This window comes from Bacillus sp. NP247, from assembly GCF_018966865.1.
Lineage (GTDB): Bacteria > Bacillota > Bacilli > Bacillales > Bacillaceae_G > Bacillus_A.
In genome coordinates this window covers 2967501-3025171 of sequence record NZ_CP076653.1, presented here as the reverse complement: position 1 = coordinate 3025171, position 57671 = coordinate 2967501, and the positions used below count along the sequence as shown (strand labels likewise).

The window sequence follows — 57671 nt, the reverse complement described above, 5'->3', positions numbered from 1 at the left end:
TACCTCTAATGTTGCCGATGGATAAAAGATTCCATCCTTTTGTAATTCTTCTACATGCTTACCTACTAACTCTGCAGCAGCTAGTTGATAGTGTCTTTCACATGTACTATTTACACGTACAACGATTCCCTTTTCGTCAGTAACAAAAATTTCGTCAAACGCATATTCAAATGCATCTTTTAAATCCATTAACACTCGTTCCTTTTCTGCAACCATCCTAGCCACCCCTAACTTCAAATCCATCGATTCACTTCACTACCTTTATTATAAAGTGAATTTTCTGCATTTAATATAGAGTCAGCTAGAATGTTTGCGATTTATAATTTAGTTTTTAAACACGTGCGATGTTTGCCTGCTCATAACAAGCTTGCAGCGATTCCTCAATTATTGCTAATCCTTCTTCAAGTTGCTCATCTGTAATCACTAATGGCATTAACACACGAATAACATTTCCATATGTTCCTGCGGATAATAAAAGTAGTCCACGCTTATTTGCTTCTGCACATAAATTAGCCGCTAATGTTTTATCAGGCGCTTTCGTCTTACGATCTTGAACGAGCTCGAATGCACACATTGCCCCTAAGCCGCGCACATCACCGATGCAATTATATTTATTTTTCATCTCTTGGAATCTGTTCATTACAACTTGCCCTACTTCTATCGCTCTATCATTTAATTTCTCTTTTTCTATTACATCAAGCACAGCTAATGCAGCCGCACATCCTAGTGGGCTTCCTGCATACGTTCCGCCCAGTTCTCCCGGTGCAGACTCATTCATAATTTCTTTACGCCCAATCACGCCGCTTATCGGTACACCAGCACCTAATGATTTAGATACCGTAATTAAATCTGGAACGACATCATAATGATCAATTGCAAAGTATTTTCCGGTACGACTAAAGCCTGTTTGAATTTCATCAGCTACAAATAAAATACCGTACTCTGAACAAATGCTGCGTACTTCTTGAACAAATTTCTTACTTGGAACGATAAATCCGCCTTCCCCTTGAACAGGCTCCATTACAACAGCTGCAATTGTTTCTGGTGCTACTTCTGATATGAAGAAGTTCTTAAACTCTTCAATGATAAAGTCATCATACTGCTCTTCTGTTAACCCTTCTGGGCGACGGTATTCATATGGGAATGGCGCTTTATATACTTCTGGAGCAAATGGACCAAATCCAAATTTATATGGTTTTACTTTACTTGTCATCGTCATTGTCATTAATGTACGCCCATGAAATCCTTTAGAAAATGCAATAATTCCAGGTCTCTTCGTATATTTACGAGCAATCTTCACTGCATTTTCAACCGCTTCTGCCCCACTGTTTAAAAACAGCACTTGTTTATCGAAATTACCTGGTGCTAATGCTGCCAGCTTTTCTGCCAACTCAATATATGGCTCATACATCATCACATTAAAACCAGTATGAATATATTGATCTACTTGTTTATGAAGCGCTTCTTTAACAGTAGGATGACAATGTCCTACATTAATTGTCCCGATTGCTCCTGCGAAATCAATATACTGGTTTCCATCCACATCTGTTACGAGTGCACCATTTGCAGAATGTACAAATGTTGGAATACCATTACTTACTCCTTTTGGTACTATATTTTGGCGGCGTTCTAATAAAGACGCTGCTTTCGGTCCTGGAATTTGTTCATTTACTTTAGCAAATTTTTTTGTGTTCATTGTGTACCCCATCCTTTTCTATACAATGTTTTCTCTTTATATTGCAAGATGTATGCCAACTTCCCCTTTCTAGTATTCATCCCATTCTCTTACTATCTCGGCATAAAAAATAAGTCTATAAAGACTCATATAGAGTCCTTATAGACTTATTCATTTATACATTAGACTTTCCTTGTTTCCAAATAAACTCACCTGAATGAGAAATTAAATCTTCAACAGATTGTAATACTAAATCTGCAAGTGGTTCTAACGTTTGACGATCACCCGTACCAGATAGTACGCCAATCGCATAACAGTCGCCACCATTTTTCGCTAAATATAAATCCGTCGGTGTATCCCCGACGACCGCTATTTCGCATGTCTCTAAATTAAATCTCTCACAAAACGATTCTACAATTTTTTTATCTGGCTTCTGTGCTGGAAATGTATCTGAAGCTATAACACAATCAAAAAAAGCTTCCAATTGATATTGCTTTAAAAATAATTCTGTCGGCGCGAAATCATCAGCTGTAACGACACCTAGAATAAATCCTCTATCCTTTAACGCTTGTAAAACTTTCGGTAAATCTGCCGTCATTCTCATATGTGAACGATGCTCGTACATAAGAGCAAACAATTTTTCACTCACCCATTGATGCATCTCTTCTTCTCTAGATGATGCAATATACTTACAAAGCCCCTTGGCCACATCAAGACTCGTTCCAGCAGCGAGCGCACTACGAGGATGAACAAATGCTCCATCTACGCCAATCTCTTTTAATAACGTCTGCTGCATTAATTCTGGTAATTGATATAAATTTATACATTCTGCAACAAGTTCTTCAGCTACTTTTATCCAAATCGAATGAAAATCCATTAATGTCCCATCTTTATCAAATAGTATTGCTTTTACCTTCTCCATAGCACCCTACCTCTCATTTCTTATCTCTTCCAGTGTATCAATAAAATATGGATATAAAATAAACGGATTGTAAAAATACCATAAAAATCAAACTAACTCCCAATTTACAATTCATCTGCATAAAGAGAAACTTTAATCAGCGAGGGAAGTCTTATTCTCGTAAAAGCAAAAAAGGATGCCTTTACAGGGCATCCTCTTGATGTTCAGGAACAAATAGTTCCAGACAATGATATATATTTTCGAATTCCATCGGTGCATCTCCGCCATATTCACCATCTAAGTTGATCATTAATTTATCAGGTGAATGCACTTTAATTCGATTCGCTTGTGTATATAGCACTTTCGGATTGTTAATATGTTCCCCACGCTGCGCTTGTGTTGCTGCTTTAATTAAATCAGCGATAGAACCTTTTTTCAGTACTAATAAATCAAATAATCCATCGTTAATAGATGCATATGGTGCTACTTTTTCGAATCCACCAACTGAACGAGTATTCGTAATTAAAAACATCGTAATTTCTTCTTGTAGCAACTTCCCATCATACTCAATTTCAACATATGTTGGATGTAATGATGGTAACATTTCGATTCCTTTTAAATAGTAAGCAAGTTGGCCTAATACCGTTTTTAGCTTGCTTGGTACTTCATATGTTAATTCTGTAATACGGCCGCCACCAGCGATATTAATGAAATATGTATCATTCGCTCTACCAAGATCTAACGGTACCGTTGTTCCTTCACAAATAATATCCGCAGCCTCTTCAATAGCACGAGGTACACCAATCGCACGCGCAAAATCATTTGTCGTTCCAACTGGAATAATTCCAAACTTTGGACGATGCTCATGTCCTACTAAACCGTTCACTACTTCATTTAATGTACCATCACCACCAGCTGCGATAACAACATCAAACTTACGATCCGCAGCTTGCCTCGCTGCCACAGTCGCATCTCCAGGACCAGTTGTCGCATGACAAGACGCTTCATATCCAGCTTGTTCTAATTTTTGTAATACTTCTGGTAAGCTCTTCTTAAATAGCTCGCGCCCAGAAGTAGGATTATAAATAATTCTTGCTCGCTTCATCATTTATTAGCACAGGAAATTCCTTATTCATTGAAAAACGAATACACCGAACCCTTATTCAGTATCCCTATGCCTACCTCCTCTCATCTTCCTATCCTTCTTTAATTCCGCTCAAACAGGCAGTAAGAACCCGATTCGTGTAGCACATCAAAAGTAAATATTCACTCATGATGGTTTTGCTTTATTTAACCAAGAAATTTATGTCTATCCATTCTCTCACATCAATTTACATATAATGAATAATAATTATCTATTATTTCATGAGATGAAAAAACTCTCTATGTCTAGATTTATCATTATTCCCACCTTTTTGCAACTATCATACCATAGTTGCTATACAAACATTTTTTCACTTTTGACAGTTAATCAAACGTTTGTTTAAATTATTTTTCACCATTTAAACAAACGTTTGATTAACTCAGAAAAAACACCCAAATACGGGTGTTTTTTCTGTTTAATCTTTAAGAATCTATACTATTTTAGCGTTCAAAAATAAGAATTCCTCTCTTATTTTTAGCGCTTACTAATCTCTTCAAGTAAGATTTTGTTAACAAGCGGTGGATTTGCTTGTCCTTTTGTAGCTTTCATAATTTGACCAACTAAGAAGCCAATTGCACGGTCTTTACCGTTTTTAAAGTCTTCGATAGATTGCTCATTATTATCAAGAATTTCTGTTACAACTTTACGAAGTGTTCCTTCGTCAGAAATTTGAACAAGACCTTTCGCTTTAACGATTTCTTCTGGGTCTCCACCTTTTTCAATTAATTCGTTAAATACTTTCTTCGCGATTTTAGAAGAAATTGTACCTTTTTCAATTAATTGAACCATTTTAGCTAAGCCAGCTGGCGTTAATGCAACGTCTTTTAATTCTTTTTGTTGTTTGTTTAGGTATGCAAGCACTTCACCCATTAACCAGTTCGATGTTAATTTCGCATCAGCACCGTCTGCAACTGTCGCTTCAAAGAAATCAGACATCTCTTTCGTTAATGTCAATACATGCGCATCATAAGCTGGTAAGCCAACTTCTTCAACATAGCGAGCTTTACGTGCATCTGGAAGTTCTGGAATAGAAGCACGAATTTCTTCTTTCCACTCATCATCGATGTAAAGTTCAACTAAGTCTGGCTCTGGGAAGTAACGGTAATCGTCAGATCCTTCTTTTATACGCATTAAGATTGTTTTCTTCGTTGCTTCATCATAACGACGTGTTTCTTGTTGGATGATACCACCAGATAATAATTCTTTCTCTTGGCGCACTTGCTCATGCTCAAGACCTTTTTGCACGTAAGTGAAAGAGTTTAAGTTTTTCAGTTCTGCTTTTGTACCGAACTTCTCTTGTCCAACTGGACGAAGTGAAATATTCGCATCACAACGTAGAGAACCTTCTTCCATCTTACAATCAGATACACCAGTGTATTGAATGATTGATTTTAACTTCTCTAAGTATGCATATGCTTCTTCTGGAGTACGCATATCTGGCTCAGATACGATCTCGATTAAAGGCATACCTTGACGGTTGTAGTCTACTAATGAACCGTCAGCTGTATGCGTTGATTTACCAGCATCTTCTTCTAAATGAAGACGTGTAATACCGATACGTTTCTTTTTACCGTCTACTTCGATTTCAATCCAACCATTTTCACCAATTGGCTTATCAAATTGAGAGATTTGGTAAGCTTTCGGATTATCTGGGTAGAAATAGTTTTTACGGTCGAACTTCGTTTCCGTTGCGATTTCACAGTTTAATGCCATTGCAGCTTTCATTGCAAAGTTAACTGCTTCCTTATTTAAAGTAGGAAGTACCCCTGGGTATCCTAAGTCAATTACACTTGTTTGTGTATTTGGCTCCGCTCCGAATTCTGTTGGACTCGCAGAGAAAATTTTCGAATTTGTTTTTAACTCAACGTGAACCTCTAAACCAATAATTGTTTCTAAATTCATCTATGCTCGCCTCCTTACAGACTTGCTTTTTTTGTATGATAGTCTGTTGCTTGCTCAAACGCATGTGCAACGCGGTAAATTGTCGCTTCATCGAAGTGTTTACCAATGATTTGTAGACCAAGTGGCATGTTGTTAGCACCGAATCCACATGGAACAGAAATCGCTGGAACACCCGCTAAGTTTACTGGAATTGTTAAAATGTCATTTGCATACATTGTCATTGGATCATCCACTTTTTCGCCCACTTTAAATGCTGGAGTTGGCGTTGTTGGTCCAATAATAACATCATAGTTAGCAAATACATTTTCAAAGTCATTTTTAATTAATGTACGTACTTGTTGTGCTTTTTTGTAATATGCATCATAGTAACCAGAGCTAAGAGCAAATGTACCAAGCATAATACGACGTTTTACTTCATCACCGAAACCTTCGCTACGTGTGTTTTTGTAAAGATCTAATAAATTATTTACATTATCAGAACGAACACCGTAACGTACGCCATCAAAGCGTGAAAGGTTAGCAGATGCTTCAGAAGAAGATAATAAGTAATACGTTGCTAGAGCGTATTTAGAGTGCGGAAGAGATACTTCCTCCCAAGTTGCGCCCATACCTTCTAACACTTTTAAAGCCGCTAGTACTGACTCACGAGCTTCTTCGCCAACACCTTCGCCTAAGTATTCTTTCGGTACAGCAATGCGTAAACCTTTAACGTCGCCTGTTAAACCAGCTAAGTAGTTTCCTACTTCAACGTTTGCAGAAGTTGCATCCATACGGTCAATACCTGAAATAGCTTGTAATAAGTATGCATTGTCTTCTACTGTACGGGTGATCGGTCCGATTTGGTCAAGTGAAGATGCGAATGCTACTAATCCGTAACGAGATACACGTCCGTAAGTTGGTTTTAAACCTACAACACCGCAATATGCAGCTGGCTGACGGATAGAACCACCCGTATCAGAACCTAGAGAGAATAATACTTCTCCTGCCGCTACTGCTGCTGCAGAACCACCACTAGATCCGCCTGGAACGTAATCTAAGTTCCATGGATTTTTTGTAGCGTAGAAACCTGAGTTTTCATTTGAAGAACCCATTGCGAACTCGTCCATATTTAATTTACCGATTGTAACTGTGTCAGCAGCTTTTAGCTTTTGTACAACTGTCGCATCGTAAATTGGATCGAAGTTTGCTAGCATTTTGCTCGCACAAGTTGTACGAAGACCGTTAGTTACAATGTTATCTTTTACACCGATTGGCATACCGAATAATAAACCATTATCCTCAGCACCAATCTTTGCATCTAATTCTTTCGCTTTCGCACGTGCATTTTCTTCATCTAATGTAAGAAAAGCTTTTACGTTATCTTCAACATCTGAAATACGTTTGTAAGATTCTTCTACTAAATCCGTAACGGAAATTTCTTTGTTGTTTAACTTCTTATGTAACTCTGATACAGAATGATCAAATAATGACATCGAAATTCCCTCCTCTATTCTAATACTGCTGGAACACGAATTTGATTATCTTTGTGATCCGGTGCATTTTTTAATACTTCTTCTACTAGTAAACCTTTTTCTGGCACATCTTCACGCATAACATTTTTCATAGTTAATACATGAGTTGTTGGTTTTACATCTGTTGTATCTAATTCATTTAACTGTTCTGCAAATGTAACAATTGCATCTAGTTGTTTTTGAAATTTTTCTGCTTCTTGATCAGTAATTGCAAGACGTGCTAAATGTGCTACGTGCTTTACATTCTCAACGGAAATTCTTGACACGGCTAGGCCACCTCCATAATATATCGTTCAATCTACAATACTATTGATGATACCAAATTTTCAGTACTTCAAGCAAGTCAACACACGGCACTTACAGTATTTTTACACAAAAAAAGAAAGGCAAATGCCTTTCTTTACGATTTACTCTTTATCTAACGGTTTATTTTTTGGAAATCTTTCATTATCTTCCTCATTATCACGAATTGTTTTTTGCAATACAAAACAAGACATCGTTAAAAATAATGTTCCGATTAAATAGTACCCTTTTACACTAAGCGTTTCATCTAACGTGTAAATCCCAATTAGCATCCCTGAAAGCGCACAAACAAATGAAGTCCATGCTAAAAACGTGAACGCTTGCGTATTTCTTCTCCTCATCGTTCTCCCCCTCGTTAGCTGCACATCCATTATAGATAAATATATTTACCATGATGGATTTTTATGTAAATCTTCTTTTTTCTATTTATTAATCTACCACAAAAATTTCCTATTTTGAAGTCGGTTTTCTGTCTAATCTGAAAAAACAATTAAAAACATTGACATTTATTTCAATTCCACATAAAATAAAAACAAATATTACGAACCTCGAAATATACGGGAGTGGAAATAATTGTTGCACTATGAACATTTTTTAGACTTACTGCTAGATAACGCCAAGAAACTTTTCTATCCTGAAGAATGGGTAAGCCTTGATTTAACACTTTCTAAAACAGAAGTATTTTGTTTACTTTGGATGGAGCGAAATACAGATATTACAATGACAAAAATTGCTGATCTTCTTGATATACCGATGAGTACAACGACAGGCGTTGTACATCGCCTTGTAAAAAAGGGATACATTGAACGCTACCGGAATGAAAGCGATCGACGCATTGTATTAATTCGTTTAACAGAAAACGGCGTAATACTCGTTCAAGAAGTAAAACAAAATGCGGCTTATTACTTTAGCCTAGTGACAGACGCATTGTCAGAAGAAGAAAAAGCATTCTTACTACAAATATTCCAAAAGATCATGAATCACATTGCTACGTCACAGCAAAAAACAAAAGAAAAGGTTTCTACACCTAAAATGAAAAACATTCCGATTGAATAAGACCCTAGTTGGGTTTTTATTCAATTAAATATTTCGACACTCGTAATATTCGACATTCGAAACAAAGGGGATATTAATGATGAGAATTATTCTGTATACAGGTAAAGGCGGCGTAGGAAAAACTAGCATTTCAGCAGCAACAGCAATCCAAAGTGCAAAACAAGGATTAAAAACCTTAGTAATGAGCACAGATCCTGCTCATAGTTTAGGAGATTCATTTGGCATAAAACTATCTTCTGAGCCACTAGAAATTCGCGAAAACTTGTGGGCACAAGAAATTAACACTATTTATGAAATGGAAAAGGGCTGGGGGAAATTGCAGAAATATATTACACTACTCTTCACTTCCAAAGCAGCTGATGATATTACGACAGAAGAATTAACGATGTTCCCTGGTATGGAAGATTTAATTAGCTTACTTCGAGTACTAGATTATTATAAACAAAACACATACGATGTCATCATTATTGATTGCGCACCGACTGGAGAAACTTTAGCAATGCTTAGCTTTCCAGACATGCTCGGCTGGTGGATGGAAAAACTCTTTCCTATTAAAAGAAAAATTTTAAAAGTTGTTCGACCTGTAGCTCAACCACTTCTTGGTGTCCCCCTTCCAACCGATGATATTATGGACGAATTAACAAATACGCTTGAACAGCTTGGAGAAATGAGAGATATTTTATCAAACCGAGAAGTAACGAGTATTCGCGTTGTTGTAAATCCTGAAAAAATGGTCATTAAAGAAGCTCAGCGTAGCTTTACTTATTTAAATTTATACGATTATAACGTAGATGCCATCATGATTAACCGCGTCATCCCTAACACTGTCACCGATCCTTACTTTCAAGCATGGAAAGATACACAAAAGAAATATAAAGCCTTAATTAAAGATAGTTTTCAGCCACTTCCTATTTACGAGGCTCCCATGTTTGAACAAGAAGTTGTTGGTTTACCTATGTTAGAGCGTGTAGGAAATGCTTTATTTAAATCAGACCCTTCTCCTACTGAAGTGAAATTTAATGGTCGCACACAATATGTGAAAAAAGATGGCGATGAATATATTTTCGTTCTATCCATTCCATTTTCAAACAAAGATAACCTTTCATTAAATCAAAAAGGTGATGAACTTATTATTCGAGCTGGTTCTGTTAAACGGAACATCACATTACCAAAAACATTAACACACCTTTCTATTCAAGGAGCGAAGTTTGAAGAAGATGTACTAAACATTCGGTTTGGAGGTGTAGTGCATGCATGAGGAGCTACTAAGAAGAATAATTCGTACAAAAATAAAAGTCGGTATGCGTATATTAGAAGAGCTACCGAATCCAATTCAGCAACACGCTAAACAAACGCTAAATATTTTGCAAGAGGAGCTAGCTGCTTATCCGAAAGAACAAGAGCATCCTAAAGATAATTTAAAAAGTATTGTAATTGAATAACTATACCCTTGTAGAAAGCCTTTTCTTATAGGCTTTCTATCCCTTTATTGGAGCTGATGTAAATTGATGAAAACATCTTCTGCAAGACATGTTACTACTCGTACGATCTGGCTAATCCCCTTTTTATTTTTCATTCATAACCTTGAAGAAGCTTTCCAGATGCCGCAATATCTTGCTAATCATTTTTCAATTCATCTTATAACTAGCCAACAATTTTTCATTGCACTTTCCATATTAACAACCTTTGTCTTACTTATCATCTTTCTATATCAACTAAATGTGTTATCTTCTATATACTGGATTATCTTTATACAAGGGCCTATCTTCTTCAACTCTGTTCAACATATTATTTTGTTTTTAATTTATCGCTCCTATAATCCCGGCTTAATATCAGCAGTTTTCATTACCCTCTTTTCTATTTTCTTTTTTTCATCAAAAAAACACTTAATTCATAAAAAACACTTCGTAATTACACTCATTTTCAGCTTATTTTCTTATCCCATTATAATTTGGATTACCTTACTATTCGCTAGCTGCTTTCATTAATAAAAAAAGACCAGGCAAACTCCTGGTCCATCACTCTACTTAACAAACATTGGATTCTATGTTATACAAAATTGGAAGGTACAGAATTAGGGTTTTGTTTGTTAAGTAGATTATATGTTGAACGAGCTAACAGCGGAGGGGTTCCTACTGTTAGTCGTTAAACCCAATAATTATTTTACGATTTTTTCAAGCTCATCAAGTGAAAGATCTACTGAAATTGAACCACCATTTGTTTCTTTCTTAATTGCATCTGTTACTTCTTTCGAATGGTATAATTCAATTACTTTGTTCAGTGTTGGATCATTTTTATCTTTCGTACGAGCTGCGAAAATATTAATATAGGCCTTTGCATTTTCATTCTTTGGGTCTTCTAAGAAAATAGGATCCTTCGCTGGATCTAATCCAGCTTGACCAGCAACACCGTTATTAATAACTGAAGCTGCTACATCTTTTAATACACGAGGTGTTTGCTGTGCGATAACCGGTGTAATTTTTAACTTCTTCGGATTTTCAGCGATACCACTTGGATCTCCAAATAGACCAAAATCTTTTTTAAGTTTCAATAACCCTGCTGCATCCAGAAGTTTTAATGCGCGCGCTTGGTTCGTTGGATCATTCGGAATAGCAATTTCTGAACCATCTGGGATTTCATTTGCTTTCTTATATTTTTCAGAGTATAAGCCCATCGGTGCAATTTGTGTTGTACCAACAGCTGTAATATCTAACTTATGCTCCTTCTTAAATTGCTCTAAGAAAGCAATATGCTGAAATGAGTTTAGTTCAATATCTCCATCAGCTAACGCTTTATTTGGCGTTGTGTAATCAGAGAACTCAACCAGTTTAATTTTAATCCCTTCTTTTTCAGCTTTTTTCTTTAAAATTTCCCAAGCGTCTCCATCTGTTCCAGTTACACCGACGCGAACTACTTTCTCTTTCGCACCTGCACCTGTGTCTCCACCTGAGCAGCCGCTTAAGGCTGTAATTCCTACAATCGCTGATAATGCAAATGCTAAAATTTTCTTCATTTTCTTTTCCCCTCTTCCTTTTTATGATCTGCGTAAAAAGACTTTCGCAAAGTAGTTTCCTAAATTTTGAGCTACCTGTACAAGAATAATAAGTAAAACGACCGTTACAAACATAACTGATGTATCAAAGCGTTGATAACCATATGTCATCGCTAAGTCACCAAGACCGCCACCACCGACAAGCCCAGCAACTGCAGAAAATTCAATTAAACCAACTGTCATAAACGTGACACCTAAGATTAATGGCGCTAAAGCTTCTGGCACGAGGATTTCAAAAACAATTCTAAATGGTGAAGCGCCCATTGCTTGTGCTGCTTCAATTACCCCTTTCGGAACAGAAACAAGGTTTGTTTCAACCATTCTAGCAATACCAATTGAGGCGACTAACGTCATTGGAAAGATTGCTGCTGCCGTTCCGATTGTAGTTCCGATAACACTTCTTGTTATTGGACTTAAAGCTACTAAAAAGATAATGAATGGAACCGGACGAATTGTATTAATTATGATATTAAGAATAGAAAAGACCCATTTATTTTCTAAAAAGTTCCCTTTCCGCGTCACATATAATAGTAAACCTAGAGGTATACCAAGAATTGTAGCGAATATAAGGGTTACAATTACCATTAAGAGGGTATCCCCCGTCGCATCTAATATGCGAGGCCAAAATATACTCCAATCAACTCGCATGAGCTTCCACCTCCCTAAGCTGCACTTGCAATCTTAGATGTTGTAGTGCTTTTTGAATCTCTCTTTGTTCACCTTGTAGTTCTACTAGAAGATTTCCAAATAAAACATTTTGAAGTTCAATAATATTTCCGTAAAGAACATTTACATCAACGTTATAATTTTTCGCAATATATGATAGTACAGGCTGTCCTGTCTCCTCACCAGTAAACGTTAAGCGATAAATCTGACCTCCGTTTTGAATTTTCGCTAGCACGCTTTCTGGTAAGTGATCATTAATAACAGAGCGTACAAAATTTTGAGTTGTCTTTGTTTTTGGTTGAGTGAAAACGTCAAACAGTTTTCCTTCTTCAATTACTTTTCCTTTTTCCATAACGGCTACACGGTGACAAATTTCTTTCACAACGTGCATTTCATGTGTAATAAGAAGAATCGTTAAATTGTACTCTCTATTTACTTTCTTTAATAAATTTAAAATCTCTGTTGTTGTTTCCGGATCTAAAGCTGATGTTGCCTCATCACATATGAGAATGTCCGGTGATGTCGCAAGCGCCCTTGCAATCCCAACGCGTTGCTTTTGTCCGCCTGATAACTGTTCTGGATAATAGTTCGCTTTATCTTCTAGGCCAACAAATTTTAGTAATTCATTCACTCTTTCTTTTATTTCATCCTTTGGCAATTTCGCTAACTTTAATGGATACGCAATATTTCCAAATACAGTTCTTGAATTAAATAAATTAAAGCTTTGAAAAATCATTCCAATTCTTTGTCTTAGCTTTCTTAATTCTTTTGTTGTTAATGATGTAATATCTCTATCATCTATTGAAATCGTTCCCGCAGTTGGCCTTTCTAACATGTTTACTAGACGTAATAACGTACTCTTTCCAGCACCACTAAATCCAATAATGCCAAAAATTTCGCCTTTTTCAACTGACAACGTTACATCCTCCACGGCATGAACGGATTGTCCGCCTGATTCATATACTTTACTTACGTTGTTAAAAGAAATCATTTTCTTCCCTCCTATATGCTGTAAAAACTTGAAGTAGAGCTTTCGAGGTAAAATAAAAAGTGCTCCCCTTCTTATCAGTAATAAAAGATAAGAAGGAGAGCACTAATATGTACTCGTTCACATCTTCTCATCTTCCAAGCCTGTTTTAGGCTTGCTGGAATTAGCACGGTATTAAAAAACCCGTTGCTGAGGTATCGTAGGGCCAGTCCCTCCACCTCTCTGGATAAGAGTGTATCGATTTAATTGTTATTTAATTAATTCTCATTATAGAACTCAGAATAGTGAGAGTCAATACATTTTTTAGAAAAATATTAATTATTTCTTTATTAAAATTTTCAAATAAAAATTCATAATAAAATAGTAATCTTTAAAGTTATGTAAAATTCTTCTCCCTCATATTTTTTAAAAGGAGTATTTTTTCTATGAATTGAATACTATTATTTGAATATGAAATCAGAGGAAGGTGAATATATGAAAACAGCTCTATTACTCGTTGATATCCAAAATGATTATTTTCCAAATGGAAAGATGGAATTACGTAATCCAGTAGAAGCAAGTGAATATGCTAGTCAGCTACTACAACATTTTAGAATTAGAAACGAACCTATTTTTCATATCCAGCATGTAGCTATAAAAGATAGCGCTACTTTTTTCCTACCCAATACAGAAGGTGTCCATATTCACGAGAATGTCCGTCCGCTTAGAGAAGAAACTGTTATACTCAAACATTATCCAAATAGCTTCCGAGAAACTAATCTTTTAGAACAATTACAACGTTTAGACATTGAACACATCGTCATATGCGGGATGATGACTCATATGTGTATTGATGCTACGGTAAGGGCTGCTTTTGATTTTGGCTTTCATTGTACCGTTATACATGATGCTTGTGCTACAAAGGATCTTTCATTTAAGAATGCTACTATACCAGCTGTTTATATTCATAATACAATTTTGGCGAGTTTAAATGGAGTATACGCAAATATAATGAGCACAGAAGAATTTTTAGCGACCTAAAAAAACACTCCTTTCAGTGAGCAAAACCGAAAGGAGTGTTTTTTTGTCTAACCATAGATTTTCTTTCAAATTGTATTATACAGGAAATCCTCAAAATAAATACTAAAAAATATGACTAATAAGTCAATTTTTCTCGTTGTTTTGTTTCTATTTTCATGTTTATCCCGATATTAATAGGGTTTAGTTAGTTTTAAATAACACATGGTAATGTTTGGTAAATATTCGGTAAATATTTACCAGTTCAAATTAACTAGCTTCTATTATAGAGAGTTTCTCAAAAAGAAGAGATCTTCACAGACTGTGAAGATCTCTTCTACTATTTCTTATAAAGTTTCAGAAGTAGTTTTTGCTTGCATGTGAAGTGCTAAGTAATCAGGGCCACCAGCTTTAGAGTCTGTACCAGACATGTTAAAGCCACCGAATGGTTGGTAACCTACGATTGCACCAGTACATCCACGGTTGAAGTATAAGTTACCTACGTGGAAGTCTTCACGTGCTTTTTCAATATGGTCACGGTTGTTAGTAACAACTGCTCCCGTTAAACCGTATTCTGTATTGTTTGCAATTGCAAGTGCATGATCGAAGTCTTTTGCTTTACAGAATGCTACTACCGGTCCGAAGATTTCTTCTTTCATTAAACGAGCATCTTCTGCAACGTCAGCAACGATTGTTGGTTGGATGAACCAGCCTTTAGAATCGTCTCCTTCGCCACCTGATACGATTTTACCTTCTTCTTTACCAATTGCAACATAGCTCATTACTTTATCGAATGCAGCTTGGTCATTAACAGGTCCCATGTTGATATCTTTTGCATCTGGGTTACCTACTGTTAATTCTTTTGTTAATTCAACAGCACGATTTAATACGTGATCATATACATCTTCATGGATTACTGCACGAGAACATGCAGAACATTTTTGTCCTGAGAATCCGAATGCTGATGCAACGATAGATTTAGCTGCTAACTCAAGATCTGCTTCTTTATCAACAACGATTGTATCTTTACCGCCCATTTCAGCGATAACACGTTTTAACCAAATTTGTCCTGGGTTTACTTTTGCTGCACGCTCATAAATACGAATACCTACATCGCGAGATCCAGTGAAGCTAACGAAACGTGTACGAGGGTGATCTACTAAGTAGTCACCAACTTCAGAACCATTACCTGGAACGAAGTTTACTACGCCAGCTGGTAAACCAGCTTCTTCTAATACTTCCATAAATTTCGCTGCTACTACAGGAGTTGTACTAGCTGGTTTTAGTAATACTGTGTTACCAGAAACTACAGCAGCTGTTGTCATACCTGCCATAATTGCGAATGGGAAGTTCCAAGGAGAAATGATAACACCTACTCCTAATGGAATGTAAGAGAAACGATTATATTCAATTGGACGGCTTTCTACTGGCATACCGTCTTTTAATTTTAACATTTGACGAGCATAATATTCCATAAAATCGATTGCTTCTGCTGTATCAGCATCTGCCTCATTCCATGGTTTACCTGCTTCTTTTACAAGAATAGCAGAGAACTCATGTTTTCTACGACGAACGATTGCTGCAGCACGGAATAAAATGTCTGCACGCATTTCTGGTTTTGACTTTCTCCAAGTTTGGAATGTTTCATCCGCTACTTGCATTGCTTTTTCAGCTAATTCACGGCTTGCTTTTGAAACGCGACCAACAAGTTCCTCTTTATTTGCAGGGTTTACAGAAACAATTTTGTCTTCTGTAGTGATTTTTTCTCCCCCGATAATTAATGGATAGTCTTGTCCAAGATAAGATTCTACTTTCTTTAAACCCTCTTCAAACGCTAATTTGTTAGCCTCTACTGAAAAATCTGTAAATGGCTCATGTTTGTATGCTACTACCATCTTTTTAGCCTCCCCTTAGAAAAACGTTTACATTTTACAACATTATTCTACACGATAATTTAGATTTATTCAAATATTCCTAGACTTATATTTTAAAAATTAATAAATTTTTAAAATATAATAAAAAAAAGAGATTCATACATACGTATGAATCTACAAAATATGAGTATATTCCAAAACATTTTTCCCGATTAATAAAATAGTAACTAATAAAAATAAAGTCCTTACATATCCAACACCTTTTTGAACCGCAAACTTCGATCCAAAATAAGCACCTAAAATCATTGATAATCCCATAATTATACCGTATTCAAAATGAATCACATCTAAAAATAAAAAAGTAATTAAAGATACGATATTACTAACGAAGTTCAAAAGTTTTCCAGATGCTGCCGCTTGAATAAAATCCAAACCAATTAATAAAAATGCAAAAATTAAAAAGGATCCTGTCCCTGGTCCAAAAAAACCATCATAAAACCCTATCATTAAAATAACAAAGAAAAACATTAATGTTTTTCCTTTTGTCATCTTTTTATAGGTAGATGCACTTCCCCAATCTTTTTTCGCAATAATATAAATGGCAATAAAAACCAACATTACGAGCACTAGTGGCCGCAAAATATCAGGCGGAATAAACTTTACTACTAAAGCACCTGCGATCGCTCCAATAATAGTTAACGGGATTAACTTTCCTACAATTTTAAAATCAACCTTTCCGGATCGAATAAAATAAATTGCACTCGTAAACGTCCCCATTGTTGCAGCTAATTTATTCGTTGCGATTGCCGAAGCTGGTGATAAGCCAACAAACATAAGTGCAGGAAGCGAAATTAACCCTCCCCCTCCAACAACCGAGTCAATGAAAGCCGCTAAAAATCCAAATGCAATTAATAAAATAATGACTTGAAAGCTTAGTTCATCCATAACTTTTCCCCTTACCCCTTTATTTATAACATTTTAAATTATAACAAAATTCCTCAAGAAAAAAAGCTGTTCCATAAAGGAACAGCTCTCATATTTAATCTAAAATTTTCACAAACGGCTCATCTTGCTTCGCTTCACGTATAATAATAGCTTCTGGACCTTCTACAGATTTAATCGTTACTTGTACTTTCATATAATTCGGGAAGTATTCCATAACAAGCCCCGCTACATATTGCGTAAAACCAATTATTTCCGCTTTCCCATTAAACTGGACAGGAATATCAAGTTTCATTTCTTTTAATTCATCGTCTTTATACATTCCAGTACCGATAACAGCTGTATAATCACCTTGGAAATACTCGCTTAATTTCACTTTAAAGTTTGCCACTCCTGCAAGATCTTGACGCTTATTATCTGCTTTTGCTTGTTCAGACGGGAACAAGTAATATTTCTCATTGATTGGTTTCCAGTCCTCAACCGTTTCACTACCTTTTTCTACCTTAGCATAAGAAACAAAATTCCCTGGAACAAGCGAAGACTTTGGACCTTGACGATAAATTGCAAATGTAACCGGAATATTTTTTATTTCAGGCTTTTTTTGCTGCATTACTTTCAAGATTTCTTGTGCCATCCTTTTCCCTTCAGCTAACATTTTTTCATCTGGAATTGCAGCCTCACGCGGATAACCATGCTCTTCCTCATAATATTGAACAGAATTCATCGCTAATCCAACTACAATGCCACCACGTTCAGCATTGTTCTCACCTTTTTGTACGTAGTAATCATGCTCTAAAATATTTGAGATATACATTGGATTTTTTTTATTCTTTACTTCTAGCGATTCTGATCCTTCACTTAAGGCTGGATTCAACCCTATATTCGGAAATTTAACTGCATCTTTTTTCAACTTGTCCTCTAGCTCTTTTTGTTCAGCATCTGTACGCTTTCTTTTTACAAGCATTTGTATATTTTGAGCATCTAGAACATTTCCGCCTTTAAAGAAATAATCTTTCGTGCTAAATGATTCTTTCGCAATGCGCATTAATCCAGTTTCAAACTCATCTATATCTAGACGACTGTTTAAACCTTGTACAACTAAACCACGTGCCTCACCTGGATCAAATGGAACCGTTGTCTTATAATATTCATCCGAAATGGAATATTTCGGGATAACCGCTTGTTCTTTCGCTTTCCCCGATTTCTCAACTGTTTTTTCATCTTTGTTGGAACCCATGCTACACCCACTTACAAGTAGGCTAAGACTTAATACCGCTAACGCTATTTTTTTCATCGTAAGTTTGCACCTCTTACTTATTCAGCTCTTGTAAGAACCTCTCTTCATTCCAAACTTCAACATTGTGCTTCTCTGCTTGCGCTAATTTCGAACCAGCAGCTTCACCAGCAACAACTAAATCCGTACTTTTACTAACACTTCCTGTTACTTTTCCACCTAATGCCTCAATCTTCTTCTTCGCTTCACTGCGGCCCATAACTTCTAATTTCCCTGTTAAGACGACAGTTTTTCCTGCGAAGTACGATTCAACATTTTGTAAATCAGCAATTTTTATACCTTTGTATGCCATGTTCACGCCATACTCTTTAAATTGTTGTAATAGCTCTAATACATCTTCATTATCGAAATACGTTACAACGGATTGAGCCATTTTTCCACCAATTTCGTTAATTGTTTTTAGTTCTTCTTCCGTTGCTTTCACAAGCTCATCCATCGTTTCGAAATGCTCAGCAAATGTACGTGCGGCTTTCGCACCGACGTGGCGAATACCAAGACCGAATAATAATCGCTCTAATGAGTTTTCCTTAGAATTCTCAATCGCTTGTACTAAATTTGTTGCTGATTTTTCACCGAAACGTTCTAATTGTAATAATTGCTCTTTCGTCAATGAATATAAATCAGCAAACGTACGAATATAATCCGCATCAAAGAGTTGTGTAATTACACGTTCTCCAAGTCCATCAATATTCATTGCATTTCTTGAAACGAAATGGATTAATCCTTCACGAATTTGAGCTGGGCAAGTCGGATTTATACATCGAAGTGCTACTTCTTCTTCTAAACGAACAAGTTCACTCTCACATGCTGGACAATGCGTTGGCATATGATATTCTTCTTCCTCACCAGTACGCTTATCAAAAATAACGTTAACAACTTCAGGAATGATATCTCCAGCCTTTTTCACAACAACGTAGTCACCAATTCGAATATCCTTTTCACGAATTAAATCTTCGTTATGTAAAGAAGCACGACGAACGATAGTACCAGCCACTCTAACTGGCTCGAGCTCCGCAGTTGGTGTTACAACCCCTGTGCGGCCGACACTTAATTCAATCCCTGTTAATCTCGTCACAACTTCTTCAGCTGGGAATTTATAAGCTATTGCCCATCTTGGACTCTTTGCTGTAGTTCCTAAGCTTTCTTGAATAGCAACATCGTCTACTTTTATAACGATTCCGTCAATCTCATAATCAAGATGCGGGCGTTTTTCTTGCCACTCTTCTACATAGGCTATTACGTCTTCAATTGTTTCACATGTACGACGATTTGGATTCGTCTTAAATCCAAGCTCACCTAAGAAATCCAGTGATTCACTGTGGGATGGAATTGTTTTTTCTTCTACATTAGCAAGACCATACACAAACATAGATAAGTTACGCTTCGCTGCAATTTTCGGATCAAGTTGGCGTATCGATCCTGCTGCCGCATTACGTGGGTTCGCAAATACATCTTCACCATTTTGCTCTTTTGCCTCATTTAATTTAACGAATGAACGCTTCGGCATGTAAGCCTCGCCTCGCGCTTCTAGCGTTACTTCTTCATTTAATCGAAGTGGAATTGCTTTAATCGTTTTCAAGTTTTGGGTAATATCTTCACCCGTTACACCATCACCACGTGTTGCACCTTGAATAAAGCGTCCTTTTTCATAATGAAGTGAAACAGCAAGTCCGTCAATTTTTAATTCGCATATATATCTTACATTCGCATCATCAATTCCTTGACGTACTCTTCGGTCAAAATCACGCAAATCTCCTTCATTAAATGCGTTACCTAAACTTAACATCGGTGATTTATGCATTACCTTTTCAAATATATCAAGTACAGCTCCCCCAACTCGAATAGAGGGGGAGTCTTCCGTTACAAATTCAGGGTTCTCTGCTTCTAATTTCATAAGCTCCTGCATATCACGGTCATATTCCGCATCAGAAACAGAAGGATTGTCTAATACGTGATATTGATAGTTAAATGTATTTAACAAATCACGCAGTTCTTCTATACGTTTTTTGGCTATCTCATTTGACATATCCTCAGTCCTTTCCTATTGTTTCGTCACAGGTGCAAATTTTGCTAATAAACGTTTAACACCAATTGGGCTTGGGAACGCAATGTCTAATTCTTTTGAATCGCCTTCACCTTTTACACTTACAACTGTACCGACTCCCCACTTTTGGTGGGAAGCTTTATCGCCTACTGCCCAGCCAATTTGCTCGCCACCTGTTGTCTTAACAGCCGGACGCACGAAAGCTGAACGAGAACGTGTTGTAGTTGTAGCTTTACTTGTACTTGCCGTTCTTCCTTTTGCACCAAACGAAGTTTCACGCTTCGGTGCTGTTTCGTTTAATGATTCTACTAATTCTGCCGGAATTTCTGTAATAAATCGAGATGCTGCATTCATACTTGTTCTACCAAATAAAGTACGCATTTGAGCATTGGATAAGTATAGCTCTTCTTCTGCACGAGTAATACCTACATAGGCAAGACGACGCTCTTCTTGCATTTCATCCTCTTCCATAAGAGAACGAGTATGCGGGAATATCCCCTCCTCTAAGCCAACAATAAAGACAACTGGGAACTCTAATCCTTTTGCTGAGTGCATCGTCATTAAAATAACTTCTTCACCAGCAGTCGGATCTTCATCTACACGATCAATATCCGCAACAAGAGCTAAGTCTGTTAAGAATGCAACAAGGCTCTTATCTTCACTTTGAGATTCGAATGTTTGCGTAACAGATAGAAACTCGTCTAAGTTCTCTAGACGACCTTCTGCTTCTAAAGTACGCTCATTTTTCAGCATGTCGCGATAGCCTGTTTTTTCAATAACTTCTTCTACTAGCTCTGTAACAGATAAATACTCTTGCATATTTACCCAGTTGTGTAATAAACCTGCGAATTCTTTTACTGCCTTTGTAATTTTCGCACTTACACCAACATGCTCAATCTCATCAAATACAGCAGTTAATGAAATTCCATTTTGTACACCGTAATTAATAATTTTATCGATAGAAGTCGCACCAATTCCGCGCTTCGGCATGTTAATAATACGCGCGAAACTAATTTCATCATCTGGATTCCCAATTAAACGTAAGTAAGCCAAAATATCTTTAATCTCTTTACGGTCGTAGAACTTAGTACCGCCGACAATTTTGTAAGGAATATTAGATTTCAGGAAAATCTCCTCGACCATACGAGACTGAGCATTTGTACGATATAACACTGCAAAATCAGTATATTTTCGTTTTCCCATTTGAATATCGTCACGAATTTTTTTCGCAACAAAATATGCTTCGTCTTTTTCCGTTGCAGCACGGTAATACGAGATTTTGCTTCCAACTTGATTGTCTGTCCATAATTTTTTCGGTTTACGGTTTGAATTTTTTTCAATAACAGCATTCGCTGCATTTAAAATATTTTGTGACGAACGATAATTTTGTTCTAACAGGATAACTTGCGCATTCTCATAGTCTTTTTCGAATGACAAAATGTTAGAAATGTCAGCCCCGCGCCAGCGGTAAATAGACTGATCAGAATCACCTACAACGCAAAGATTTTTAAAACGCGCTGCTAAATGTTTAACAAGAAGGTACTGCGCTTTGTTCGTATCTTGATACTCATCAACGTGAATATATTGGAACTTACGCTGATAAAACTCTAGTACTTCTGGAACACGTTCAAATAGCTGAATCGTTGTCATAATTAAATCATCAAAGTCTAATGAGTTATTTTTCAAAAGACGTTTTTGATATTCTGTATATACATCGCTCGTTAATTTTTCATATGGGTCAGCGATTGTAATTTTTTTTGCATATTTATCTGCAGATAACAGTTCATTTTTCGCATTACTAATACCGGCTAAAATAGAGCGCGGCTCAAATTTCTTCGGATCAATATTGCGCTCTTTCATAATTTTTTTGACTACAGTTAACTGATCGCCTGAATCTAAGATTGTAAAGTTACGATTAATACCAATACGATCGATATCACGTCGTAAAATACGTACACACATAGAGTGGAACGTAGAAATCCAAATATCTTCTGCTTCTGGTCCGACAAGTGTATCAATACGCTCGCGCATTTCACGAGCTGCTTTATTTGTAAAGGTAATAGCTAGTGCATTCCATGGTGCTACACCTTTTTCACCAAGTAAATACGCAATACGATGTGTTAACACACGTGTTTTCCCACTACCTGCGCCTGCCATTAATAGAAGTGGTCCATTTGTTGTTTGTACTGCTTTTTGTTGCTGTGGATTTAAACCATTTAATAACCTATCTGTCGTACTCATATGCGCCTGCACCTACTCTCCTTTTACTGCTTTAACTGTTTTTAACGCCAATTTTATATCATCATAAATAACATTTCCAACAACTACTGTATCAGCATACTGTGCCATTTCTTTCGCTTGTTCTGCATTAGAAATACCACCGCCATAATATAGCTTAGCTTGTTTCAATTCTGCTTTTACATTTTTAACAAGTTCAATATCTCCATACGTCCCGCTATATTCTAAATAGAATATAGGTAAATGTAATAGTTTGTCTGCTAAACGTGCATATGCAATAACGTCATCTTCTGTTAAATTACAGTTTGCATCTGTAAGCTGGGCTACTTTCGCTTCTGGATTTAAAACACAATATCCTTCCATGTAAATTTCGTCCCAGTCCATAATATCCCCAAATTCTTTCAATGCCTCATGATGAACACCTGTTACCCATTCTACTTTTCGGCTATTTAAAACACTTGGGATGTAATAAAAATCAAATCCTGGTGTAATTGCTTCCACATCAGAAACCTCTAACACACAAGGAACTGCATATCTACGAATGCTAACTAGCATGTGTAATACGTTATCAATTGTAACTCCATCACTTCCGCCTACAATAACAGCATCCGTTCCTGATTCACAAATCATTTCTAAATGTTCGTCACTTAACTCCTTATTTGGATCAAGCTTAAATACATGTTTCCATTTGGAAATATCGTACATGAAAACACCCTTTCTTTTCTCTAGTTATATCTATACTTCTGTTCAAAATAACAGTTAATTTTTATCAGGAGTTTTTAAATTCCTTGCTATATCTTTCCCGGACTGGCGTATGCAACGATGAAATGCGATAGCTATCTTTACTGGACTTTTTGAACTTCCTTTTACGCATTCTTTCATTATAACAAAAAAAGCTACCTACACACACGCCCAATCCAACATCTTTTTCAACGTCAAATGTTGGATTACATATCAAAAAACTTATACGGAATACTAACAAATGAAATAGTATTTCTATTTCGAAGTTCATCAAAAAGGAGTGTTTTTCTAATGAAGCAAAACATTGGTACAATCAATGCTCTAATTCGAATTACACTCGGACTTATCCTCTTCGGTTGTAGTACAGCTAAACTCGTACGCAAACCGTGGTGCACTTGGTCTAAAGTTTTACTATGGATTGGTGCAATGAAAATTGCAGAGGGGATTGTTCGTTTCTGTCCTATTGCTGAAGTATGTAAATTTGGAAAATATATGAGTATCGGCGCATTTAAAATACCAAGCATGAATTTTACTGAAAAAGGACATAATAAAGAAGAAGTTAATCCAGCTTCCAGTCATGACAAGCCAAAGTCAAAGTCAGATGGAAGTTACGACACTTCTGACAAAGAGATTGAGTCAGCGATTGAAGAATTGATCCTGGCAAAACCGCTTTGAATCATTTGTCACGATGCAAGATGCTCTCAAAGGGACTTAGCTGCTGCAGTGGGCGGCTAAGTCTTCTTTATTTTACCACAAAACAGAACGTACATTCTTATCCTTTTGGAGTTTATCCCTAAAACGTACATAAAAGATATCAAACGATAAATTTCAGAAAATTAGGTGTAAAACACTTGCATGTAATGATATAAAAGTGATATCATTTTTATATCAGGAGGCGATCATATGAAAGAAAAACAAGTTTTTTATGTAAATGGTTTTCTCGGTATTATCGGGATTTTAATTTTAGCCGCTATCGGCGTGTTTTTCCTTGTGCAAGAAGTTTTTATAGTAGCAGCATTAACTATTATTTTAGCCGCAGTTCTCGCTACAGGTATTGGTATTGTTCAACCAAACCAAGCAAAAGTAATTACGTTTTTCGGTAGTTATTTAGGAACAATTCGTCAAAATGGTTTATTTTTAACAATTCCATTCGCGTTTCGTCAAACTGTATCTTTACGTGTTGAAAACTTTAACAGTAAGAAATTAAAAGTAAACGATGTTGAGGGCAATCCAATTGAAATTGCAGCCGTTATCGTATATAAAGTTGTTGATTCCGCAAAAGCAATGTTTGGTGTTGAGCATTACGATCGATTCGTAGAAATTCAAAGTGAAACAGCAATCCGCCACGTTGCTACAAAATATCCTTATGATAATTTCCAAGATGAAACTTGCATCACGTTACGAGGAAATACTGAAGAAATCTCTGAAGAATTAAAGCGTGAATTAGAAGCACGACTTGAAATCGCTGGCGTAGAAGTATTAGAAACTCGTTTAACACATTTAGCTTACGCAACAGAAATTGCCCATGCAATGTTGCAACGTCAACAAGCAAAAGCCGTATTAGCTGCTAGAAAAGAGATTGTTGAAGGTGCTGTGAAGATGGCCAAAGATTCAATCCATATGTTAGATGAAGAAGGCGTACTGGAACTCGATGACGAGCGTAAAGCAAATATGGTGAACAACTTATTAGTTGCCATCGTTTCAGATAAAGGTGCGCAACCAGTTATTAATACAGGAAGCCTATACTAAAGGTTGTAAGTGATTATGGCCAAAAAGAAAAGCTTTCCATTACGTATTGATCCTGAATTACACGCAGTCATCGAAAAATGGGCGAATGATGAGTTTCGTAGCGTCAATGCACACATCGAGTATTTGCTTCGAGAAATGGCAAAGCAAAAAGGGAAATTAAAAAAAGATAAAGATGCATAAAAAATCCCGCTGATTTCTCAGCGGGATTTTTTATACACTAGCTTCTCGTCATCTCATGCCCAATTGCACGATACCCTATATCACTTCGATAAAATAGACCATCACTCTCAATTTTACCAATTTCTTTATATACTTTATCTTTCGCCTCTTGTAAATTTTTTGCCTTGCAAGCAACAAATAATACACGGCCACCATTTGTTACAAAGTCACCGTGTTTCATCACCGTCCCTGCGTGGAAAACAATTACATCTTGCAGTGCGTCTAACCCGTTAATAATTTCACCTTTTTTATACGCTTCTGGATATCCTTTAGAAGCAAGTACAACACCAATTACAGCTTCCTCTGACCAGTCTAACGTTAGTTCACTTTCATCTAATACAGCGTTACATACATCAACTAAATCATTTTCTAAGCGAGGTAATACAACTTCCGTTTCAGGATCGCCAAAGCGTGCATTAAATTCAATTACCTTTGGACCGTCATTTGTTAAAATAAGCCCTGCATATAAAATACCTGTAAACAAACGATTTTCTTGAATCATCGCTTTAGCAGTTGGATGTAATACTGTTTCAATCGCTTCTTGAACTGCTGATTCTGGAATTTGTGGTACTGGAGAATATGCACCCATTCCGCCCGTATTAGGACCTTTATCGCCGTCAAAAGCTCGTTTATGATCTTGAGCAATTACCATTGGATATACAGTTGTGCCATTTACAAATGCCATTAATGAAAATTCTTGTCCATCTAAAAACTCTTCAATAACGACCTTCTTGCTTGCTTCGCCGAATTTCACATCTTGTAGCATTTCTTTCACAGCTTGTAATGCCTCTTCAAGCGTCATTGCTACTGTTACACCTTTACCAGCAGCTAATCCATCCGCCTTAATTACGATCGGTGCACCAACTTTTTGAATGTACCTTACTGCCTCTTCGTAGTCTGTAAAAGTTTCATATGCCGCAGTTGGTATATTATACTTTTTCATCAATTCTTTCGTAAAAGCTTTACTACCTTCAATAACAGCAGCTGCTTTATTAGGACCAAATACACGAAGTCCCTCTTCCTTAAAACGATCCACAATTCCGTTCATAAGTGGAATCTCTGGTCCAACGAAAGTTAATTCAACATTCTTCTCTTTTGCAAATAAGACTAATGCATCGAAATCATTCTCATCAATATCAACTGGTGTTGCAACATCTCGCATACCTTCATTACCTGGTGCTACATACACCTTTTCTACCTTTTCAGATTTTGCAAATTTCCAAGCTAAAGCATGCTCACGCCCACCGCGGCCAATTACTAAAACATTCATATTTCATCCCCCAATAATTAAATAAGTACAAACTAGAAGCTATGCTCCTAGTTTGTTTTCATATCAATGTAAGTTTAAAAAGGAGGATCAAGAGAACCGAGCAGGTCGAGGCGCATTTGCCAGGAGGACACGGAGTGTAGCTTTCCTACATGAGTACCGCACTGGCATTGCAACGACGACATGCGACAGTTATCTTGACCGGACTTTTTAAACATCCTCTATTAATGTTTGAAATGACGTACGCCAGTGAACACCATCGTAATCCCATACTCATCTGCCACTTTAATAGAATCCTCATCACGAATTGATCCACCTGGTTGGATAATTGCTGTAATACCAGCTTTTGCTGCTTCTTCTACTGTATCTGGCATTGGGAAGAAAGCATCAGATGCAAGTGCGCTACCTTGTGCTTTTTCGCCAGCTTGTGTAATTGCGATTTTTGCAGAACCTACACGGTTCATCTGCCCCGCACCTACACCAACTGTCATGTTATCATTCGCTAAAACAATTGCATTTGATTTCACATGTTTTACAACTTTCCAAGCTAGTTTTAAATCTTTCCACTCTTGCTCTGATGGTTCACGTTTCGTTGGAATTGAAATTGCGTCCTCATCTAATGATAACGTATCTTCTTCTTGAACAAGAAGACCACCTTGTACAGAAGTTAGTTTTTTGCTTGCACTTGTCGCTTTTTCAATATTTACAGTTAGTAAGCGTAAGTTCTTCTTACTTTGCAACACTTCTAAAGCTTCTTGCGAGAACGAAGGAGCGATAACAATTTCTAAGAAAATTTCGTGTAACTTTTCTGCTGTAGCTTTATCAATTTCACGATTCGCTGCAATAATACCGCCGAAGATTGATACTGGATCCGCTTCATAAGCACGAGTATATGCTTCATGAATATCAGTTCCTACTCCAACACCACATGGGTTCATATGTTTTACCGCTACTACTGCTGGTTCTGTAAATTCTTTCACGATGCTAAGTGCTGCATCCGCATCGTTGATATTGTTATAAGATAATTCTTTACCGTGTAATTGTTCTGCGTATGCAACAGAAGAAGTTGCTGCGAATGGCGCTTTATAGAATGTCGCTTTTTGATGTGGATTTTCGCCATAGCGTAAATCTTGTTTTTTCTCAAATGTCACTGTTACTGTTTCAGGGCTTTCTTCGCCCATTTGCTCTGTTAAATAGTTAGAAATTAACGCATCATATGCTGCTGTATGACGGAATACTTTCGCTGCTAATTTACGTTTCGTTTCCTCTGTTACTTCACCGTTCTCTTTCAGTTCTGCTAATACAACATCATAATCGACCGGATCTACAATTACCGATACAAATTTATGATTTTTCGCAGCAGAGCGAATCATTGTTGGGCCACCGATATCAATATTTTCAATTGCATCAGCAAATGTTACATCAGGCTTAGCGATTGTTTCTTTAAATGGGTATAAGTTAACAACAACAAAGTCAATTGGTTGAATACCTAATTCATTCATTTGCGCTACATGCGTTTCATTATCACGAACTGCTAATAGACCACCATGAATATTTGGATGTAATGTTTTTACACGGCCATCCATAATTTCCGGGAAACCAGTTACTTCAGAAATACCAATTACTTGTAAGCCGTTTTCTTCTAATAATTTTTTCGTACCACCTGTTGAAATAACTTCAATCCCTTGTTCAAGTAAACCTTTAACAAATTCTACTACTCCTGTTTTATCTGAAACACTTACTAATGCACGCTTTTTCATTTATCCTTCACCCCTGGTTGTATGTTAGTTAACAGTTGTTTCTTTCGCAGACTGAACAATTTGATTCACTGTATTTACGTATAATTTATGTTCAACTTGTTGAATTTTCTTTTGTAAGCTTTCTCTCGTATCCCCTTCAGAAACAACTACTGCTTCTTGCGCAATAATTGGACCTGTATCCATACCTGCATCTACATAATGAATTGTTACTCCAGTTACTTTCACACCTGCTTCTAACGCTTGACCGACAGCATCTTTACCCGGAAAACTCGGTAATAGTGATGGATGAATGTTAATAATCTTCCCACCGTACGCTCCTAGTAAAGTCGGCCCAATTAAACGCATATACCCAGCTAAAATAACATAATCAATTTCATACTCTTCTAGCTTCTTTAATATTTCTTTTTCAAATGCTTCTTTTGACTCATATGCTTTCGCTGAAAAGGCGAAACACGGAATATGATGATAATGTGCCCGTCCAACAGCACGTGCTTCTGGTTTATCACATACTAATAAACTAATTTCTGCATCCAATCTTTTTTCTTCTACCGCATTAACGAGAGATTGAAAGTTAGATCCACTTCCAGAAGCAAAAACTGCTAATCTACTCATAGTGCTGTGCCCCCATTGAAAGTAACGCCAGCCCCTTGTACAGTACGTCCAATAATACGCGCTGTTTCTCCTTGCTCTTCAAGAAGACGAACAACATCTTTTGCATCTTCTTCCTTCACCGCTACTACCATACCAATACCCATGTTAAAAATATTGAACATTTCTTTCTCTTCTAGTTTCCCAACTTCTTGAAGTAAACTGAAGATCGGCTGAATTTCCCAAGCTCCTAGCTCAATTTCAGCACCGATTCCTTCTGGCAACATACGTGGAATATTTTCAATGAATCCGCCACCTGTAATATGTGCCATACCGTATACTTCATGTTTCTTCAATAGTTCTAAAATAGGTTTGACATAAATTTTCGTTGGTTTTAATAATTCCTCACCAAGAGGTAGCTCTAAGCGTCCATAAATGCGATTTAAAGATAGTTCTCCATCTTCTAGTAACACTTTTCGTACTAAAGAGTAACCATTACTATGAATACCGCTAGATGCTAAGCCAATTAATACGTGACCAGCTTCAATCTTTTCACCCGTTACAATTTTCTTTTTATCAACAATCCCAACTGTAAAACCAGCTAAATCGTATTCTTCCGTAGAATACATACCTGGCATTTCAGCTGTTTCTCCACCAATTAATGCACAACCAGCTTGGCGACAGCCCTCTGATATACCTTTGACGATGTTTTCAATTTTACTAGGTTCAGCTTTACCACAAGCAATATAATCAAGGAAGAAAAGCGGCTCTGCCCCTTGGACAACAATATCATTTACACACATTGCTACTGCATCAATACCAATAGTGTCATGTTTATCTGCCATAAAAGCGAGCATCAATTTCGTTCCCACGCCATCTGTTCCAGATACTAATACAGGTTCTTCTAATGCAAATTTTGATAGATCAAACATACCCCCAAAACCGCCTAAACCGCCTAGTACTTCTTTTCTCATTGTTGTTTGTACGTGTTTTTTCATGCGAGATACCGCTTCATATCCAGCTTCAATATCTACTCCTGCTTGCTTATATGCATTCGCCATCGTTATTTACACCTCGTCTTTTAATTTCTCCCCATCCAGGGCGGCCGTTTTAAGAAAGAAGCTAGCTTCTACATCAAAAGAAGTAGAAGCTTTTTTCACTTTCCTATTTCATACTTTCTAAAAGCTCTTGCTCATAATCATAAAGAGCTGTTGGATAGTCTCCATTGAAGTAAGCCATACATAGACCGCCATATTTCCCTTCATATGGACGTCCAATTGCATCTACTAATCCATCTTCGCTTAAAAATGTTAAAGAATCTGCTCCGATTATTTCACGGATTTCTTCTACTGTATTATTTGCTGCAATTAATTCTTTTCTCGTTTGAATATCAATGCCATAGAAACATGGATACTTAAGAGGCGGTGAAGCAATTCTTACATGAACCTCTGTCGCTCCAGCCTCACGAAGCATACGAACAATTCGTTTACTTGTCGTTCCTCTTACGATAGAGTCGTCAATCATAACAACTCGTTTCCCTTCAACTACACCTCTTACTGCGGAAAGCTTCATCTTTACCCCTTGCTCGCGCAGTTCTTGAGAAGGTTGAATAAATGTACGTCCAACGTAACGATTTTTAATTAATCCTAACTCATACGGAATGCCTGTTGCCTCTGCATAGCCGATCGCAGCTGAAATACTAGAATCTGGTACACCAGTAACAACATCAGCTTCAATAGGAGCTTCCGCTGCTAAACGTTTCCCCATGTTTTTACGTGCTGCATGAACGTTAATACCTGCAATATTAGAATCCGGACGTGCAAAGTAAATGTATTCCATACTACAAATTGCATGGTCTACTTCATTTGTAAAACGATCTACATGAATTCCTTCGTCATTAATGATAAGCAGTTCACCAGGTTCTACATCACGAATATATGTTGCACCTACTACATCGAAAGCACATGTTTCTGATGCTACAACGTAAGCATCTCCCATCTTTCCAATTGAAAGAGGACGGAATCCATTCGGATCTAGCGCAACAATCATTTCATTTCCAGTTAGTAAAAGATATGCAAACGCACCTTTTACTTTATTTAAAGCCTCTTTTACACTTTCAATTAAAGAATCTTTCGTACTACGTTTAATGAGATGTAAAAGTACTTCTGTATCTGAACTCGTTTGAAAAATACTTCCCTCTGCCTCTAATTCACGACGAAGCATCTTTGCATTAATTAAATTTCCGTTATGAGCTAGCGCCATACTATGATCAGAAAAACGGAATAATAATGGTTGAACGTTAGCAACTTCACTTCCACCCGCTGTTGCATATCGTACGTGTCCAATTGCTGATTTTCCGTTTAATCCTTCTAGCTCACCTCTTGAAAACACTTCTGATATTAAACCTAACCCCTTGTGACCAATGATTTTTTCCCCATTATTTACAACAATGCCTGCGCCCTCTTGCCCACGGTGCTGCAAACTGTGCAATCCGTAGTACGAAACTTGTGCTGCATTTTCATGCCCCCAAATTCCGAAAACGCCACATTCTTCATTTAACCCCTTTATTTCAGCAAGCATGGGATTGCCCCTTTCCAAGCCTTTCTCATTTCATCTACATTTGCTGTAAGTAATACTTCATTTTCTTCATTATGAATTGTTACTTCATTTGTATTTGTTACTTCTCCAACTTGAATTGCTTCAACGACTTTCTCGAACGCTTCTTTATTTTCACGTTTTACAGTTAGAACGAAGCGAGATTGTGATTCCGCAAATAATACCGCCGTTGCTTCCCCATCTAATTTCACAGTAGCACCTAAACCGTTAGCACCAATTGCACTTTCAGAAATTGCAACTGCTAAACCACCTTCAGCGACATCATGTGCAGATTGAACAAGGCCAGCTTGAATTGCTTCTAATACTTGTTTTTGGCGTTTTAATTCTACATCTAGATCGATACTTGGTGATTGGCCGAAAATTTTGCCGTGAATCATTTTCTGTAATTCACTTCCACCAAACTCAGCTTTCGTCTCTCCGATTACGTAAACTAAATCGCCAGCTTGCTTAAATTCTTGTGTTGTTACGTGTTTTAAATCATGTACAAGACCAACCATCCCAACAGTTGGTGTTGGATATACAGCTTCACCGCTACGCTCGTTATACATTGATACATTCCCGCCGATAACTGGCGTTTGTAGTGTGCGACAAGCTTCACTCATACCGTCTACTGATTTTTCAATTTGCCAGAAAATCTCTGGTTTTTCTGGGTTACCAAAGTTTAAGCAATCTGTAATTGCAAGTGGTTCTCCGCCAGAACATACGATATTACGTGCTGCCTCTGCTACTGCAATTTTACCGCCTACTTCTGGATCTAAATAAATGTAGCGAGAGTTACAATCCGTCGTCATTGCTAATCCTTTTTCTGTACCGCGTACACGTACAACTGCTGCATCTGAACCTGGTGTAACGATTGTGCTAGTGCGTACTTGATAATCATATTGATCATATACCCACTCTTTACTTGCAATCGTCGGTTGTTGTAGTAAAGCGAATAACGTTTCTTTGTAATCTTCTACTTTTGGTGTTTCCATTTTCATCTGCTGGAACTCAGCAAAGTATGCTGCTTCTTTTGATGGTTTATGATAAATTGGTGCTTCTTCTGCAAGAGCATCTGCTGGAACTTCAGCTACCTTTTCACCTTTATGGAATAAACGAAGCATTTTATCTTCCGTTACTTTCCCCATCGTAACTGCTGCAAGACCATACTTCTCAAATAAATCTACTATTTCTTGCTCTCTACCTTTTTTTATAACAATTAACATACGCTCTTGTGATTCGGATAGCATCATTTCATATGGTGTCATTCCCGTTTCACGCTGTGGTACATCATCTAAGTACATTTCAATACCCATACCTGCTTTACTTGCCATTTCTGCAGAAGATGACGTTAAACCAGCAGCTCCCATATCTTGAATTCCAACAAGTGCATCAGACTGGATAAGTTCTAAACATGCTTCGATAAGAAGTTTCTCCATAAATGGATCTCCTACTTGAACTGCTGGACGTTTTGCTTCTGAGCTTTCAGATAGTTCTTCAGATGCGAATGTTGCACCGTGAATACCGTCACGACCAGTTGATGCTCCTACGTACATTACTGTATTGCCAGCACCGTGTGCTTGCCCTTTTTTAATATCTTCATGGTTAATTAAACCTACGCACATTGCATTTACAAGTGGATTTCCTTCATAACATGGATCAAATTGTACTTCGCCGCCAACAGTAGGAATACCGATGCAGTTACCGTATCCTGCAATTCCTGCTACCACTTCTTCGAATAAATATTTCACACGTGGTGATTGTAATTCACCGAAGCGAAGTGAGTTTAATAGAGCTACCGGACGTGCTCCCATAGAGAATACATCACGAATAATACCGCCAACGCCTGTTGCTGCTCCTTGATATGGTTCAATTGCAGAAGGGTGGTTATGGCTTTCCATTTTAAATACAACCGCTTGATTATCACCGATGTCTACAATTCCAGCACCTTCTCCAGGTCCTTGCAGAACACGCTCACCCGTCGTTGGGAATTTACGAAGTACTGGCTTCGAATTTTTATAACTACAATGTTCAGACCACATAACAGAGAATAATCCTGTTTCTGTATAATTCGGCAGACGGCCTAAAATCTTTTCAACCATGGCAAACTCTTCGTCTGTTAGCCCCATTTCCGCATATATGCGCTCTTCTTTAATTTGTGTTGGATTTGGTTCAAGCATTAACGACATATGTTTCCCTCCACTGTTTTAAGATAGATTGAAAGACTTTTAACCCTTCAGCACCACCAAGCAATTCATCTACAGCACGCTCTGGGTGTGGCATCATACCAAGTACATTTCCCTTTTCATTTACAATACCAGCAATGTCTGAAACGCTACCGTTCGGATTTTCTACGTAACGGAATGCGATTTGATTATTCTCTTCTAATTGTTTAAGAGTTGCTTCATCACAATAGTAATTCCCCTCACCATGTGCAATTGGAATATTGATTACTTCATCTTTTTCATATTGTGATGTAAACATAGTTTCATTATTTTCAACACGTAACTGAACCGTACGGCACATAAACTTTAAGTTTTCGTTTCTCATTAATGCTCCTGGTAGTAATCCTGATTCAACAAGAATCTGGAATCCATTACACACTCCTAAAATTGGCTTTCCTTGCTCAGCAGCTTTTTGCACCGCTTTCATTGCGTTAGCAAAGCGAGAAATAGCACCGCAACGTAAATAGTCACCGTAAGAGAATCCACCAGGTAGTAAAATTGCATCATATTCATCTAAATTCTCTCTATCGTGCCAAACGTAATCTACTTCTTCACCAAGCTCATCTTTAATTGCATGGAACATATCGACATCACAGTTCGAACCTGGGAATACTATGACTGCAAATTTCACTGTGCGACAACCTCCTCAACTTCATAACGGAAGTCTTCCATTACAACGTTTGTTAATAGTTTTTCACACATTTCTTTTACCTTTGCGTCAAGGTCAGATACTGATTTATCAATTGTTAATTCCATATATTTTCCGATTCGAACGTCTTGTACTTCTGTGAACGAAAGACTATGAAGTGCCCCTTTTACTGCTGTTCCTTGTGGATCTAATACGCTTTCTCTTAACGTTACATATACCTTAACTTTATACATGTGAAATTCCCCCTAAACGTTTTAAAATCTCTTCATAAGCTTCTGTTAAATTTCCAAGATCGCGACGGAATACGTCTTTATCAAACTTTTCATTGCTCGTTTCATCCCATAAACGGCAAGTATCTGGTGAAATCTCATCCGCTAATATGATTTCTCCTTCTTCCGTTACACCAAACTCTAATTTAAAATCTATTAATCTTACACGACAGCTTGCGAAATGCTCAATCAATACTTGATTGATTTGTAGAGCCATATCTCTTAATACGCTTACTTGCTCTGGTGACGCAACGTTTAATACACGAATATGATCTTCCGTTACAAGCGGATCTCCTAAATCATCATCTTTGAAGTAAAATTCTACGATTGGTTCTGCAAGTACAGTTCCCTCTTCCATTCCTAATCGTTTTGAAAGGCTTCCTGCAATTACATTTCTTGTGACAACTTCTAAAGGAATAATACTCACTTTTTTTACAAGTTGCTCTGTTTCAGATAACTTCTCAACAAAATGTGTTTTTATTCCTACTTCTTGTAACATTCTGAACAATAAAGTTGTAATCTCATTGTTCAAACGACCTTTTCCTGTAATCGTCTCTTTTTTCTCCCCATTGAAAGCAGTCGCACTATCTTTGTACTCTACCCAAACCATATCTGCTGATTCTGTACGATAAATTCTTTTTGCCTTACCTTCATACAGCAATTCTAGCTTTTGCATTTCGCAAGCCCCCTGTAGTTTGAAAAATGTGAATAATATTTTTATAAAGAATGGCACAGAATGACTCTATTCTGTGCCATATGAAATTTTACGCTTCGTTTAACCCAAGGCGTTCAAAGATTGTATCAACGTGTTGCATATGATGCTCATAGTTGAAGCATTCATTAATTTCTTCTTGTGATAACTTGCTCGTAATACGCTCATCAGCTTCTACAAGCTCTTTAAATTGTACTTGTGTTTCCCAAGCTTCCATCGCTTTAGGCTGTACGATATCATAAGCTTCTTCACGTACCATACCTTTGTCAATTAATGTAAGCATTACGCGCTGAGAATAAATTAAGCCGTATGTTCTTTTCATATTGCGTTTCATATTCTCTGGGTATACAGTTAAGTTTTTAACGATATTACCAAAGCGATTTAACATGTAATTTAACGCGATTGTAGCATCTGGTAAAATTACGCGTTCTGCTGAAGAGTGAGAAATATCGCGCTCATGCCATAATGGAACATTCTCGTAAGCTGTCATCATATAACCGCGGATAACACGAGCTAAACCAGTCATATTTTCAGATCCAATTGGATTACGTTTATGTGGCATTGCAGAAGAACCTTTTTGGCCTTTTGCAAAAGCCTCTTCAACTTCACGTGTTTCACTCTTTTGTAAACCACGAATCTCAACTGCCATCTTTTCAATAGATGTTGCGATTAGTGCAAGTGTTGACATGTAATGAGCATGGCGATCACGTTGCAATGTTTGTGTAGAAATTGGTGCTGCTTCTAATCCTAAGTTTTCACAAACAAATTTTTCTACGAATGGATCAATATTCGCGTATGTACCAACCGCACCAGATAATTTACCAACGCGAACTGTATCAGCAGCTTGTTTGAAACGCTCTACGTTACGTTTCATTTCTTCATACCAAAGACCAAGTTTTAAACCAAATGTTGTTGGTTCTGCATGAACACCGTGTGTTCTTCCCATCATGATCGTGTATTTATGCTCTTTCGCTTTATTAGCTAAAATGCTTACAAAGTTTTCTAAGTCTTTTAATATGATTTCATTTGCTTGTTTTAAGATGTAAGATAACGCTGTATCTACTACGTCTGTAGATGTTAAACCGTAATGAACCCATTTACGTTCCTCACCTAATGCTGGTGTTTCTGATACAGCACGAGTGAATGCAACTACGTCATGACGTGTCTCTTTTTCAATTTCATAAATACGATCAATATCAAATGATGCATGCTCACGAATTTTTTTAACATCTTCTTTTGGAATGTCGCCAAGCTCAGCCCATGCTTCACAAGCTAAAATCTCAACTTCTAACCACGCTTTAAATTTGTTCTCTTCCGTCCAAATTGCACCCATTTCAGGGCGTGTATAACGATTAATCATCTTTTTCCCTCCAACAGTTGTTCTTGATGGTCCCAAATATGCAAACTCTTCGCTTTTTCTAGAGCGACTTCAATATTATCATTTAAAATATTAACATGCCCCATTTTCCGCTGCGCTTTTGCTTCTTCTTTTCCATACAAGTGTAAATAGCACCCGGTTAGTCTATTCACTTGTCCTAGGACCCCTTCTATATGTTCGCCTAAAATGTTTACCATGACAACTGGTTTTAACAAATTTGTTTCTCCAAGAGGTAAATTACAGATTGCTCGAATATGTTGACCAAATTGACTCGTTTCACATGCATCCTGTGTATAGTGTCCTGAATTGTGAGGTCTTGGTGCTAATTCATTAATGTAAATCTCACCGTCAGCTGTAGCAAACATCTCTACCGCTAGTGTTCCCACAAGTTCTAGTTCATCCGCGAGCACTTTTGCATAAGCAATTGCTTTTTGAGAAAGTTCCTCTGTAATGCGAGCTGGAACGATAGATTCATGCAAAATGTTATTTACATGAATATTTTCCGCTACGGGAAATACTTTCGTTTCACCACTTACACTACGAATTACAATAACTGATACTTCTTTTTCAAAAGGCACCCATTTTTCTAGAATGCACTCTGCTTCATCCGCAAGCTCTCGTGCCTTCTCAACATCAGCTTCACTTCTTAAAACAACTTGCCCTTTCCCATCATATCCACCTGTCGTCGTTTTTAAGACGGAAGGAAATGATAATTCAGCAATCGCTTCAGTAAGCTGATTTTGATTTTGAACTAATCTATACATTGCTACTGGTAACCCAGCTTTCTCAATTGCATTCTTTTCTGTAAAACGATTTTGCGTTTTATTTAACAACTGACTACCTTGTGGTAAGTAAGCATGTTTTTCAAGCCATTGTAAACATCTATAATCAATATTCTCAAATTCATATGTGACAACGTCGCTTATCTCTGCTAAATGCTGAATTGCTTTTAAATCGTCATATGGTGCAACAATTTCAACATCAGCAACTTGTGCACATGGTGAATGCTTTGTAGGATCTAAAACAGCAATTTTATAACCCATCTCCTTAGCTGCCAGCGCCATCATTCTTCCAAGCTGGCCGCCTCCAATAATGCCGATTGTTTTTCCAGGTAAGATGATTCTCGTCATACTAGCTCACTACCTTCGCGCACAGTTTTCTCAATAGCTTCTCGTCTCAACTCTAATGCATCATGTATGTCATCATGATATGATCCAAGTATTTGTGCAGCAAGTAAACCAGCATTTGTTGAACCAGCTTTACCAATTGCAACAGTTGCAACTGGAACCCCTCCCGGCATTTGGACAATGGATAATAACGAATCTAGGCCGTTTAACGCTTTTGATTGAACTGGGACACCGATTACAGGAAGATTTGTCTTCGCTGCAACCATTCCTGGTAAATGTGCTGCTCCACCAGCTCCAGCAATAATAACTTTTAACCCACGTTCACGAGCTGTTTCTGCATATTCAAACATATAATCCGGAGTCCGATGAGCGGATACAACTTTTTTCTCATACGGTATATTTAATTCATCTAAAATATCACAAGCATATTTCATTGTTTCCCAGTCTGACGTGCTTCCCATTATGACTCCAACTAGTGATTTCATATTAGAATCCCCCCGATTCAAATAAAAAAAGCCTGAAATAGAACAGTTTCTCTTTTACTATGAGAGAAAGCGCTCTACTCAGGCATACGTATCCCTTGTGAATAGAAAAATACCGAGTGACTTTCCCTCATAGTCTAACGAATAACGGTCGTTAGGTAGAGACTTGCAGGCCATATCCCCGCGATTATATGAGGTCTTATATATTATTGTTTCTATGGCTATATTAACAATATTTCATAAACAATGTCAATAAATAATCGAATGTTTTTTTATTAGTTATCGTTAACGTTCGTGTTTTAGTTATATTCAAAAGAAGAATTGCAACTATATGCAAGAAGGAAAGGGAATTAGAATATATATTTCTAAAGATCTATTTTACATATAGCTATTTATATAATACTCCAGTAAACTCAAATCAAAATATATACATTTCCAAGTTCCACATAGAAATAAAACTGGTATTATAGTGGTTTAATTTATAGGGGGCTGATTATGAAGAATTTTAATATGCTATCATATTTATTTTTCTCTATCGCAGTAATTGCTGCAATTATTGAATACTTATTTATATCATCCCATTTTTTCTACTCTCATTATTTAAAATATATACTTATGATAGAAATAATGTTTCCTATCTTAGGGATTATTTTAGGAGCATTTGGAAAATCAGGAGCACAAAAAATCATTACCATTATTTTAAACTGCCTCTATTTCATTCTTTTTTCTTCTTTAGTCTTATTAAATTTATGGATTTTAACATTTGGTAAATAAAAATATACACAAAAAAACCTAAGTCGAAACGACTTAGGTTTTTGCTTGGCGACGTCCTACTCTCACAGGGACAAGGTCCCAACTACCATCGGCGCTAGAGAGCTTAACTTCCGTGTTCGGTATGGGAACGGGTGTGACCTCTCTGCCATCATCACCAAACTGATGAAGGTATATTCCTTCAAAACTAGATAACATTTGCTTCATATTATATGGTTAAGTCCTCGATCTATTAGTATTCGTCAGCTCCACATGTCACCATGCTTCCACCTCGAACCTATCAACCTGATCATCTTTCAGGGATCTTACTAGCTTACGCTATGGGAAATCTCATCTTGAGGGGGGCTTCATGCTTAGATGCTTTCAGCACTTATCCCTTCCGCACATAGCTACCCAGCTATGCCCTTGGCAGAACAACTGGTACACCAGCGGTGCGTCCATCCCGGTCCTCTCGTACTAAGGACAGCTCCTCTCAAATTTCCTACGCCCACGACGGATAGGGACCGAACTGTCTCACGACGTTCTGAACCCAGCTCGCGTACCGCTTTAATGGGCGAACAGCCCAACCCTTGGGACCGACTACAGCCCCAGGATGCGATGAGCCGACATCGAGGTGCCAAACCTCCCCGTCGATGTGGACTCTTGGGGGAGATAAGCCTGTTATCCCCGGGGTAGCTTTTATCCGTTGAGCGATGGCCCTTCCATGCGGAACCACCGGATCACTAAGCCCGACTTTCGTCCCTGCTCGACTTGTAGGTCTCGCAGTCAAGCTCCCTTATGCCTTTGCACTCTACGAATGATTTCCAACCATTCTGAGGGAACCTTTGGGCGCCTCCGTTACACTTTAGGAGGCGACCGCCCCAGTCAAACTGCCCACCTGACACTGTCTCCCGGGTCGATAAGACCCGTAGGTTAGAATTTCAATACAGTCAGGGCGGTATCCCACCAGCGCCTCCACCGAAGCTAGCGCTCCGGTTTCAATGGCTCCCGCCTATCCTGTACAAACTGTACCAAAATTCAATATCAGGCTACAGTAAAGCTCCACGGGGTCTTTCCGTCCTGTCGCGGGTAACCTGCATCTTCACAGGTACTATAATTTCACCGAGTCTCTGGTTGAGACAGTGCCCAAATCGTTACACCTTTCGTGCGGGTCGGAACTTACCCGACAAGGAATTTCGCTACCTTAGGACCGTTATAGTTACGGCCGCCGTTTACTGGGGCTTCAGTTCAGAGCTTCGCTTACGCTAACCCCTCTCCTTAACCTTCCAGCACCGGGCAGGTGTCAGCCCCTATACTTCGCCTTACGGCTTCGCAGAGACCTGTGTTTTTGCTAAACAGTCGCTTGGGCCTATTCACTGCGGCTTTCCGTTAAGAAAGCACCCCTTCTCCCGAAGTTACGGGGTCATTTTGCCGAGTTCCTTAACCAGAGTTCTCTCGCACACCTTAGGATTCTCTCCTCGCCTACCTGTGTCGGTTTGCGGTACAGGCACCTTTTATCTCGCTAGAAGCTTTTCTTGGCAGCGGGGAATCAAAGACTTCGCTCCATAAGGAGCTTCCCCATCACAGCTCAGCCTTCACGATAAGCGGATTTGCCTACTTATCAGCCTAACTGCTTGGACGTGCACAACCAATCGCACGCTTCTTCTATCCTTCTGCGTCCCTCCATTGCTCAAACGATAAAGAGGTGGTACAGGAATATCAACCTGTTGTCCATCGCCTACGCCTGTCGGCCTCGGCTTAGGTCCTGACTAACCCTGAGCGGACGAGCCTTCCTCAGGAAACCTTAGGCATTCGGTGGACGGGATTCTCACCCGTCTTTCGCTACTCATACCGGCATTCTCACTTCTAAGCGCTCCACCAGTCCTTCCGGTCTGACTTCACTGCACTTAGAACGCTCCCCTACCACTGATACCATTGGTATCAATTCGCAGCTTCGGTGGTGTATTTAGCCCCGGTACATTTTCGGCGCAGAGTCACTCGACTAGTGAGCTATTACGCACTCTTTAAATGGTGGCTGCTTCTGAGCCAACATCCTAGTTGTCTAAGCAACTCCACATCCTTTTCCACTTAATACACACTTTGGGACCTTAGCTGGCGATCTGGGCTGTTTCCCTCTTGACTACGGATCTTATCACTCGCAGTCTGACTCCTAAGGATAAGTCATTGGCATTCGGAGTTTGACTGAATTCGGTAATCCGATGAGGACCCCTAGTTCAATCAGTGCTCTACCTCCAAGACTCTTACACTTAAGGCTAGCCCTAAAGCTATTTCGGGGAGAACCAGCTATCTCCAGGTTCGATTGGAATTTCTCCGCTACCCACACCTCATCCCCGCACTTTTCAACGTGCGTGGGTTCGGGCCTCCATTCAGTGTTACCTGAACTTCACCCTGGACATGGGTAGATCACCTGGTTTCGGGTCTACGACCACGTACTAAACGCCCTATTCAGACTCGCTTTCGCTGCGGCTCCGCCTCTTCAGCTTAACCTCGCACGGGATCGTAACTCGCCGGTTCATTCTACAAAAGGCACGCCATCACCCATTAACGGGCTCTGACTATTTGTAGGCACACGGTTTCAGGATCTCTTTCACTCCCCTTCCGGGGTGCTTTTCACCTTTCCCTCACGGTACTGGTTCACTATCGATCACTAGGGAGTATTTAGCCTTGGGAGATGGTCCTCCCAGATTCCGACGGAATTTCACGTGTTCCGCCGTACTCAGGATACATTCAAGAGAGAACGAAGTTTCGACTACGGGGTTGTTACCCTCTGTGACGGACCTTTCCAGGTCGCTTCGTCTACCTCGTTCCTTTGTAACTCCGTATAGAATGTCCTACAACCCCAAGAGGCAAGCCTCTTGGTTTGGGCTAGATTCCGTTTCGCTCGCCGCTACTCAGGAAATCGCATTTGCTTTCTCTTCCTCCAGGTACTTAGATGTTTCAGTTCCCTGGGTCTGTCTTCCATACCCTATGTATTCAGGTAAGGATACCATACCATTACGTATAGTGGGTTTCCCCATTCGGAAATCTTCGGATCAAAGCTTACTTACAGCTCCCCGAAGCATATCGGCGTTAGTCCCGTCCTTCATCGACTCCTAGTGTCAAGGCATCCACCGTGCGCCCTTTCTAACTTAACCAAACTAAAATTAAAAAAATATGAGCTACACTGTTATCTAGTTTTCAAAGAACATACATTTAAACTTGAGAGATAGTTCTCTCAAAACTGAACGAAACGAAACAAGTCAACGTTTATTGATGAACTGCGTTCATCAATTCTCCATAGAAAGGAGGTGATCCAGCCGCACCTTCCGATACGGCTACCTTGTTACGACTTCACCCCAATCATCTGTCCCACCTTAGGCGGCTGGCTCCATAAAGGTTACCCCACCGACTTCGGGTGTTACAAACTCTCGTGGTGTGACGGGCGGTGTGTACAAGGCCCGGGAACGTATTCACCGCGGCATGCTGATCCGCGATTACTAGCGATTCCAGCTTCATGTAGGCGAGTTGCAGCCTACAATCCGAACTGAGAACGGTTTTATGAGATTAGCTCCACCTCGCGGTCTTGCAGCTCTTTGTACCGTCCATTGTAGCACGTGTGTAGCCCAGGTCATAAGGGGCATGATGATTTGACGTCATCCCCACCTTCCTCCGGTTTGTCACCGGCAGTCACCTTAGAGTGCCCAACTTAATGATGGCAACTAAGATCAAGGGTTGCGCTCGTTGCGGGACTTAACCCAACATCTCACGACACGAGCTGACGACAACCATGCACCACCTGTCACTCTGCTCCCGAAGGAGAAGCTCTATCTCTAGAGTTTTCAGAGGATGTCAAGACCTGGTAAGGTTCTTCGCGTTGCTTCGAATTAAACCACATGCTCCACCGCTTGTGCGGGCCCCCGTCAATTCCTTTGAGTTTCAGCCTTGCGGCCGTACTCCCCAGGCGGAGTGCTTAATGCGTTAACTTCAGCACTAAAGGGCGGAAACCCTCTAACACTTAGCACTCATCGTTTACGGCGTGGACTACCAGGGTATCTAATCCTGTTTGCTCCCCACGCTTTCGCGCCTCAGTGTCAGTTACAGACCAGAAAGTCGCCTTCGCCACTGGTGTTCCTCCATATCTCTACGCATTTCACCGCTACACATGGAATTCCACTTTCCTCTTCTGCACTCAAGTCTCCCAGTTTCCAATGACCCTCCACGGTTGAGCCGTGGGCTTTCACATCAGACTTAAGAAACCACCTGCGCGCGCTTTACGCCCAATAATTCCGGATAACGCTTGCCACCTACGTATTACCGCGGCTGCTGGCACGTAGTTAGCCGTGGCTTTCTGGTTAGGTACCGTCAAGGTGCCAGCTTATTCAACTAGCACTTATTCTTCCCTAACAACAGAGTTTTACGACCCGAAAGCCTTCATCACTCACGCGGCGTTGCTCCGTCAGACTTTCGTCCATTGCGGAAGATTCCCTACTGCTGCCTCCCGTAGGAGTCTGGGCCGTGTCTCAGTCCCAGTGTGGCCGATCACCCTCTCAGGTCGGCTACGCATCGTTGCCTTGGTGAGCCGTTACCTCACCAACTAGCTAATGCGACGCGGGTCCATCCATAAGTGACAGCCGAAGCCGCCTTTCAATTTCGAACCATGCAGTTCAAAATATTATCCGGTATTAGCCCCGGTTTCCCGGAGTTATCCCAGTCTTATGGGCAGGTTACCCACGTGTTACTCACCCGTCCGCCGCTAACTTCATAAGAGCAAGCTCTTAATCCATTCGCTCGACTTGCATGTATTAGGCACGCCGCCAGCGTTCATCCTGAGCCAGGATCAAACTCTCCAATAAAGTTAGTTTGTCTAGCATCTAAAAATAAAAATTGACGTTCACGTTGTTTGTTTCGTTCAGTTTTCAAAGAACTTCTTTGTCGCTCATTTGCGACTCCCTTATGTTAACATTTTCATATTTCAATGTCAACTAAGTTTTTTTATTTCTTTTATCGCTTTCTGCGTTGTTGCTATCGGCGACTTGTCCTATATTACACCTCTATAGGATAATCGTCAACACCTTTTATTCAATTAATAATAAAAATAATTCCCAAAGGTATTTTCTATATTAATTTCAGTTATCCTATTTCTCTATTTCAATGAAAATAATAAAAAAGGACATCCTATTACATACAAGACGTCCTTTTGATTACACATTATATACATGCACTCTTTAAACTTTTGAACTCCTCTCTATTTAAACTATCGTCCTACTCATTCCTTGAGGCGGAAGTTTTCTGTCGGGAATTGATAAATAGATCAATTCATTTACTTTTATCCGCCCATAACACTCCAAATAAGACTAAGCCACCGCCTATTACTATTCTCCACGTTAAAGATTCATTTAATAGAACAATTGAAGCAACAATACTTATTAGCGGTAATGCATTTAAATATAATCCACTTACTGATGCTGAAACTCTCTCTAGTGCTTTATTCCAAAACCAATATGCTAAAATTGTTGCTCCAATAACAAGATACATTACACTAAGTCCAGTCTTCCAGGTTTCAATCTTTGGGAAACCGTAATAAAAAGTTTCTACCATTGCAAATGGTAATAAAATAACCGATCCAATGATTAAAGTTAATGTTGTAAAAACCTTGTTTGATAGATACTGTTCCTGTTTCGGCTGTTTTAACAATACTGTATAGAAAGCAAATAAGAAGGTGCTTAATAAAATAAGGATATCTCCTATTAAAGATACCTCTTGATCAGCATTATTAGATGAAATTGTAATAAGAAGTACCCCTATAGCCCCCAATATAATACCGATCCAATAATTCGGCTGAATTTTCTCTTTCAAAAAGAACGCTGAAAAAAGAATTGTAACTAATGGCAATGCAGCATCAATGATACTAACATGTAATCCACTTGTTAAAGAAATCCCGTAGGATGTGAACATAAAATACCCAGCTACACCAGTAAAAGATAGCAAACTCATTCTTTTCCACGGAATATGTTTATGTGCGATTGCTTTTTGAAGTTGGCCATATGAAAAAAGCATACAAATTCCCCCTGCGAAGAAAAGACGAATAAATAACAAAGTAAATGGTTGAATAGATTCTAATGCCCATTTCGTTGGCGCAATTGCCGTCCCCCATAATATAACAGCCACTAATAACATGCATATTTCTTTCATAATCCCCCACACCCATCAAAAAATATATGTTAACTACCTTAATTATAGATTTTTTCTTAAGTAAAATCCTTTAAAACCACAAAAAGGTTATGTGAAAAATAGCCATCCAGCTCTTTTTCGCATAACCTTTTCATATTAGATCAAAAACATTACTGTTTATTCTACAACTAAATTAACATAAAAAGGTAATCCTTACCTTCAATCAATTAATATTTAAACGTATTACTTTATAATCTTCTTATCACTTTAATATCCACATTTTATTTTATACCGTTTCTATTTCATTTTTTTGTCTTTAGTCTTATTAAATTTATGGATTTTAACATTTGGTAAATAAAAATATACACAAAAAAACCTAAGTCGAAACGACTTAGGTTTTTGCTTGGCGACGTCCTACTCTCACAGGGACAAGGTCCCAACTACCATCGGCGCTAGAGAGCTTAACTTCCGTGTTCGGTATGGGAACGGGTGTGACCTCTCTGCCATCATCACCAAACTGATGAAGGTATATTCCTTCAAAACTAGATAACATTTGCTTCATATTATATGGTTAAGTCCTCGATCTATTAGTATTCGTCAGCTCCACATGTCACCATGCTTCCACCTCGAACCTATCAACCTGATCATCTTTCAGGGATCTTACTAGCTTACGCTATGGGAAATCTCATCTTGAGGGGGGCTTCATGCTTAGATGCTTTCAGCACTTATCCCTTCCGCACATAGCTACCCAGCTATGCCCTTGGCAGAACAACTGGTACACCAGCGGTGCGTCCATCCCGGTCCTCTCGTACTAAGGACAGCTCCTCTCAAATTTCCTACGCCCACGACGGATAGGGACCGAACTGTCTCACGACGTTCTGAACCCAGCTCGCGTACCGCTTTAATGGGCGAACAGCCCAACCCTTGGGACCGACTACAGCCCCAGGATGCGATGAGCCGACATCGAGGTGCCAAACCTCCCCGTCGATGTGGACTCTTGGGGGAGATAAGCCTGTTATCCCCGGGGTAGCTTTTATCCGTTGAGCGATGGCCCTTCCATGCGGAACCACCGGATCACTAAGCCCGACTTTCGTCCCTGCTCGACTTGTAGGTCTCGCAGTCAAGCTCCCTTATGCCTTTGCACTCTACGAATGATTTCCAACCATTCTGAGGGAACCTTTGGGCGCCTCCGTTACACTTTAGGAGGCGACCGCCCCAGTCAAACTGCCCACCTGACACTGTCTCCCGGGTCGATAAGACCCGTAGGTTAGAATTTCAATACAGTCAGGGCGGTATCCCACCAGCGCCTCCACCGAAGCTAGCGCTCCGGTTTCAATGGCTCCCGCCTATCCTGTACAAACTGTACCAAAATTCAATATCAGGCTACAGTAAAGCTCCACGGGGTCTTTCCGTCCTGTCGCGGGTAACCTGCATCTTCACAGGTACTATAATTTCACCGAGTCTCTGGTTGAGACAGTGCCCAAATCGTTACACCTTTCGTGCGGGTCGGAACTTACCCGACAAGGAATTTCGCTACCTTAGGACCGTTATAGTTACGGCCGCCGTTTACTGGGGCTTCAGTTCAGAGCTTCGCTTACGCTAACCCCTCTCCTTAACCTTCCAGCACCGGGCAGGTGTCAGCCCCTATACTTCGCCTTACGGCTTCGCAGAGACCTGTGTTTTTGCTAAACAGTCGCTTGGGCCTATTCACTGCGGCTTTCCGTTAAGAAAGCACCCCTTCTCCCGAAGTTACGGGGTCATTTTGCCGAGTTCCTTAACCAGAGTTCTCTCGCACACCTTAGGATTCTCTCCTCGCCTACCTGTGTCGGTTTGCGGTACAGGCACCTTTTATCTCGCTAGAAGCTTTTCTTGGCAGCGGGGAATCAAAGACTTCGCTCCATAAGGAGCTTCCCCATCACAGCTCAGCCTTCACGATAAGCGGATTTGCCTACTTATCAGCCTAACTGCTTGGACGTGCACAACCAATCGCACGCTTCTTCTATCCTTCTGCGTCCCTCCATTGCTCAAACGATAAAGAGGTGGTACAGGAATATCAACCTGTTGTCCATCGCCTACGCCTGTCGGCCTCGGCTTAGGTCCTGACTAACCCTGAGCGGACGAGCCTTCCTCAGGAAACCTTAGGCATTCGGTGGACGGGATTCTCACCCGTCTTTCGCTACTCATACCGGCATTCTCACTTCTAAGCGCTCCACCAGTCCTTCCGGTCTGACTTCACTGCACTTAGAACGCTCCCCTACCACTGATACCATTGGTATCAATTCGCAGCTTCGGTGGTGTATTTAGCCCCGGTACATTTTCGGCGCAGAGTCACTCGACTAGTGAGCTATTACGCACTCTTTAAATGGTGGCTGCTTCTGAGCCAACATCCTAGTTGTCTAAGCAACTCCACATCCTTTTCCACTTAATACACACTTTGGGACCTTAGCTGGCGATCTGGGCTGTTTCCCTCTTGACTACGGATCTTATCACTCGCAGTCTGACTCCTAAGGATAAGTCATTGGCATTCGGAGTTTGACTGAATTCGGTAATCCGATGAGGACCCCTAGTTCAATCAGTGCTCTACCTCCAAGACTCTTACACTTAAGGCTAGCCCTAAAGCTATTTCGGGGAGAACCAGCTATCTCCAGGTTCGATTGGAATTTCTCCGCTACCCACACCTCATCCCCGCACTTTTCAACGTGCGTGGGTTCGGGCCTCCATTCAGTGTTACCTGAACTTCACCCTGGACATGGGTAGATCACCTGGTTTCGGGTCTACGACCACGTACTAAACGCCCTATTCAGACTCGCTTTCGCTGCGGCTCCGCCTCTTCAGCTTAACCTCGCACGGGATCGTAACTCGCCGGTTCATTCTACAAAAGGCACGCCATCACCCATTAACGGGCTCTGACTATTTGTAGGCACACGGTTTCAGGATCTCTTTCACTCCCCTTCCGGGGTGCTTTTCACCTTTCCCTCACGGTACTGGTTCACTATCGATCACTAGGGAGTATTTAGCCTTGGGAGATGGTCCTCCCAGATTCCGACGGAATTTCACGTGTTCCGCCGTACTCAGGATACATTCAAGAGAGAACGAAGTTTCGACTACGGGGTTGTTACCCTCTGTGACGGACCTTTCCAGGTCGCTTCGTCTACCTCGTTCCTTTGTAACTCCGTATAGAATGTCCTACAACCCCAAGAGGCAAGCCTCTTGGTTTGGGCTAGATTCCGTTTCGCTCGCCGCTACTCAGGAAATCGCATTTGCTTTCTCTTCCTCCAGGTACTTAGATGTTTCAGTTCCCTGGGTCTGTCTTCCATACCCTATGTATTCAGGTAAGGATACCATACCATTACGTATAGTGGGTTTCCCCATTCGGAAATCTTCGGATCAAAGCTTACTTACAGCTCCCCGAAGCATATCGGCGTTAGTCCCGTCCTTCATCGACTCCTAGTGTCAAGGCATCCACCGTGCGCCCTTTCTAACTTAACCAAACTAAAATTAAAAAAATATGAGCTACACTGTTATCTAGTTTTCAAAGAACATACATTTAAACTTGAGAGATAGTTCTCTCAAAACTGAACGAAACGAAACAAGTCAACGTTTATTGATGAACTGCGTTCATCAATTCTCCATAGAAAGGAGGTGATCCAGCCGCACCTTCCGATACGGCTACCTTGTTACGACTTCACCCCAATCATCTGTCCCACCTTAGGCGGCTGGCTCCATAAAGGTTACCCCACCGACTTCGGGTGTTACAAACTCTCGTGGTGTGACGGGCGGTGTGTACAAGGCCCGGGAACGTATTCACCGCGGCATGCTGATCCGCGATTACTAGCGATTCCAGCTTCATGTAGGCGAGTTGCAGCCTACAATCCGAACTGAGAACGGTTTTATGAGATTAGCTCCACCTCGCGGTCTTGCAGCTCTTTGTACCGTCCATTGTAGCACGTGTGTAGCCCAGGTCATAAGGGGCATGATGATTTGACGTCATCCCCACCTTCCTCCGGTTTGTCACCGGCAGTCACCTTAGAGTGCCCAACTTAATGATGGCAACTAAGATCAAGGGTTGCGCTCGTTGCGGGACTTAACCCAACATCTCACGACACGAGCTGACGACAACCATGCACCACCTGTCACTCTGCTCCCGAAGGAGAAGCTCTATCTCTAGAGTTTTCAGAGGATGTCAAGACCTGGTAAGGTTCTTCGCGTTGCTTCGAATTAAACCACATGCTCCACCGCTTGTGCGGGCCCCCGTCAATTCCTTTGAGTTTCAGCCTTGCGGCCGTACTCCCCAGGCGGAGTGCTTAATGCGTTAACTTCAGCACTAAAGGGCGGAAACCCTCTAACACTTAGCACTCATCGTTTACGGCGTGGACTACCAGGGTATCTAATCCTGTTTGCTCCCCACGCTTTCGCGCCTCAGTGTCAGTTACAGACCAGAAAGTCGCCTTCGCCACTGGTGTTCCTCCATATCTCTACGCATTTCACCGCTACACATGGAATTCCACTTTCCTCTTCTGCACTCAAGTCTCCCAGTTTCCAATGACCCTCCACGGTTGAGCCGTGGGCTTTCACATCAGACTTAAGAAACCACCTGCGCGCGCTTTACGCCCAATAATTCCGGATAACGCTTGCCACCTACGTATTACCGCGGCTGCTGGCACGTAGTTAGCCGTGGCTTTCTGGTTAGGTACCGTCAAGGTGCCAGCTTATTCAACTAGCACTTGTTCTTCCCTAACAACAGAGTTTTACGACCCGAAAGCCTTCATCACTCACGCGGCGTTGCTCCGTCAGACTTTCGTCCATTGCGGAAGATTCCCTACTGCTGCCTCCCGTAGGAGTCTGGGCCGTGTCTCAGTCCCAGTGTGGCCGATCACCCTCTCAGGTCGGCTACGCATCGTTGCCTTGGTGAGCCGTTACCTCACCAACTAGCTAATGCGACGCGGGTCCATCCATAAGTGACAGCCGAAGCCGCCTTTCAATTTCGAACCATGCAGTTCAAAATATTATCCGGTATTAGCCCCGGTTTCCCGGAGTTATCCCAGTCTTATGGGCAGGTTACCCACGTGTTACTCACCCGTCCGCCGCTAACTTCATAAGAGCAAGCTCTTAATCCATTCGCTCGACTTGCATGTATTAGGCACGCCGCCAGCGTTCATCCTGAGCCAGGATCAAACTCTCCAATAAAGTTAGTTTGTCTAGCATCTAAAAATAAAAATTGACGTTCACGTTGTTTGTTTCGTTCAGTTTTCAAAGAACTTCTTTGTCGCTCATTTGCGACTCCCTTATGTTAACATTTTCATATTTCAATGTCAACTAAGTTTTTTTATTTCTTTATCGCTTTCTGCGTTGTTGCTATCGGCGACTTGTTTTATATTACACCTCTATACTCTAATCGTCAACACCTTTTTATAAAGATATTTAATTTAATACCTTTGTACTCTTTTAGCTCTAGATAAGGGCCTATAAAGATTTCATTAAAATAGAAACCATCGTCTACTTTTCTTTACTAATCTATTCTTCTACATACTATTCAATTTAGACACTTCTCTATTACATAGGACTCGCTCCCCCATCTTACCGAACATTCTTTTCAGCTAAACTAGCAACCTTATTTTAACAATTAATAGTATATAAACACAGCTCTTCCGAAATGTGTGGGACGATAATTATATAGAAGATGACAATACCGTTATGGTACATATTAGAAAGAAAATAGAAATCAATCCTTCCAACCCAAAATTCATTCAAACTGTATGGAGAATTGGTTATAAGTTTGTAGGTGAAAAAGCCCCCAAATGATAAGATCCTCTTCCTTATTTCATTACAACTTATCTTTTGTGGGCTTTTAAATATACACATGGGCCCAAGAATAAAAATACCTTTATTTATTACTCTTATCTTAATTACAATATATCTTTTCTTTTCAAGAATACAATTTATTCAAAGCTGCAAATCAATGGCCACTAAATTAAGTCGTGCACGTAAAGGAAATTTACAAACGAGGTTATTCACAAACAATGACCGCTCATTACATAACATTGTGTTTTCAATAAACGAATTAATAGCTGAATTAGAACTGGGTCAGATCGAAGCGAGGAAATCCCAAGAAGCTAGAAAACAACTTTTATCCAATATCTCACATGATATCCGAACACCACTCACTTCTATTATAAAAACGACAAACCCTACTAAAGTTTACGGGACCCAAAAGTCAGTAGATAATCTAAATATGAATGTATGGCAAGGAGAGATTTATGGATTCATAGGGCGTAACGGTGCTGGTAAAACAACTACAATCCATATGCTGCTTAGTCTTATAAAACCTACAAGTGGAAATATAGAAATATTCGGTGAGGATTTACTTCGGAATCCAAAAGACATTTCAAGAAGAATTGGTTCTATCGTTGAGGTCCCAGGATTTTATGAAAACTTAACTGCAAGAGAGAACTTATTAATTAATGCAAAGATAATTGGAGTTCACAAAAGGGATGCAATTGAAGAAGCATTAGAAATTGTAGGCTTGCAGCACGAAACAAAAAAATTAGTAGGAAAGTACTCTTTAGGAATGAATCAACGCTTAGGAATTGCACGTGCTCTTCTCCATTATCCTGAACTACTCATACTAGATGAACCAACTAACGGACTAGATCCAATCGGTATTAAAGAAATGCGAAAACTCATTAAATCTTTAGCTCAAGACAGAAATATAACGATACTCATTTCTAGTCATATATTAGCTGAGGTGGAACAACTAGTCGATCGTATGGGAATTATTCATGAAGGAAGGTTATTAGAAGAAGTTTCTCTTGATACACTGCGTAAAGCCAATCGTAAGTACATAGAATTCCAGGTAAATAATGATAATAAAGCTGCGATGCTATTAGAAAAGCATTTTCAAATTTTTGATTATGAGGTACATGATGAAGGAAATATTCGCGTTTATTCTCACTTTGGACAGCAAGGACACATTAATAGAACGTTAGTTCGTAATGATATTGAAGTATTAAAAATTGTGATGAGCGCAGATAGACTAGAAGATTATTTCACCAAACTAGTTGGGGGTGGCGCAATTGGTTAATCTTCTTTATACAGAGCTATTAAAATTGAAACGATCCAATATGTTTTTGATTAGTATTATCGGAGCAGGTGTCGCGCCATTTTTAGTGGTTGTAGCTTCTTATATACACCTGAAGACAAAGCAGCCTACTCCAACTATTTTATTTGGTCAACTGTTCACTGAAGTTAACCTATACACTACTTTAATTATAGGATTCCCCTTATATGGAGTTGTAATCGCTTATCTATTTACCCGTGAATACACGGAAGATACATTAAAAAACTTGCTAACTATCCCAGTATCACGTATTAACTTTATTATAAGTAAGTTTATCCTTCTATTCCTTTGGATCATGATGCTAACTTTAGTTGCTTGGGCACTAACTTTATTATTGGGGCTAGTAGGTAGCTTCCCTGGATTTAGCACTGCCTTACTTTTAGGCTCTCTCGTAAAATTTTTGATATGTGGTGGACTTCTCTTTCTTTTGTCTTCACCTATTGTACTACTAACTCTTGTAATGAAGACCTATGTACCGCCTATTATATTAACAATCATTATTACAATGACTAACCTTATGATCGTAAATTCAAAACATAAAGACCTATTCCCATGGACCGCTACTCTAGATATAGCAAATAACGAATTACAACCGACTTATCCACCAGAGTATTCTTATATCATCATTGCAGTAACAGCTATTTTCGGATTTATTACAACACTATTCTATTTTAAAAGAGTAGATATTCATTAATTTATAGGAGTGAAACTATGAGCGATCTTATCATTACCTTCATACTTGGCATTGTAGAAGGGTTAGCTGAATTTTTGCCCATATCTTCTACTGGCCATCTTATATTAGTCGGACATTTATTAGGTTTTGAAGGAGAAAGGGCAAAAACGTTTGAAATTGTCATACAGTTAGGGGCAATTTTAGCTATCGCGATTTTATATCACAAACGCCTTGTTTCTTTATGTAATATTAAACCTCTTCTACGGAAAGAGAAAAAATTCAACGTATTACATGTATTTCTTGGCGTATTTCCGGCAGTAGTTGCTGGTTTACTACTACATGATGTTATTAAAACATACTTATTTCAGCCTTATACTGTCGTAATTGGACTTGTAGCAGGAGCAATTCTTATGATTTTTGCAGAAGTAAAAAAGGCAGAGGCAACCTCTTTTTCACTAGATGATTTAACATACCGTCAAGCATTAACAATTGGATTATTCCAATGCTTAGCAGTATATCCTGGCTTCTCTAGAGCGGGTTCTACTATTTCTGGAGGGCTATTAGCAAAAGTAAATTATAAGGCTGCATCTGAGTTCTCTTTTCTCATTGCCATCCCTGTAATGGTCGGAGCTACAGGGTTAGACTTATTAAAAAGTTGGAAATATTTAAGTGTAGATGATATTCCTATGTTTGCTATAGGATTCATTACCTCTTTTATAGTAGCAATGCTAGCGGTAGTAACCTTCCTGAAGCTTTTAGAAAAGATAGGTTTAAAACCTTTTGCATATTATCGTATTTTGTTAGCCATTGTATTTACACTTTTCGTATTGCTATAGCTTCATATAAGTCACATATTATTAAACCGATATTCAAGGAATATCGGTTTTTATCTATTTCACCTCTAGTATTACTCACTTCAATATGGCATAGTGGATAATAGATCAATGTTAACAGTCCGAATATTCTCCAAACAGACCATTAATATATAAGATTACAAGCTATACTTGAAGCCCGAACCTAGTAATAGTATTTCTTCGTTAAACACATATACTGGATTAAAAATACGCAACTCAATTGATTAATTGTACCCATCACACTCATATAGAACGAACGTTCTTTCAATTGTAATATATCACTTCTTCTTTATATTTTAAGTAATTATTCTACAATGTTTTTCACTCTTACTTAACTTCTCTATAAAAGGCCCCTAAAATAGCAGGATAAAAGGAATTAAATTTAACTAAAGTGAGGTAAAAATACAAATGAATCCATTAGTACAATCATATTGGGATACTTATTGGGGAAACAATGAAAAACCAGAATCTGTTACAGCTTGGCAATTTGGTGATTCTCCTGATTATCTCGCTCAATTAGTCATTGATGGTGTGAAAACTGCAACATGCTCCGGCCATATTTTTTATGAATTAGAAAATGAACCACTACCAACAACTAACGATTATAGTATTGTCCTCAATAGTCAGGATGAACCTGTAGCTATTATTAAGACAATAGAAGTAACTATAATGCCAATGAATGAAGTAACAGAAGAATTCGCTATCGCTGAAGGCGAAGGCGATCGTACCTATAGTTACTGGAGAGATACCCATATTCAGTTCTTTACAAAGGAACTAAGCGAGCTTGGTCTTAGTTTTTCTGAAGATATGCTGCTCGTTTGCGAACGTTTTAAGCTTATCGATGTAAAAAACAAAGTGAAGCTATGATAAATAACGATTTTACCGGAAGTCCATGCTATATAAATACATTTATCTTTAAACAAATAAGCTTGTTATCAATGGATTTCTTGAACCATTAATAACAAGCTTATTTCATTAATTACAAAAAAGACGAGTCATTCTGACTCGTCTTACAGTTGCTTGGCGACGTCCTACTCTCACAGGGACAAGGTCCCAACTACCATCGGCGCTAGAGAGCTTAACTTCCGTGTTCGGTATGGGAACGGGTGTGACCTCTCTGCCATCATCACCAAACTATTGAAGGTATATTCCTTCAAAACTAGATAACATTTGCTTCATATTATATGGTTAAGTCCTCGATCTATTAGTATTCGTCAGCTCCACATGTCACCATGCTTCCACCTCGAACCTATCAACCTGATCATCTTTCAGGGATCTTACTAGCTTACGCTATGGGAAATCTCATCTTGAGGGGGGCTTCATGCTTAGATGCTTTCAGCACTTATCCCTTCCGCACATAGCTACCCAGCTATGCCCTTGGCAGAACAACTGGTACACCAGCGGTGCGTCCATCCCGGTCCTCTCGTACTAAGGACAGCTCCTCTCAAATTTCCTACGCCCACGACGGATAGGGACCGAACTGTCTCACGACGTTCTGAACCCAGCTCGCGTACCGCTTTAATGGGCGAACAGCCCAACCCTTGGGACCGACTACAGCCCCAGGATGCGATGAGCCGACATCGAGGTGCCAAACCTCCCCGTCGATGTGGACTCTTGGGGGAGATAAGCCTGTTATCCCCGGGGTAGCTTTTATCCGTTGAGCGATGGCCCTTCCATGCGGAACCACCGGATCACTAAGCCCGACTTTCGTCCCTGCTCGACTTGTAGGTCTCGCAGTCAAGCTCCCTTATGCCTTTGCACTCTACGAATGATTTCCAACCATTCTGAGGGAACCTTTGGGCGCCTCCGTTACACTTTAGGAGGCGACCGCCCCAGTCAAACTGCCCACCTGACACTGTCTCCCGGGTCGATAAGACCCGTAGGTTAGAATTTCAATACAGTCAGGGCGGTATCCCACCAGCGCCTCCACCGAAGCTAGCGCTCCGGTTTCAATGGCTCCCGCCTATCCTGTACAAACTGTACCAAAATTCAATATCAGGCTACAGTAAAGCTCCACGGGGTCTTTCCGTCCTGTCGCGGGTAACCTGCATCTTCACAGGTACTATAATTTCACCGAGTCTCTGGTTGAGACAGTGCCCAAATCGTTACACCTTTCGTGCGGGTCGGAACTTACCCGACAAGGAATTTCGCTACCTTAGGACCGTTATAGTTACGGCCGCCGTTTACTGGGGCTTCAGTTCAGAGCTTCGCTTACGCTAACCCCTCTCCTTAACCTTCCAGCACCGGGCAGGTGTCAGCCCCTATACTTCGCCTTACGGCTTCGCAGAGACCTGTGTTTTTGCTAAACAGTCGCTTGGGCCTATTCACTGCGGCTTTCCGTTAAGAAAGCACCCCTTCTCCCGAAGTTACGGGGTCATTTTGCCGAGTTCCTTAACCAGAGTTCTCTCGCACACCTTAGGATTCTCTCCTCGCCTACCTGTGTCGGTTTGCGGTACAGGCACCTTTTATCTCGCTAGAAGCTTTTCTTGGCAGCGGGGAATCAAAGACTTCGCTCCATAAGGAGCTTCCCCATCACAGCTCAGCCTTCACGATAAGCGGATTTGCCTACTTATCAGCCTAACTGCTTGGACGTGCACAACCAATCGCACGCTTCTTCTATCCTTCTGCGTCCCTCCATTGCTCAAACGATAAAGAGGTGGTACAGGAATATCAACCTGTTGTCCATCGCCTACGCCTGTCGGCCTCGGCTTAGGTCCTGACTAACCCTGAGCGGACGAGCCTTCCTCAGGAAACCTTAGGCATTCGGTGGACGGGATTCTCACCCGTCTTTCGCTACTCATACCGGCATTCTCACTTCTAAGCGCTCCACCAGTCCTTCCGGTCTGACTTCACTGCACTTAGAACGCTCCCCTACCACTGATACCATTGGTATCAATTCGCAGCTTCGGTGGTGTATTTAGCCCCGGTACATTTTCGGCGCAGAGTCACTCGACTAGTGAGCTATTACGCACTCTTTAAATGGTGGCTGCTTCTGAGCCAACATCCTAGTTGTCTAAGCAACTCCACATCCTTTTCCACTTAATACACACTTTGGGACCTTAGCTGGCGATCTGGGCTGTTTCCCTCTTGACTACGGATCTTATCACTCGCAGTCTGACTCCTAAGGATAAGTCATTGGCATTCGGAGTTTGACTGAATTCGGTAATCCGATGAGGACCCCTAGTTCAATCAGTGCTCTACCTCCAAGACTCTTACACTTAAGGCTAGCCCTAAAGCTATTTCGGGGAGAACCAGCTATCTCCAGGTTCGATTGGAATTTCTCCGCTACCCACACCTCATCCCCGCACTTTTCAACGTGCGTGGGTTCGGGCCTCCATTCAGTGTTACCTGAACTTCACCCTGGACATGGGTAGATCACCTGGTTTCGGGTCTACGACCACGTACTAAACGCCCTATTCAGACTCGCTTTCGCTGCGGCTCCGCCTCTTCAGCTTAACCTCGCACGGGATCGTAACTCGCCGGTTCATTCTACAAAAGGCACGCCATCACCCATTAACGGGCTCTGACTATTTGTAGGCACACGGTTTCAGGATCTCTTTCACTCCCCTTCCGGGGTGCTTTTCACCTTTCCCTCACGGTACTGGTTCACTATCGATCACTAGGGAGTATTTAGCCTTGGGAGATGGTCCTCCCAGATTCCGACGGAATTTCACGTGTTCCGCCGTACTCAGGATACATTCAAGAGAGAACGAAGTTTCGACTACGGGGTTGTTACCCTCTGTGACGGACCTTTCCAGG

The 57671-nt window shown here is 39.7% G+C and carries 43 protein-coding genes, 8 rRNA genes, 1 pseudogene and 2 riboswitches (2 of these 54 cut by a window edge); of the genes and pseudogenes, 14 read left to right on the top strand and 38 right to left on the bottom strand.

The features are described from left to right. From KPL75_RS15965 to KPL75_RS15930, 8 genes are all read right to left on the bottom strand, one after another. Positions 1 to 216, bottom strand: the 5' portion of a protein-coding gene (locus KPL75_RS15965) for a sigma-54 interaction domain-containing protein (protein ID WP_219916942.1). It extends 1152 nt beyond the left edge of the window; the window shows 216 of its 1368 coding nt (coding positions 1-216); it begins with the start codon at positions 214 to 216; its stop codon lies beyond the left edge, outside the window. A 115-nt stretch (positions 217 to 331) separates the two neighbouring features. Further along, positions 332 to 1696 carry a 4-aminobutyrate--2-oxoglutarate transaminase gene (gene gabT, locus KPL75_RS15960; protein ID WP_219916941.1) on the bottom strand — a complete coding sequence of 455 codons (1365 nt, stop codon included), beginning with the start codon at positions 1694 to 1696 and terminating at the stop codon, positions 332 to 334. Positions 1697 to 1850: 154 nt separating this feature from the next. Then, positions 1851 to 2597, bottom strand: coding sequence for an HAD family hydrolase (locus KPL75_RS15955; protein ID WP_219916940.1), 747 nt, complete (start codon positions 2595 to 2597; stop codon positions 1851 to 1853). Between the two features lie 181 nt (positions 2598 to 2778). Further along, entirely contained in the window at positions 2779 to 3684 is a 906-nt protein-coding gene (locus tag KPL75_RS15950; RefSeq protein WP_105586222.1) for a diacylglycerol kinase, read from the bottom strand. 510 nt (positions 3685 to 4194) lie between these two features. Continuing rightward, complete coding sequence (gatB, locus tag KPL75_RS15945) at positions 4195 to 5622, bottom strand: Asp-tRNA(Asn)/Glu-tRNA(Gln) amidotransferase subunit GatB (RefSeq protein ID WP_219916939.1); 1428 nt, start codon at positions 5620 to 5622, stop codon at positions 4195 to 4197. A gap of 14 nt (positions 5623 to 5636) precedes the next feature. After that, positions 5637 to 7094 carry an Asp-tRNA(Asn)/Glu-tRNA(Gln) amidotransferase subunit GatA gene (gene gatA, locus KPL75_RS15940; RefSeq protein WP_002113505.1) on the bottom strand — a complete coding sequence of 486 codons (1458 nt, stop codon included), beginning with the start codon at positions 7092 to 7094 and terminating at the stop codon, positions 5637 to 5639. Positions 7095 to 7108: 14 nt separating this feature from the next. Next, complete coding sequence (gatC, locus tag KPL75_RS15935) at positions 7109 to 7399, bottom strand: Asp-tRNA(Asn)/Glu-tRNA(Gln) amidotransferase subunit GatC (protein ID WP_219916938.1); 291 nt, start codon at positions 7397 to 7399, stop codon at positions 7109 to 7111. Between the two features lie 141 nt (positions 7400 to 7540). Next, positions 7541 to 7777: a YiaA/YiaB family inner membrane protein gene (locus KPL75_RS15930; RefSeq protein WP_001254393.1), complete on the bottom strand. Its 237-nt coding sequence runs from the start codon at positions 7775 to 7777 to the stop codon at positions 7541 to 7543. 232 nt (positions 7778 to 8009) lie between these two features. Between KPL75_RS15930 and KPL75_RS15925 the strand changes: the two genes are divergently transcribed. The 4 genes from KPL75_RS15925 to KPL75_RS15910 all read left to right on the top strand — a co-directional run bounded on the left by KPL75_RS15925 (position 8010) and on the right by KPL75_RS15910 (position 10480). Then, a complete protein-coding gene (locus KPL75_RS15925; RefSeq protein WP_219916937.1) occupies positions 8010 to 8492 on the top strand; it encodes a MarR family winged helix-turn-helix transcriptional regulator in 483 nt (160 codons plus the stop codon). 76 nt (positions 8493 to 8568) lie between these two features. Continuing rightward, entirely contained in the window at positions 8569 to 9750 is a 1182-nt protein-coding gene (locus KPL75_RS15920; RefSeq protein WP_219916936.1) for an ArsA family ATPase, read from the top strand. Continuing rightward, positions 9743 to 9934: a DUF3926 domain-containing protein gene (locus tag KPL75_RS15915; protein ID WP_219916935.1), complete on the top strand. Its 192-nt coding sequence runs from the start codon at positions 9743 to 9745 to the stop codon at positions 9932 to 9934. Before KPL75_RS15920 ends, KPL75_RS15915 begins: the two co-directional genes overlap by 8 nt. A 66-nt stretch (positions 9935 to 10000) precedes the next feature. Further along, positions 10001 to 10480 carry an HXXEE domain-containing protein gene (locus tag KPL75_RS15910; protein ID WP_219921121.1) on the top strand — a complete coding sequence of 160 codons (480 nt, stop codon included), beginning with the start codon at positions 10001 to 10003 and terminating at the stop codon, positions 10478 to 10480. A gap of 170 nt (positions 10481 to 10650) precedes the next feature. Here the strand turns inward: KPL75_RS15910 and KPL75_RS15905 are convergent, their stop codons facing one another. From KPL75_RS15905 to KPL75_RS15895, 3 genes are read right to left on the bottom strand one after another with little or no spacing between them, the layout of a single operon-like run. After that, positions 10651 to 11505: a MetQ/NlpA family ABC transporter substrate-binding protein gene (locus KPL75_RS15905; protein ID WP_219916934.1), complete on the bottom strand. Its 855-nt coding sequence runs from the start codon at positions 11503 to 11505 to the stop codon at positions 10651 to 10653. Positions 11506 to 11526: 21 nt separating this feature from the next. Then, positions 11527 to 12192 carry a methionine ABC transporter permease gene (locus KPL75_RS15900; RefSeq protein ID WP_219916933.1) on the bottom strand — a complete coding sequence of 222 codons (666 nt, stop codon included), beginning with the start codon at positions 12190 to 12192 and terminating at the stop codon, positions 11527 to 11529. Then, a complete protein-coding gene (locus KPL75_RS15895) occupies positions 12182 to 13201 on the bottom strand; it encodes a methionine ABC transporter ATP-binding protein (protein WP_219916932.1) in 1020 nt (339 codons plus the stop codon). The genes KPL75_RS15900 and KPL75_RS15895 overlap by 11 nt, the downstream gene beginning before the upstream one ends. 124 nt (positions 13202 to 13325) lie before the next feature. Then, positions 13326 to 13431: riboswitch (SAM riboswitch) on the bottom strand. Between the two features lie 241 nt (positions 13432 to 13672). On the opposite strand from KPL75_RS15895, the gene KPL75_RS15890 reads away from it, so the two are divergent. Next, entirely contained in the window at positions 13673 to 14218 is a 546-nt protein-coding gene (locus KPL75_RS15890) for a cysteine hydrolase family protein (protein ID WP_219916931.1), read from the top strand. A gap of 323 nt (positions 14219 to 14541) precedes the next feature. On the opposite strand, the gene pruA is transcribed toward KPL75_RS15890, so the two are convergent. The 6 genes from pruA to KPL75_RS15860 all read right to left on the bottom strand — a co-directional run bounded on the left by pruA (position 14542) and on the right by KPL75_RS15860 (position 23291). Continuing rightward, entirely contained in the window at positions 14542 to 16089 is a 1548-nt protein-coding gene (gene pruA / locus KPL75_RS15885; protein ID WP_219916930.1) for an L-glutamate gamma-semialdehyde dehydrogenase, read from the bottom strand. A gap of 153 nt (positions 16090 to 16242) precedes the next feature. After that, positions 16243 to 17013, bottom strand: coding sequence for a TSUP family transporter (locus tag KPL75_RS15880; RefSeq protein WP_219916929.1), 771 nt, complete (start codon positions 17011 to 17013; stop codon positions 16243 to 16245). Positions 17014 to 17107: 94 nt separating this feature from the next. Beyond that, positions 17108 to 18304: a CamS family sex pheromone protein gene (locus tag KPL75_RS15875; RefSeq protein WP_219916928.1), complete on the bottom strand. Its 1197-nt coding sequence runs from the start codon at positions 18302 to 18304 to the stop codon at positions 17108 to 17110. Between the two features lie 16 nt (positions 18305 to 18320). Then, positions 18321 to 20330, bottom strand: a complete 2010-nt coding sequence (gene ligA, locus KPL75_RS15870; RefSeq protein WP_219916927.1) for an NAD-dependent DNA ligase LigA — start codon at positions 20328 to 20330, stop codon at positions 18321 to 18323. Positions 20331 to 20345: 15 nt separating this feature from the next. Continuing rightward, on the bottom strand, positions 20346 to 22589 hold the full coding sequence (pcrA, locus tag KPL75_RS15865; protein ID WP_219916926.1) for a DNA helicase PcrA: 2244 nt from the start codon (positions 22587 to 22589) through the stop codon (positions 20346 to 20348). A 12-nt stretch (positions 22590 to 22601) separates the two neighbouring features. Further along, on the bottom strand, positions 22602 to 23291 hold the full coding sequence (locus tag KPL75_RS15860) for a heptaprenylglyceryl phosphate synthase (protein WP_219916925.1): 690 nt from the start codon (positions 23289 to 23291) through the stop codon (positions 22602 to 22604). 327 nt (positions 23292 to 23618) lie between these two features. On the opposite strand from KPL75_RS15860, the gene KPL75_RS15855 reads away from it, so the two are divergent. The 3 genes from KPL75_RS15855 (at position 23619) to KPL75_RS15845 (ending at position 25256) form a co-directional block, all read left to right on the top strand. After that, positions 23619 to 24002 (top strand): YgaP family membrane protein, encoded by a 384-nt coding sequence (locus KPL75_RS15855; protein WP_219916924.1) that lies wholly within the window; start codon positions 23619 to 23621, stop codon positions 24000 to 24002. Positions 24003 to 24230: 228 nt separating this feature from the next. After that, the gene (locus KPL75_RS15850) at positions 24231 to 25076 is read left to right on the top strand and encodes an SPFH domain-containing protein (protein ID WP_219916923.1); all 846 of its coding nucleotides are present in this window, start codon (positions 24231 to 24233) and stop codon (positions 25074 to 25076) included. 15 nt (positions 25077 to 25091) lie between these two features. Continuing rightward, entirely contained in the window at positions 25092 to 25256 is a 165-nt protein-coding gene (locus KPL75_RS15845; RefSeq protein WP_001085171.1) for a type II toxin-antitoxin system antitoxin, read from the top strand. Positions 25257 to 25293: 37 nt separating this feature from the next. On the opposite strand, the gene purD is transcribed toward KPL75_RS15845, so the two are convergent. The 12 genes from purD to purE form a co-directional block, all read right to left on the bottom strand. Continuing rightward, positions 25294 to 26565, bottom strand: coding sequence for a phosphoribosylamine--glycine ligase (gene purD, locus KPL75_RS15840; RefSeq protein ID WP_219916922.1), 1272 nt, complete (start codon positions 26563 to 26565; stop codon positions 25294 to 25296). Between the two features lie 221 nt (positions 26566 to 26786). Beyond that, entirely contained in the window at positions 26787 to 28322 is a 1536-nt protein-coding gene (gene purH / locus KPL75_RS15835) for a bifunctional phosphoribosylaminoimidazolecarboxamide formyltransferase/IMP cyclohydrolase (RefSeq protein ID WP_219916921.1), read from the bottom strand. 24 nt (positions 28323 to 28346) lie between these two features. Then, entirely contained in the window at positions 28347 to 28934 is a 588-nt protein-coding gene (purN, locus tag KPL75_RS15830; RefSeq protein WP_000088583.1) for a phosphoribosylglycinamide formyltransferase, read from the bottom strand. After that, complete coding sequence (gene purM / locus KPL75_RS15825) at positions 28931 to 29971, bottom strand: phosphoribosylformylglycinamidine cyclo-ligase (protein ID WP_219916920.1); 1041 nt, start codon at positions 29969 to 29971, stop codon at positions 28931 to 28933. The genes purN and purM overlap by 4 nt, the downstream gene beginning before the upstream one ends. Positions 29972 to 30074: 103 nt before the next feature. Next, entirely contained in the window at positions 30075 to 31490 is a 1416-nt protein-coding gene (purF, locus tag KPL75_RS15820; RefSeq protein ID WP_000879018.1) for an amidophosphoribosyltransferase, read from the bottom strand. Beyond that, the gene (gene purL, locus KPL75_RS15815; protein WP_219916919.1) at positions 31475 to 33694 is read right to left on the bottom strand and encodes a phosphoribosylformylglycinamidine synthase II; all 2220 of its coding nucleotides are present in this window, start codon (positions 33692 to 33694) and stop codon (positions 31475 to 31477) included. The genes purF and purL overlap by 16 nt, the downstream gene beginning before the upstream one ends. After that, on the bottom strand, positions 33678 to 34361 hold the full coding sequence (purQ, locus tag KPL75_RS15810) for a phosphoribosylformylglycinamidine synthase subunit PurQ (protein WP_000666771.1): 684 nt from the start codon (positions 34359 to 34361) through the stop codon (positions 33678 to 33680). The genes purL and purQ overlap by 17 nt, the downstream gene beginning before the upstream one ends. Further along, positions 34358 to 34612 carry a phosphoribosylformylglycinamidine synthase subunit PurS gene (gene purS / locus KPL75_RS15805; protein ID WP_000278821.1) on the bottom strand — a complete coding sequence of 85 codons (255 nt, stop codon included), beginning with the start codon at positions 34610 to 34612 and terminating at the stop codon, positions 34358 to 34360. Before purS ends, purQ begins: the two co-directional genes overlap by 4 nt. Then, a complete protein-coding gene (purC, locus tag KPL75_RS15800; RefSeq protein ID WP_002113472.1) occupies positions 34605 to 35324 on the bottom strand; it encodes a phosphoribosylaminoimidazolesuccinocarboxamide synthase in 720 nt (239 codons plus the stop codon). The genes purS and purC overlap by 8 nt, the downstream gene beginning before the upstream one ends. Positions 35325 to 35412: 88 nt before the next feature. Beyond that, positions 35413 to 36720, bottom strand: coding sequence for an adenylosuccinate lyase (gene purB, locus KPL75_RS15795; protein ID WP_144504624.1), 1308 nt, complete (start codon positions 36718 to 36720; stop codon positions 35413 to 35415). Beyond that, positions 36717 to 37868: a 5-(carboxyamino)imidazole ribonucleotide synthase gene (purK, locus tag KPL75_RS15790; RefSeq protein ID WP_219916918.1), complete on the bottom strand. Its 1152-nt coding sequence runs from the start codon at positions 37866 to 37868 to the stop codon at positions 36717 to 36719. The genes purB and purK overlap by 4 nt, the downstream gene beginning before the upstream one ends. Continuing rightward, on the bottom strand, positions 37865 to 38350 hold the full coding sequence (purE, locus tag KPL75_RS15785) for a 5-(carboxyamino)imidazole ribonucleotide mutase (protein ID WP_002113467.1): 486 nt from the start codon (positions 38348 to 38350) through the stop codon (positions 37865 to 37867). Before purE ends, purK begins: the two co-directional genes overlap by 4 nt. Before the next feature lie 110 nt (positions 38351 to 38460). Beyond that, positions 38461 to 38562: riboswitch (purine riboswitch) on the bottom strand. Positions 38563 to 38842: 280 nt separating this feature from the next. On the opposite strand from purE, the gene KPL75_RS15780 reads away from it, so the two are divergent. Beyond that, the gene (locus KPL75_RS15780) at positions 38843 to 39121 is read left to right on the top strand and encodes a hypothetical protein (protein WP_219916917.1); all 279 of its coding nucleotides are present in this window, start codon (positions 38843 to 38845) and stop codon (positions 39119 to 39121) included. 43 nt (positions 39122 to 39164) lie between these two features. On the opposite strand, the gene rrf (KPL75_RS15775) is transcribed toward KPL75_RS15780, so the two are convergent. From rrf (KPL75_RS15775) to KPL75_RS15745, 7 genes are all read right to left on the bottom strand, one after another. After that, positions 39165 to 39280, bottom strand: a 5S ribosomal RNA gene (rrf, locus tag KPL75_RS15775). 50 nt (positions 39281 to 39330) lie between these two features. Further along, positions 39331 to 42252 (bottom strand): 23S ribosomal RNA (locus KPL75_RS15770). A gap of 146 nt (positions 42253 to 42398) precedes the next feature. Continuing rightward, a 16S ribosomal RNA gene (locus KPL75_RS15765) occupies positions 42399 to 43950 on the bottom strand. Between the two features lie 463 nt (positions 43951 to 44413). Beyond that, positions 44414 to 45289, bottom strand: a complete 876-nt coding sequence (locus KPL75_RS15760; RefSeq protein ID WP_258236948.1) for a DMT family transporter — start codon at positions 45287 to 45289, stop codon at positions 44414 to 44416. Positions 45290 to 45669: 380 nt separating this feature from the next. Then, positions 45670 to 45785, bottom strand: a 5S ribosomal RNA gene (rrf, locus tag KPL75_RS15755). Between the two features lie 50 nt (positions 45786 to 45835). Beyond that, positions 45836 to 48757: ribosomal RNA gene (locus KPL75_RS15750) — 23S ribosomal RNA — on the bottom strand. A gap of 146 nt (positions 48758 to 48903) precedes the next feature. Further along, a 16S ribosomal RNA gene (locus KPL75_RS15745) occupies positions 48904 to 50455 on the bottom strand. Together the 16S, 23S and 5S rRNA genes form the textbook arrangement of a ribosomal RNA operon. A gap of 450 nt (positions 50456 to 50905) precedes the next feature. Between KPL75_RS15745 and KPL75_RS15740 the strand changes: the two are divergent. The 5 genes and pseudogenes from KPL75_RS15740 to KPL75_RS15720 form a co-directional block, all read left to right on the top strand. Continuing rightward, positions 50906 to 51070: pseudogene (locus KPL75_RS15740) on the top strand (helix-turn-helix domain-containing protein); the annotation flags it as partial. A 157-nt stretch (positions 51071 to 51227) separates the two neighbouring features. Continuing rightward, a complete protein-coding gene (locus KPL75_RS15735) occupies positions 51228 to 52349 on the top strand; it encodes an ABC transporter ATP-binding protein (RefSeq protein WP_258236947.1) in 1122 nt (373 codons plus the stop codon). Next, positions 52342 to 53079, top strand: coding sequence for an ABC transporter permease (locus tag KPL75_RS15730; RefSeq protein WP_219916916.1), 738 nt, complete (start codon positions 52342 to 52344; stop codon positions 53077 to 53079). The genes KPL75_RS15735 and KPL75_RS15730 overlap by 8 nt, the downstream gene beginning before the upstream one ends. Before the next feature lie 17 nt (positions 53080 to 53096). Then, a complete protein-coding gene (uppP, locus tag KPL75_RS15725) occupies positions 53097 to 53894 on the top strand; it encodes an undecaprenyl-diphosphate phosphatase UppP (protein WP_219916915.1) in 798 nt (265 codons plus the stop codon). Between the two features lie 426 nt (positions 53895 to 54320). Next, positions 54321 to 54779 (top strand): ASCH domain-containing protein, encoded by a 459-nt coding sequence (locus KPL75_RS15720; protein WP_219916914.1) that lies wholly within the window; start codon positions 54321 to 54323, stop codon positions 54777 to 54779. Positions 54780 to 54930: 151 nt separating this feature from the next. Here KPL75_RS15720 and rrf (KPL75_RS15715) read toward each other — a convergent pair. Beyond that, positions 54931 to 55046: ribosomal RNA gene (gene rrf / locus KPL75_RS15715) — 5S ribosomal RNA — on the bottom strand. Between the two features lie 50 nt (positions 55047 to 55096). Continuing rightward, positions 55097 to 57671 (bottom strand): 23S ribosomal RNA (locus KPL75_RS15710) (it continues 347 nt past the right edge of the window).

Coding starts and splice junctions, on each gene's coding strand:
- gabT (WP_219916941.1), bottom strand. CDS start 1,696: ATGAACACAAAAAAATTTGCTAAAGTAAATGAACAAATTCCAGGACCG.
- KPL75_RS15955 (WP_219916940.1), bottom strand. CDS start 2,597: ATGGAGAAGGTAAAAGCAATACTATTTGATAAAGATGGGACATTAATG.
- KPL75_RS15950 (WP_105586222.1), bottom strand. CDS start 3,684: ATGATGAAGCGAGCAAGAATTATTTATAATCCTACTTCTGGGCGCGAG.
- gatB (WP_219916939.1), bottom strand. CDS start 5,622: ATGAATTTAGAAACAATTATTGGTTTAGAGGTTCACGTTGAGTTAAAA.
- gatA (WP_002113505.1), bottom strand. CDS start 7,094: ATGTCATTATTTGATCATTCTGTATCAGAGTTACATAAGAAGTTAAAC.
- KPL75_RS15930 (WP_001254393.1), bottom strand. CDS start 7,777: ATGAGGAGAAGAAATACGCAAGCGTTCACGTTTTTAGCATGGACTTCA.
- KPL75_RS15920 (WP_219916936.1), top strand. CDS start 8,569: ATGATGAGAATTATTCTGTATACAGGTAAAGGCGGCGTAGGAAAAACT.
- KPL75_RS15915 (WP_219916935.1), top strand. CDS start 9,743: ATGCATGAGGAGCTACTAAGAAGAATAATTCGTACAAAAATAAAAGTC.
- KPL75_RS15910 (WP_219921121.1), top strand. CDS start 10,001: ATGAAAACATCTTCTGCAAGACATGTTACTACTCGTACGATCTGGCTA.
- KPL75_RS15905 (WP_219916934.1), bottom strand. CDS start 11,505: ATGAAGAAAATTTTAGCATTTGCATTATCAGCGATTGTAGGAATTACA.
- KPL75_RS15900 (WP_219916933.1), bottom strand. CDS start 12,192: ATGCGAGTTGATTGGAGTATATTTTGGCCTCGCATATTAGATGCGACG.
- KPL75_RS15895 (WP_219916932.1), bottom strand. CDS start 13,201: ATGATTTCTTTTAACAACGTAAGTAAAGTATATGAATCAGGCGGACAA.
- KPL75_RS15890 (WP_219916931.1), top strand. CDS start 13,673: ATGAAAACAGCTCTATTACTCGTTGATATCCAAAATGATTATTTTCCA.
- pruA (WP_219916930.1), bottom strand. CDS start 16,089: ATGGTAGTAGCATACAAACATGAGCCATTTACAGATTTTTCAGTAGAG.
- KPL75_RS15880 (WP_219916929.1), bottom strand. CDS start 17,013: ATGGATGAACTAAGCTTTCAAGTCATTATTTTATTAATTGCATTTGGA.
- KPL75_RS15875 (WP_219916928.1), bottom strand. CDS start 18,304: ATGAAAAAAATAGCGTTAGCGGTATTAAGTCTTAGCCTACTTGTAAGT.
- ligA (WP_219916927.1), bottom strand. CDS start 20,330: ATGTCAAATGAGATAGCCAAAAAACGTATAGAAGAACTGCGTGATTTG.
- pcrA (WP_219916926.1), bottom strand. CDS start 22,589: ATGAGTACGACAGATAGGTTATTAAATGGTTTAAATCCACAGCAACAA.
- KPL75_RS15860 (WP_219916925.1), bottom strand. CDS start 23,291: ATGTACGATATTTCCAAATGGAAACATGTATTTAAGCTTGATCCAAAT.
- KPL75_RS15855 (WP_219916924.1), top strand. CDS start 23,619: ATGAAGCAAAACATTGGTACAATCAATGCTCTAATTCGAATTACACTC.
- KPL75_RS15850 (WP_219916923.1), top strand. CDS start 24,231: ATGAAAGAAAAACAAGTTTTTTATGTAAATGGTTTTCTCGGTATTATC.
- KPL75_RS15845 (WP_001085171.1), top strand. CDS start 25,092: ATGGCCAAAAAGAAAAGCTTTCCATTACGTATTGATCCTGAATTACAC.
- purD (WP_219916922.1), bottom strand. CDS start 26,565: ATGAATGTTTTAGTAATTGGCCGCGGTGGGCGTGAGCATGCTTTAGCT.
- purH (WP_219916921.1), bottom strand. CDS start 28,322: ATGAAAAAGCGTGCATTAGTAAGTGTTTCAGATAAAACAGGAGTAGTA.
- purN (WP_000088583.1), bottom strand. CDS start 28,934: ATGAGTAGATTAGCAGTTTTTGCTTCTGGAAGTGGATCTAACTTTCAA.
- purM (WP_219916920.1), bottom strand. CDS start 29,971: ATGGCGAATGCATATAAGCAAGCAGGAGTAGATATTGAAGCTGGATAT.
- purF (WP_000879018.1), bottom strand. CDS start 31,490: ATGCTTGCTGAAATAAAGGGGTTAAATGAAGAATGTGGCGTTTTCGGA.
- purL (WP_219916919.1), bottom strand. CDS start 33,694: ATGTCGTTAATGCTTGAACCAAATCCAACACAAATTAAAGAAGAGCGC.
- purS (WP_000278821.1), bottom strand. CDS start 34,612: ATGTATAAAGTTAAGGTATATGTAACGTTAAGAGAAAGCGTATTAGAT.
- purC (WP_002113472.1), bottom strand. CDS start 35,324: ATGCAAAAGCTAGAATTGCTGTATGAAGGTAAGGCAAAAAGAATTTAT.
- purB (WP_144504624.1), bottom strand. CDS start 36,720: ATGATTAATCGTTATACACGCCCTGAAATGGGTGCAATTTGGACGGAA.
- purK (WP_219916918.1), bottom strand. CDS start 37,868: ATGACGAGAATCATCTTACCTGGAAAAACAATCGGCATTATTGGAGGC.
- purE (WP_002113467.1), bottom strand. CDS start 38,350: ATGAAATCACTAGTTGGAGTCATAATGGGAAGCACGTCAGACTGGGAA.
- KPL75_RS15780 (WP_219916917.1), top strand. CDS start 38,843: ATGAAGAATTTTAATATGCTATCATATTTATTTTTCTCTATCGCAGTA.
- KPL75_RS15760 (WP_258236948.1), bottom strand. CDS start 45,289: ATGAAAGAAATATGCATGTTATTAGTGGCTGTTATATTATGGGGGACG.
- KPL75_RS15735 (WP_258236947.1), top strand. CDS start 51,228: ATGGCCACTAAATTAAGTCGTGCACGTAAAGGAAATTTACAAACGAGG.
- uppP (WP_219916915.1), top strand. CDS start 53,097: ATGAGCGATCTTATCATTACCTTCATACTTGGCATTGTAGAAGGGTTA.
- KPL75_RS15720 (WP_219916914.1), top strand. CDS start 54,321: ATGAATCCATTAGTACAATCATATTGGGATACTTATTGGGGAAACAAT.